Raw genomic sequence first — 57,671 nt, forward strand, 5'->3', positions numbered from 1 at the left:
TCAGCGCTTGGAGCGCTGCCGGATCCGGGTGGTGAGTTCCTTGACGTGATCGAAGATCTCACGCCGTTCGGCCATGCCGTCGCGGATCTTGCGCTCGGCATACATGACCGTGGTGTGGTCGCGGCCGAAGGCCTCACCGATGCGCGGCAGCGACAGGTCGGTGAGCTCACGGCACAGGTACATCGCGATCTGACGGGACTGTGCCAGCGCACGCGTCTTGCCTGGTCCGCGCAGCTCCTCGACTGTGGTCTCGAAGTACTCGGCGGTGGCCGCCATGATCGTGGCGGTGCTGATCTGCATGGTGCTGGAGTCGGAGATGAGATCCCGCAGCACGATCTCGGCCAGGGACTTGTCGATCGTCGTCTTGCTCAGCGAGGCGAATGCGGTGACCCGGATCAGGGCGCCCTCGAGCTCGCGGATGTTGCGTTCGATGCGACTGGCGATCAGCTCGAGTACGTCATCGGGGACGTCCAGCCGATCCATCTGCGCCTTCTTGCGCAGGATCGCGATACGGGTTTCCAGCTCCGGCGGCTGCACATCGGTGATCAGCCCCCACTCGAAGCGAGTGCGCAGCCGGTCCTCGAGGGTCGCCAACTGCTTGGGGGAGCGGTCCGAGGAGATCACGATCTGCTTGTTGGCGTTGTGCAGCGTGTTGAAGGTGTGGAAGAACTCCTCCTGGATGCCGTCCTTGCCCTCGATGAACTGGATGTCATCGACGAGCAGGATGTCGACATCGCGGTAACTGCGCTTGAACGAGGCCTTGCGGTCATCGCGCAGCGAGTTGATGAAGTCGTTGGTGAATTCCTCGGTGGAGACGTACTTCACTCGCATGCCGGGGAACAACCGCTGGGCGTAGTTGCCGGCCGCGTGCAGGAGGTGGGTCTTTCCCAGACCGGACTCACCCCAGATGAACAGCGGGTTGTAGGCGCGGGCCGGTGCCTCGGAGATGGCCAGCGTCGCGGCGTGCGCGAAGCGGTTGGACGCACCGATGACGAAGGTGTCGAAGGTGTAGCGCCGGTTGAGGCTGACCGCGTTCGATTCCGGCACCGGGTTCCTCGACCGGTTGAAGTAGGTCGGCCAGCTGGCCTCGGCGTTGGCGAGGGCCTCGCCGGCCTCGTCGACCTCTTCGTTGTCGATCGCCGCGGTATCCACGCCGGGGGGCGGGGCCTGCGGGGCCGGCTCGGGTTCGGTGGTGTCCTCCGGGCTCGGGGTGGCGATTCGGACGCCGAGTTCCACCCGCTGGCCGAGCTGACGACTCAGCGCGGAGACGATCGGCTCGCGCAGCCGCTCGATCTCGTTCTGCACGAATGCCGAAGGCACCGACAGCAGGGCGAAACCTTCGGTGATGACCAACGGTCGGACGAGCTTGAGCCAGGCACGCTGCTGCCCGGTGAGGGTCTGGGGGCGGGGGCCGCCGTTGATGGTCTCGCCGAACGGTGTTTCACCGTTCAGTTCGGCGACGACCCTGTTCCAGACCGTGACGAAAGAGGAATCTGGGTCTGCGGTCAACGACGCCTACCCCCCCTTGCTGTTCCTCGGGAAAATTCCCGGGGGCGACGATAACAAACCATCCACATAGTTATCCACAGACTGTGGACAGTGGTGGGTACTACTCGTCGCGGTCTATCGGCGTGGATGCCGTGTCGGAGCTCGACGCAGTCCGGATGGTCTGCGGGCTCGCGGCCTTTGTGGTCCTCGCTCTGTTCCGGCGCCGTTCCGCTTGGAACGGCATTGCCAGAAGCTAACAGTTTTCTCTCGGAGTGCCAACCGTTCTGCAACATTGCCGACAGCTTCTTCACAGCCACGGCAAAGTTGGTTACCTGTGTGGTTTTTGTTGCCGGATGGGACTGGGCTGAGCTGCGGGATGAGCCTTTCGGGCCAGGTTTGACCCAGGCAAATCTCGTCAGTACCCTCGAGCAGTCGCCCGCACGTGGCGATACGGCTGCGGCTCGGGGTTCTTTTCCGGACCTCACAGGTGCCGCGCCGGCAAGATGGATGAGCTTACCAACGGTGGCAACGTCCTCGGCCGTCATGACTGTCATGGCGTCTGAGGTTGTCAACACCAGATCGAACGAGGAGAAACAGCCGTGGCCAAGGGCAAGCGGACTTTCCAGCCGAACAACCGCCGCCGGGCCCGTGTGCACGGTTTCCGGTTGCGGATGCGTACGCGCGCCGGTCGCGCCATCGTGTCGGCCCGCCGTAACAAGGGCCGCAGCTCCCTCACTGCGTGATCTGACGCAGGGTTCTCCGGCAGTGCTTCCGGCCCGGTACCGGATGACACGCTCCACTGATTTCGGTGTCACGGTTCGCCAAGGCATACGGGCTTCCCAGCCCGATATCGTCGTGCACGCGTTGCACGACGATTTTGTCGATGATTGCGAGGCCGGTCCGAAGATAGGGCTGGTGGTCTCCAAGTCGGTGGGTAACGCGGTGCAACGGCACCGGGTGTCCCGCCGGCTTCGCCATGTCGCGTACCGGCTCGTGATCGACAGTGAGACAGATCTCGGCCCACGCGACCGGGTGGTGATCCGCGCGTTGCCCGGCAGCCGGGACGCCGCGTCGAGCCGGCTGGAATCCGAACTACGTTCCGCGCTGAAGAAGGCGCGTATTCAACGGCAGGCCCGGCCGTGACCACATGGGCTGCCAAGAGCGTGATCTTCGTGATTCAGCTGTACCGGACGATGATCTCACCGTTGCGGTTGCCGACATGCCGCTTCACCCCCACCTGCAGTCAGTACGCCGTCGATGCGTTGACCGAGTTCGGTCTGTTCCGGGGCGGCTGGTTGGCCGCTGTCCGGTTGGCCAAGTGTGGTCCGTGGCACCGTGGCGGGTGGGACCCCATACCCGAGCGCGGTGACAAGGCCGGCGATAAGACTTCTGTAGAAGTCGTCAGGAGAGATTCTGTTGTTTAACTGGTTCAGCCTCGACATCATCTATTACCCGGTGTCGGCGATCATGTGGGTCTGGTACAAGGCGTTCGCCTTCCTCCTCGGACCGACGAATTTCTTCGCGTGGGCACTGTCGGTGGTGTTCCTGGTGTTCACCCTGCGCGCGATCCTCTACAAGCCCTTCGTCAAGCAGATCCGGACGACGCGGCAGATGCAGGAACTGCAGCCGCAGATCAAGGCCTTGCAGAAGAAGTACGGGAAAGACCGCCAGCGGATGGCGTTGGAGATGCAGAAGCTGCAGAAGGAACACGGATTCAATCCGATCCTGGGCTGCCTGCCGATGCTCGCTCAGGTGCCGGTGTTCCTGGGCCTGTTCCATGTGCTGCGGTCCTTCAACCGGACCGGCCACAACTTCGGTGAGCTCGGCCTGGACGTGGAGCTGAACAAGCAGCTGTCCAACTATGTGTTCAGCGCCGCCGATGTGCAGAACTTCCTGCAGGCGAATCTGTTCGGTGCCCCGCTGGGCGCCACCATGATCCAGTCGGAGAGCAGCTGGGCCGCCTTCATCGGGTTCGAGGTGAGCCGTGCCGCGATCATCGGGGTCGGGGTGCCGCTGATGATCCTCGCCGGTATCGCGACCTACTTCAACAGCCGCGCCTCGATCGCCCGCCAGAGTCCCGAGGCGGCCGCGAATCCGCAGACCGCGATGATGAACAAGCTGGCGCTGTACGTCTTCCCGCTGGGTGTCGTGGTCGGTGGGCCCTTCCTGCCGCTGGCCATCATCTTGTACTGGGTGTCCAACAACGTGTGGACGTTCGCCCAGCAGCACTACGTGTTCGGCAAGATCGAGCAGGAAGAAGAAGCCAAGAAGGCCGAGGCGCTGGAGCGGCGGTCCGCCAATGCACCCGCTCCGGGCCAGAAGCCGAAGAAGGCCCGCAAGGTCGTCAAGGATTCCTCCGGCGTCGAGATCGTGGAGCCGAGCCCCGAGGAGTCGGACCAGAAGCCGGGCCCGCAGAACGCTGCGCCCAAGCCGAAGAACACCAACACAGGCGCGCGGCCCAAGAAGCCCAAGCGCTAGAAGCCAAAGCCGAGAGCCGATCGACCCGGGAACGGCCGGGGGGGCGGACGTGGCGAAGTAAGGAGAAGACGGATATGACTGACGCCGAAACCACCGAGCGCACCGACGCCGCGGCCGAGGATGCCGAGAACACCGCAGGGGTGGACGACCTCGAGGAGCGATTGGTCGCCGAGGGCGAGATCGCCGGTGACTACCTCGAGGAGCTGCTGGACCTGTTGGACTTCGACGGGGACATCGACCTCGACGTCGAGGGCGACCGGGCCGTGGTGAGCATCGACGGGGGCAGCGACCTGAACAAGCTCGTGGGCCGCAAGGGCGAGGTGCTCGACGCGCTGCAGGAGTTGACGCGGCTGGCGGTGCACCAGAAGACCGGTGAGCGCAGCCGCCTGATGCTGGACATCGCCCGGTGGCGCCGTCGCCGTCGCGAGGAGCTCGCGGCGCTGGGCGACAAGATCGCTCGCCGGGTGCTGGAGTCCGGGCAGCGTGAGGAGTTGTCTCCGATGACGCCGTTCGAGCGCAAGATCGTGCACGACGCGGTCGCCGCGGTGGACGGGGTCCGCAGCGAGAGCGAGGGCGCCGAGCCGTCGCGTCGCGTCGTCGTCCTTCCCGCGTGATCGCGTTAGTTACACGTATGTAGTTCAAGCAACACAACAGGGCCGTCGGCCTGGTGCAACCGGAGGATGTTTCACGTGAAACATGGCGAACTGAGTCCGGCGCCCCAGCCGGCGGCTCTTTGCTTTGGCGAGCGTCTGGATGTGGCGCAGCGGTACGGGGAGATCCTGGCCGGCGCGGGGATCGAACGCGGGCTGCTCGGACCCTCCGAAGTCGATCGGTTGTGGGACCGTCATCTGCTCAACAGCGCGGCGATGGCGGAGCTCTTCGAGTCGGGGGAGCGGGTGGCCGATATCGGCAGCGGTGCCGGGCTGCCCGGTATCCCGATCGCGATCGCACGCCCCGATCTGCATGTGACGTTGATCGAGCCATTGCTCCGTCGCAGTGAGTTCCTGAAGGAAGCGATCGATGAGCTCGGTCTGGACGTGACGGTGATCCGGGGCCGGGCCGAGGACAAGACGGTGCGGGACGAGGCCGGGCCGATGGACGCGGTGGTCTCCCGTGCGGTGGCATCGCTGGACAAGTTGGCACGGTGGAGTCTGCCGCTGCTCCGGGTCGGGGGCCGGATGCTGGCACTCAAGGGGGAGCGGGCAGTGGAGGAAGTGCAGGAGCACCAGCGAACCTTGGCTTCGCTTGGTGCCACGGACGTGAGAGTGGTGAGATGTGGCGTGGACTTTTTGAACCCGCCCGGCACCGTGGTGGTTGCACGACGCGGAGCGACAGCAGTGCGGCCGGGTAGGAGGAAGCGATGAGGTTCGGACGGGAGCGCAACCCAGCGGGGAACGGTCGTAAGCCGTCCCCGGCGAAGGCTGCCACGAGCGTGCCACCGGGCAATGTTTCACGTGAAACGAACGGGTCACGTGAAACGAACGGGTCACGTGAAACCGACGGGCCACGTGAAACAGTCCGGTCGCGTGAAGCAGACCGGTCAGGCGAAACGTGGACGACCGCGGCGGGCAGCTGGCAGGGCGATCCGGTGGCCGACACTCCTATCGCCGCCGAGGCGGAACGGGCGACCCGGTTGCTGCACAACCGTCAGGGTGGCCTTCCGCGACCGGACCGGCAGCGCGTGTTCACCATCGCGAACCAGAAGGGCGGGGTCGGCAAGACGACCACGGCGGTGAACGTCGCCGCGGCGCTCGCCCGCCAGGGGCTCCAGGTTCTCGTCATCGACCTCGACCCACAGGGCAATGCCAGCACCGCGCTGGGGATCGAACACCGGCAGGGGACACCGTCCTCCTACGAAGTGCTCATCGGCGAGATCCCGCTGGAGGCGGCTCTGCAGCGCAGCCCGCACAACGAGAAGCTGTTCTGTGTGCCGGCCACCATCGACCTCGCCGGCGCCGAGATCGAGCTCGTCAGCATGGTCGCCCGTGAGGGTCGGTTGCGTGGAGCGTTGGCCGGACTGAAGAAGCACAGCTTCGACTACGTCTTCATCGACTGCCCGCCCTCACTGGGTCTGCTCACCATCAACGCGCTCGTGGCCGCGCCCGAGGTGCTGATCCCGATCCAGTGTGAGTACTACGCGCTGGAGGGCGTGGGCCAGCTGCTGCGCAACATCGAGATGGTCAAGTCCCACCTGAATCCCGAACTGGAGGTCACCACCGTGGTGCTCACCATGTACGACGGGCGTACCCGGCTCGCCGACCAGGTGGCCGAGGACGTGCGCGCACACTTCGGCGACAAGGTGCTGCGGACGGTGATCCCACGCAGCGTGAAGGTGTCCGAGGCCCCGGGTTACGGAATGACGATCCTGGATTACGACCCGGGTTCACGTGGAGCGATGAGCTATCTCGACGCGAGTCGGGAGATCGCACATCGCGGTACGGCCACGGACGGTCCGCGCGGATGAGCATCGATATCGGGAACGCAAGCACGAAGTTGGGGGCAGCACGATGAACCAGGCGAAGAAGCGCAGCGGTCTGGGACGCGGCCTGGCGTCACTCATTCCCACCGGCCCGGCGGACGGCGAGGCTCTCGGCGGTCCCCGGATCGGTGACGCGACCGCCGACATTCTGATGGGCGGCGCGCCGAATCCGGCACCCGCGCAGACCGCCGCGGCGGAGAGCATCGCGGTATCGGAGTTCGGCGCGGTGTACCGCGAGATCGATCCGAAGTCGATCGAGCCCAACCCGCGCCAGCCGCGCCAGGTCTTCGACGAGGAAGCACTCTCGGAACTGGTGCACTCGATCAAGGAATTCGGCGTCATGCAGCCGATCGTGGTGCGCGCGCTTCCGGCCACGGACGGACCGGCGCGCTACCAGCTGGTGATGGGGGAGCGGCGCTGGCGGGCCTCGCAGGAAGCGGGGCTGGCCGCAATCCCGGCGATCGTCCGGCAGACCGCGGACGACAGCATGCTGCGCGACGCGCTGTTGGAGAACATCCACCGGGCGCAGCTCAATCCGTTGGAAGAGGCGTCGGCGTACCAGCAGCTGCTCGAGGAGTTCGACGTCACCCACGACGAACTGGCCTCGCGGATCGGCCGGTCCCGCCCGCTCATCTCCAACATGATCCGTCTGCTCAAGTTGCCGATCCCGGTGCAGCGGCGGGTGGCCGCCGGCGTGCTGTCGGCCGGGCACGCCCGCGCATTGCTGTCCCTGGAGGGTGGGCCGGAGAAGCAGGAGGAGCTGGCGGCCCGCATTGTCGCGGAGGGTCTGTCGGTGCGCGCCACGGAGGAGGCCGTGACCCTGGCCAACCGCGCCGGCCCGTCGGACCCGCCGGCGCCGCGTCGCAAGCCCATCCAGATGCCGGGCCTGCAGGACGTCGCCGAACAGCTGTCGACGGCGTTCGACACCCGGGTGACGGTGAGTTTGGGCAAGCGCAAGGGCAAGATCGTGGTGGAGTTCGGGTCGGTCGACGATCTGCAGCGCATCGTCGAATTGATGAACTCGACCAAGCAGTAACCGACGAAAAGTGGCCGAATGTGCGCGGGATTTCCAGGACCGGAGACACGGGCGAATTACGTCACTGTGACACTAAAACCACCCAGCGTCGCTCAGATGTCGACCCGGAAAGGAGAAGCCATGTGTGACAACATTATTGGCTTCCGACACCGGGTCGGCGGTCTTTGCCGGCCTCGGTGGACCGAGCGTACGGGCTTCTCCTATCCTGGAGTGGCATCCGTGCGCGCCGGAACCATGTGAAGGTTGGGGTATCGAAGTGTCAGCACGTATCAGCCCGCTGCGGCTCGAGTCGTTCGAGCAGCTGCCCAAGCATGCGAGGCGGTGCGTGTTCTGGGAGGTCGACCCTTCCACGTTGCGAGGAGATGATCACCTCGCCGACCCCGAGTTCGAGAAGGAAGCGTGGCTGTCCATGGTCATGCTCGAGTGGGGGTCATGCGGTCAGCTCGTTCTCGACTCCGCGGCGGAGCCGGGGGAGCAGGACCCCGACCGGGCCGAGGTGTTCAGCGACGACCCGTGTCTGGGCTATGTGTTCTACGCGCCACCCGGTGCCGTCCCGCGAGCCAAGAAGTTTCCGACCGGCCCGGTCAGCGCGGATGCCGTCCTGCTCACCTCGCTCGGATTGGATTCCGCCGACGACGGCGACCACCTGTCCCGCGGCCTGATCACCGCGGCGGTCGGCGATCTGGTGCGCCGCGGTGTGCGTGCACTCGAGGCGTTCGGCCGCACCGCGCAGGTGGATGATCTCGGCGACTCCGGTGTGCCCGCCGATCTGGAGGCGGTGATCGAGGTGCTCGGGGACTGCTCGGCCGGTCAGTGCATCGTGGGAGCCGACCTGCTCATCGATATGGGCTTCGAAGTCGTTGCGCCGCACCCGTATTTCCCACGGCTGCGGCTCGAACTCGAGCAGGGCCTGGGATGGAAGGCCGACGTGGAGGCCGCATTGGAACGGCTGTTGGAGAGCGACCGGCTGCAGGCGCCGGTCGGCGCCGTGCCGTGCGGGTGAATGGTTAGCGGCCGGCCTGTTCGACCGACAGTTCGTGGGCCAGGAGTTCGGCGAAGGTGAAGGTGCCGGTGGGCCGGTCGTTCTTGCCCAGCAGGTACAGCCGCTTCACCGCGGCCAGCATGCCTTCGGCGATCACGTCGCGGGCCTGACTGGATGCCAGCAGCGCGCGGTCATGTGAGTTGGTGACGTACCCCAGATCCACCTGAACGGTGGGCATCCGGGTCAGACGCAGCAGATCCCAGGTGCGGCCGTGCACCCGGCAGTCGCTCATCCCGGTGCGGGCCACCAGCTCACGCTGGATGAAGTCGGCAAGATTGCGGCCGATGGTCGAGACCGAGCCGTGGGAGTTCCCGAAGTGGAACGAGGCGACGCCGTTCGCGGATGGACTGCTGTGGCTGGAGCACCGAAGACTGATCATCAGATCGGCGCCGACGGTGTTCGCGGTCGCCGCGCGCTCGGCGTCGGACGGGCTACGTCCGACCGAACGGGACAAGAAGGTGTCCATACCGATCGCGGTCATCCGGCCTTCGAGACGACTGGCCACGTCCCACAGGATGTCTGCCTCACTGAGTGGACCCTCGGGGCCCGAGATGATGGCACCGAGGTCGTCGCCACCGCGGCCCGGATCGATGATGACCCGCTTCCCGGACAGCCGCGGGCCCGAGCGCCGGACCAGTTCCTCTTCCCGGATGGCGTGCGGCGAGCCCCCGGTGACACGGGAACCCAGGAAATACAGGGAGCGCAGCGTTTCCGGGCCGCAGATGCCGTCCGGGAACAGCCCGTACTCGCGCTGGAAGAACATCAGACCGTTGTGGGTCTGCAACCCGAAGTGTCCGTCCACCAGGCCGGTGTAGAAGCCGAGGTCTTGGAGGCGGGCCTGCAAGGTGGCGACGTCATCGCCGTACATCGGGGCACCGAACTGGTGGGAGAGCGTGCGGGCGCCGAGTTGGTAGGAGGCCTCGCGCAGCGCGCGGGAGGTCGCCTCACCCACCATGCCGTCCACCAGCAGACCGCGCTGCTGCTGGAATGCGCGCACCGCGTGATCCAGCTCGGCATCGAACACGTCGACCGCGACGTGCTTGCCGGTGGACAGGTCGGCGTCCGGACTGTTGATCAGCCCGAGGCCCGCCAGAGCCGCCCTGATCTCGACGACCGCACTTCCTCGGTCGCCGCGACGCAGTATCGACATACCTGGCCTTTCAGACACGCTGCACTGTCGGCAGGGGGCCAACGCTCGCAGTTCGGACTGAAAGTATTGTCTCAGACACCCGGGAAAATCCGGAAAACCTCCGGGTCAGGCGTGGTCGGCGATCTCCCGCAGCAGCGCCGCCTTGCCCTTGGCCCCGACGATGCGCTTGACCGGCTGACCGTCCTTGAACAAGATCAACGTCGGGATCGACACGACCTGGAAGTCACGCGCGGTGGCCGGGTTGGCGTCCACGTCGAGTTTGACGACCTTCAGCTCACCGGCCTTCTCCGCGGCGATCTCCTCGAGCACCGGGGCGATCATCTTGCAGGGGCCGCACCAGGTGGCCCAGAAGTCGACCAGCACCGGGGTGGAACTGGTCAGCACATCCTGGGAAAACGAATCGTCGGTGACGACGGTGGTCGCGGAGGTTTCGCTCATCAAATTCTCCTGATCTAGTGGTCTTTTGGAAAAACGGGGCCTAATCCTCTGTGGGAGCAGGGAATTCGGTGAGCCAACGCTCGGTGTCGATGGCTGCCGAACAGCCCGACCCAGCCGCCGTGATGGCCTGCCGGTAGGTGTGGTCCACCAGATCGCCTGCGGCGAAGATACCTTCGAGTGAAGTGGCGGTGCTGCGGCCGATCACCTTCACGTACCCGTCATCGTCGACGTCGACCTGTCCGCGGACCAGATCCGATCGCGGGACGTGGCCGATCGCCACGAACACACCCGTCACCGCGAGCTTGGACTCCTCGCCGGTCACGGTGTCGCGCAAGCGGATTCCGGTGACCTTGGGGTCGCCCTCGATCTCGGTGATCGCGCTGTTGAGCAGGAAGGTGATCTTCTCGTTGGCCTGGGCGCGGTCCAGCATGATCTTGGATGCGCGGAACTCCTCGCGCCGGTGGATCAGCGTGACGGACCGGGCGAACTTGGTGAGGAAGATCGCTTCCTCCATCGCCGAATCGCCGCCGCCGACCACGGCGATGTCCTGGTCGCGGAAGAAGAAGCCGTCACAGGTGGCGCAGGTGCTCACACCCAGCCCGATGCGTTCCATCTCGCCGGGCACTCCGAGCTGGCGGGCGGCGGCACCCATCGCGAGGATGACCGACCGGGCGCGGTGAGTTTCGTCACCGACGGTGACGGTCTTGATCGGGCCGGTCAGGTCGACGGCGTCGACGTCTTCCATCCGCAGATCGGCACCGAAGCGCAGCGCCTGCTCGCGCATCTCTTCCATCAGGTTGGGTCCCATGATGCCCTCGCGGAACCCGGGATAGTTCTCCACCTCGGTGGTGGTCATCAACGCACCACCGAACTGGATGCCCTCGAACACAAGCGGCTTCAACTGGGCGCGGGCGGTGTACACGGCAGCGGTGTACCCGGCCGGGCCGGAGCCGATGATGATCACGTCGTGAATGGGGGACGTGGCCTCCGAAGTGGTGGACATCCTGGATATGCCAGCCTTTCTGCCGCATACGCGGCCAGTTGTTCAAACATCAGGGTAGGCGGCGGTGTTCCCGCCCGTCCCAGTCGGGGCACGTCCTCGGGGCGGGGCTCAAGGGCGTGCGACCTGGGTCCGCGCCAGGACGCCGGCCCCGGCGGCCGGACACTTCGGTGCCACCACCAATGCGATAACGGATGAGGGTTCCGCAGCGGGCACTACCAGCAGGACACCCGTGGACACCGGTCTGCCGCCCAGGATCGGGGCGTCGGGAGCAAATCCCGCCGCGTGCAGGCACCGCGCCGGATCGGCCAGCTCACCCAGTGATACCGGTTCTCCCAGCAGTTCCAGGATCTGCGCGTCGCTCAGGGGTACGACGGCCGGATCGCGCTGCACGGTGATGTGCCGGGCGGTGGGCCCCGGATCCCGGGTGAGCTGCCGGTCGGAACCCCCGCCGATCATCGCGAACAGGCCGAGTCCGACGGCGAGCACCGCGGCCGTGACCCCGGCGACGAGAACCGGCCGGGACTGCGACACCCGGTGTGCCGGAGGAGGGGCCTTGCGCAGCGCGGATCTGATGGCGGCCGTCACGTCGGGCGGCGCCGGCGGCGCAGAGGTGGTGTCGGCCCCGAGCGCGGCGAGGTCGCGGCGCACCCGACCGTGGGCGGCCCGCAGGTCGGCGTCGCCAGGATCCCCGGATTCGCGCTGCACCGTCTCATCATCGCGCGGCGGGTCCCACTTCGGCGGTAACCGCAGGAGTGCCCAGATACCCGAGCGCGCCCGCCAGCTTGGTCCGGGCCCGCGCGCAGCGACTCTTCACGGTGCCTTCCGGCACCCCCAGCAGCCGGGCCGTCTCGGCGATCGAGAAACCCTGCATGTCGACGGCGACCACGGCGGCGCGCTGGTCGACGGGCAGCCGCATCAGCGCGCGCTCCACCACGATCGCGGTCACCACGCGGGACGCGGGATCGGCGATGCAGCCGGCCGCGGTGCCGTCCAGGGGAGTGGTCGGGTGTGCCTTGTGCCTGCGCAGCCGGTCCAGACAGGCGTTCACGACGATCCGGTGCAGCCAGCTGCTCACCGAGCAGTCGTGCCGGAACCTGGCGGCATTGCAGTGCGCGGACAGCATCGCGTCCTGCAGGGCGTCGCGGGCATCGTCGGGGCACCTGCTGGTGATCCGGGCCAACCGGTACAACTGCGGCTGGTAGCGGTAGAACAGCTCCTCGAACGCGAACCGGTCACCCGCCACATGCGCGGCCAGCAACTGCGCGTCGGTGCGATCGTGCCCAGAGCATCCCCCGAAACTCCCCACAGCCGAACACTAGGGGAGCGCGGAACCGACCCCGGACACCAAACTGCGGATGCGGCCTGACCTGGGATGAGCCCGGGTCAGGCCTGGGGATAACCCGGTCAGGACGCCGATCGGAGGGTGATCTCGCCGATATCGGTGCGGCTCTTGCCGTCCACCGTGCCCAAGGTCGAGATCCACACCAGCACATACGGGCTGGCCTTCGGATCCTCGATCTCGATGGTGTTGGAGCCCTTCTTCAGCGGTGTCGGATCGGTCAGTGCGGTGGTGTCCTCCAGGGACGCGGGGCTGGCCGAATCGGAGCCGCGGATCTGTACGGCGGTGCCGACGCTGGACACGTCGAGGGTGACCGAACCGATCGCCGTGGATCGGGGCAGCTGCAGCATCAGACCCACACCGTTCTTGAAGCCGGGGAACGGGGCGGGGTCGGAGTAGGTGTCGGTGGCCCACGCCGTGGACGGGCTGCCGTCGATGGCCAGCCCGGCGTCGGCGGGCGCATCGGCCTCGCCTTCGGGGGAGAACACCGTGGCGCGCACCGGCTTGATCACGGAGCCACCCTCGGCCTGCTCGGAGGTGCTGGTCGGGCTGTTCAACCCGAGTTCGTCACGGCCGAGCCCGTCGCCGACATTTCCGAAGATCCGGCTGAGGATGGTGGCCAACAACACCAGCGCGAGGACCACCACGACGCCCCCGGCGGCCACACCGATGACGATGCCCTTGCGGCGGCGGGCGGCCGCCTCCTCATCGAGGTTGCCGGGACCGAGGCGCCCGGCCGGTTCGGCCGGCTCGTCGACCGGCGCGATGTACTCGGTGCGATCGGCCACGGCGGTGGCCTGCTGGAGCAGGTTGAGCAGGGTCGGTGCGGTACTGATACCGCCCTCCTCCTGCACCGCGCGGGCGGCCGCCGCGGAGATCTGGAACGGGATGTCCCCATCGACGGACTGCGGCTCCACCGGTTGGCCCGCCGCGTCCAGGTCGGCGGGGGCCAACCCGCTGTGCAGCCCGGACTCGGGCAGCGGCCACCGGTTGATCAGCAGCGCGTACAGCGCGGCGCCGATCCCGCGGATGTCGTCCTCGGGGGTGGCGTCGGGCAGCGTGGCCGGGAAGGCCAGCACGACGTCGCCCTCGATGCTCACCCGTACCCGGCTCGGATCGTCGATCGACAGGGCGACGCCGGCGCGGTGCGCGGCCTCGGCGGCGGCGGCCAGCGACTGGATCGCGCGGGCACCCCCGATGGGCGACGGGGAGGTCTCGGCGACCTCGGCCAGCGAGCCACCGCGGATCCACTCGGAGACCACCAGCCCGCCGGAACCGGTGCGGGCCACGTCGAGCACCCGGGCGATGCCGGGGGTCTCCACCTTGGACAACCGCATGGTGCGGGTCAGGATCTCCTGCAGCTCGCTGTCCGGCAGGACGGCGTCGGGGTCGACGAAGGTCAGGGCCACCTGGCGGTCCAGCGCGGTGTCCAGGGCATGCCAGAACTGCAGGTGCGGCGGCCCACCGTGGAACACCAGCAGCCGGTAGCGGCCGCCGGCGATGGTGGCGCCCGGGATCAGGTGCACATCCTCGTCGGCGGTGGCGGCCTCGAGCGGGGGTTCCCGCGGGGGATCGAAGGCCAGCGGTGCCCTGGTCGGGTCGTCGCCATAGTCGGACGGAGGCCGCTGTCCGGGTCCCTCGGACGGAGGCCGCTGTCCGGGTCCCTCGGACGAAGGCCGTGCGCTGAAGCCACCGGTGTCGGGCTGGAAGTCGCCCGCCGCCGGACCTTGGTCGGAGCGCGCGCCTGCCCGGGGGGCCGATCCGGGCACGGGGTCATCGCTCACCGCTGGTGGTCCTTTCGGCATCTGCTGCTGTGCAATTCCCGCATGCGGTCCGTACCGGCTCGCCGCCGGGGCAGGCCGCATGGGATGCGAATTGCTGTGATCAGAGTACGTGACCGGGGATTGCGTTCGTGCCCGGTCAGGCATGGAAACGGCCGGGGTTCGGCCGGGCAACCGGCGCTGCACCGCAGCCACCGCGGCGACCGCGTCGGGAACCTTCGCCGCCCACAGCACCGCGCCCACGATCGGCAGCATGATGACGCCGAGCACGAACAGCCGCAGCAACGATCCGAGGCCGCCGCCGTGCTCGGTCAACGCCTCCAGCCCGAGCAGCCGATCGACCACATGCGCGGCCAGCCCGGCGATCATCGATGCGGCGATGGTGACCAGGATGGTGCGCAGCACCTCCAGGTTGAGCATCTTGCCGCCGGGCGGCTTGAGGTTGGCGCGCAGCACCAGGTACCCGACGGTGGCGCCGGCCAGGAACCCCAGCCCGTTGGCCAGTCCCAGGTACCCGGCGACCATGCCGGGGTCGGAGACCAGATGCGGCACCGCCACCGACGCCGAGATCTTCACCGCGGTGATCACCAGGATCAGCACGATCGGCGTCCACGGTTGTTGCCGCGCGTAGAACACCCGTAACTGCAGCAGCACCAGCGCGTACGGGATCAGGGTGAACGCGGACAGCGTGATCGCCATGCCGAGGTACCCGGCGTCGGTCTGACCGAAGTTGCCGTAGGAGAACAGCGCGCTGCCGATGGCGGGGCCGCCCACGGTCATCATCGCCACGATCGGGATGAGCGTGATCATGGTCAACCGGGTGGCGAGGTTCAGGTCGGCGAGCACGGCCGGGCCGTCGTCGGCGGCGGCGTTGCGGGACAGCCGCGGCATCACCACCGTCAGCACCGTCACCCCGATGATGCCGAACGGCAACTGCAGGATCAGCCACGTGTAGTTGTAGATCGCGGGACCGGAAGCCGCTGCCCCGCTGGCGATCTGGTTCCCGACGATCAGACCGATCTGGCTGATGAGCACGTACAGCACCATCGCCAGCGCCATCATGCCGAACTGCTTGAGCCGGTCGTCGATACCCCACAGCGGGCGCAGGCTGATCCGTTCGGCCCGCAGCGCCAGGATCAGCACCGCGGCCTGGGCGACCACGCCGAGGGTGGTGCCGATGCCGAGCACCAGCAGTTTGGCATTACCCATCTCGACCGGGTCGACGGACAGTTCACCGGGCACCAACAGGTACACCGCGAGGGTCAGGATCGCCACGACGTTGTTGAGCACCGGCGCCCAGGCCGGCGGCCCGAACACGTTGCGGGTGTTCAGGATCGCCATGTACACCGAGGTGAGGCCGTAGAAGATCACCTGCGGGAGCAGCAGATACGCGAACGCGGTGGTCAGCGGGCGGTTGACCAGCGGGTCGCTGCCGAGCATCAGATCCACCAGCAGCGGAGCCGCGGCCACCGACAGGATCGTGGCCACGATCAGCAGCGCGGTGGCCAGCGTCACCAGGCGCCGCATGAACGCGGTGCCGCCGTCGGGGTCGTCGCGTTCGGCGCGGGCCAGCACCGGTACGAAGATCGCGGTGAAGGTCGCCTCGAGCACCAGCGCGGCGATGAGGTTGGGCAGCTGGTTGGCCACGGTGAACGAACTGAGCAGCGGGCCGCCCAGGATCAGCGCGAGCAGCACCATGCGGGCGAACCCGGTGAGCCGGCTGACCAGGGTGGCCACCGCCATCCCCCAGGACCGTGACACGACCGCCGAGTCGGACAGTTCCTTGCGGGGTTGTCCGGGCGGGGTCGCGGTCGGCACGGTGCCACCTGCCTGGCGTCGGGTGGTGTGCCCGCGGGGCACCCGTTGCGGGTTGTTCATCGAAGCTCGTCTGTTGGTGGGGTTCGGTCGTCGCCGTGGGCCAGTGCGGTGTCCAGCGGGTCGGGGTGCCGGGGGGTGGGCGGGATCAGGTCGGCGCGGTCGGGTTGACCGCGGAAACGGTGCCACAGCCGTCGGCCGACCAGTAGCGCCAGGATCACACCGCCGGTCAGTGTGATGAAGAACAGCACCTTGCCGTAGGCGTTGGAGTGCACCGACAGACGCACCGGATCGCCCAGCGCCAACCCGTCGGCGGTGCTCAGGTTCACGTCGATGGCGAACCGCTGGGTGAAGTGCACCTCGATCGGGACCCGCAACGGCAGGAAGCCCGGCGGCAGCTCGATCTCGCCCGGATCGGTCACCGCGACGCCGGGTGGCGCGGTGATGTGCAGCCGGACCCGGATCGGCACCGGGAGATCGTTGCGCAGCGCCAGCGGCAGCGGGCTGCGTTCGGTGGCCAGCGTGTAGGAGCCGCCCGGGTTGACCACGGTGACCGCCCCGAACAGATCGGCGACGGTGCGGCTGACGGTCGAAAGTCGTTGCTGAGCAGCCTGGTTGCGCGCGTTCGCGGGGACCGACTGGCTGAGCGCGCGCAGCATGTCCTCGCGCAGCGGGGCGGTGTACCCGGTGCCGGTCAGGCCGGTCCGCTGGTCGGCGGTCAGCGCCGAGGTCAGACCCCAGAGCCTGCCGGTGACCGCCGAGATGCCCGAGGTGACCCCGTTGTCGATGAAAGCGTCCGGGTCCAGGGTGGGCTCGGGCGCCGGATTCGGCTCCGGCGGCGCGGCCCGGTGCGTCTCGAGGATCACTGCGGGCAACGGCCGGGGCACCGCCAGGCCCGCGCGGATCGCGCTGGCCACCGAGGTCAGCATGCTTTGTGCCTCACCGGGGTTCAGATCCCAGGTCAGCGGCGGCAGCACGATCTGGGTGCGGGGTTCGGCCTCGGGTGCCAGACCGCGCCACAGCAGCGCACCCAGCGCGTTCTGCAACCGGGCCACCCGGGAGTCGTGCTGCAGTGGGATGCGCAGGTCCTCGTCGAGGTAGGTCGGGGCGATCGGTGCGCCCCCGGTCCCGGCCAGCGCGGCGCCCAGTCCGGGGTCGAACGGGGCGGTGACGACGTCGGGGGAGTTGCGCTGCGGGGTGAGGTCCGCGCCGCCGGGATCCTGGGCCGAGAGCGTGGCGGCGGCGATCGCCACCGTGGGGCCCCGCGCGCCGAGCAGCGACACCGTGGGTGCGGTCAGTGGCGCGTCCCCGATCAGGGTGGCGCCGCGCACCGAACGGATCCCGAGGATCTGGTCCACGATGTCGGCGGCGCCGGTGGTGGCCACCGCGCTCAGGCCGGTGTCGCCGACCCGTTTGAGGGCGTCCAGGTCGGCCTGGGAGTACACGGTGGCCGTCACGCACAGCCGCTGTGCGAGCGCCCGGAGCCGGCCCAGCCAGTTCACCGCGGCCTCCTGGCCGGTGCCGGGGTGGGTGGGTGCGCCCAGCCCGCCGGCGGGGTCGTCGGTGACGACGTAGCCGCCGGTCATGGCGTTGACGGTGATGAGCAGGTCGGGGTCGACGGCCAGGCAGAGCGCACCGCCGACGGCGCCGTCACCGTCCACCTGGGCGCTGGTGGCGAAGTCCGCGGCCGACAGCAGGGTGTCCAGGCGTCCGCCGGGTGCCAGCGAGGTGGCCAGGTCGTCGTCGAGCAGCCGGACCGGGGTGGTCCCGCCCGGGATGCCGGCGGCCAGCCGGGGGCGGTCGGCCAGCGGCCACAACACCGTCATCGCCACCGGTCGGGATGTGTCCGGCGGCACCACCGCGGACACGCCCTCGGAGTCGCCGATGGCCGGGTCGGGTGGGACACCGAGGACGGGCAGCAGCAGCCGGGCGTCGTCGAGGCGGGCCGGCGCACCGTAATCGGGGGTGCCGTTGACGTTCACCAGGAGGGGATAGACACCGGGCGCGTCGATCCGCAGGGAGGGCTCTTCGGTGCCGCGGACCGGGTAGGCCAGGGTGAACGGCACTTCCTGGCCGCGTTGCAACTCGGTGGACAGCGTGATGAAGGGCGCCACCGCGGTGTACTGGTCGAGGTTGCCGGACAGGTTGGTCCGCAGCCCCGCCGATCCGGTGACCGCCGGTGCGGACTCGAGCCGGACCACCACATCGCGGACCGGGCGGTCACCGACATTGCGCACGGTGCCCGCGACGGTGACCACCGAGCCGCTGGTCGTCGTGACGATGTCGGGGGTGACGCGGTCGATCTGCAGGGTCAGGAACGCGGCGGAACCCGGTTCGGCGGCCGCGGCGCCGGGTAGTGCGGCGGGGGTCGCGAGGAGGAGCAGCAGTACAGCGGCGGTGAGGACGCGAACCAGCACCCGTACCGGGTTCACGGGCCCTGTCCGCAACCGTTCGCCCGCCGGGGTGGCGAATCCTCGGGGCGGCGGTTGCGGGTGTGCGAATGGGTCTGGGGACGCCGGCGCGGCGCACTGTGCGGCAGCGGCGGCAGCGCCCCGGGGCCGTCGGTGTGCAGTTTGTCGATGAGCTCGCCGGCCACCACGGCCAGCCGGCGTTCGTCGGCATAGGCCAGCCGAGCGGGCAGGTCACGCAGCGGAACCCAGGCCACCTCGGTGACCTCCATGTCCTCATCGGAGAGATCACCGCCCAGGAAGCGCATCAGGTAATGGTGCACGGTCTTGTGCACGCGCCGGCCCTCGGTGACGAACCAGTAGTCGATGCTGCCGAGCGCGGCGAGCACACTGCCCTGCACGCCGGTCTCCTCGGCGACCTCGCGGACGGCGGTCTGTTCGGCGGTCTCACCGACCTCGATGTGCCCCTTCGGCAGCGACCACAGCATCCGTCCGCGCCGATCGATCCGGCCGATCAGCGCCGCAACCTGGGTGTCCTTGGGTCCGTCGAGGCCGTCGATGACGAGGCCTCCGGCCGAGGTCTCGTGCACGGTGCGCAGCCGGTCCGGGGTGCGCCGCGAGGCCGGCCGCGGTTTGCGGTTCTGCCCGGGTTTGGCGGGCTGGGCGCTGTTGTTCGGTGCCTTGCCGGAGTTCGGGGACTGGCCGGGCTGGCCGGTGGGTTTGGTGCCCGACTCGGCGGCGGTGCCGGTGCGTCCGGCGTCGGCTTCGGGCGGACCGGCAGCCCGGCGACCGCGGCGGCGCCCTCGGCGCCGTCGAGGCTTGGCGTGCTCACCGTCCGACACCCAAGCGATAGTAGTTGCCGCAGCTTTACCTGCTCGCCACACGCGCCGGTCGTGGCCGGGCTGTCGCCGGGTCGTTATCGACCATTAGGCTCACCGAACGTGCCGAATGACCCGACTCCAGATGCCGCCGAGGCCGAACTGCTGGCGGGAGCCTGGGTTGCGCTGAACAGCTACGGCGAGATCCTCCGCGACATCGGCGCGGTCTTCGCCGCCGCCGGTCATGAGCTGTACCTGGTCGGCGGCAGTGTCCGCGATGCGCTGCTGGGCCGGCTGTACTCGGACCTGGACTTCACCACCGACGCGCGCCCCGAGCAGATGCAGAAACTGCTGCGCGGCTGGGCCGACGCGCTGTGGGACACCGGCATCGAGTTCGGGACCATCGGTGTCGGCAAGGCCGGGCACCGGTTCGAGATCACCACCTTCCGCGCCGACAGCTACGACCAGGTGTCCCGCAATCCGCAGGTGCGGTTCGGGGACCGGCTCTCCGACGATCTGGTGCGCCGCGACTTCACCGTCAACGCCATGGCGGTCCGCATCACCGAGGCGGGCCCGGCCGAGTTCCTGGATCCGCTCGGCGGGCTGACCGCGCTGCGCGAACGGGTGCTCGACACCCCGTCCGCACCGCAGATCTCCTTCGGGGACGACCCGTTGCGGATGCTGCGGGCCGCGCGCTTCGTATCCCAGCTGGGGTTCTCGGTGGCGCCGCGGGTGCTGGAGGCGCTGCTGGAGATGGCGCCGCAGTTGGAACGGATCACCGCCGAGCGGGTGGCCGCCGAGCTGGACAAGCTGCTGCTCGGCGCCGACCCGGTCGCGGGCATCGACCTGATGGTGCAGACCGGTCTCGGCGCGGTGGTGCTGCCCGAGGTCGGCGACATGCGGATGGCCATCGACGAGCACCACCAGCACAAGGACGTGTACTGGCATTCGCTGACGGTGCTCAAGCAGGCCATCGACCTGGAGGAGCCGGCGGGGCAGCAGAGCAGCGAGCCCGGGGGAGACCCGGGGGGCCCGGATCTGGTGTTGCGCTGGGCGGCGCTGCTGCACGACATCGGCAAGCCCGGCACCCGCCGCCACGAGCAGGACGGCGGTGTGAGTTTCCACCACCACGAGGTGGTCGGCGCCAAGATGGTCCGCAAGCGGATGCGGGCACTCAAGTACTCCAAGCAGATGGTCGACGACGTGTCGCAGCTGGTGTACCTGCACCTTCGATTCCACGGCTACGGCGACGGCCGGTGGACCGACTCGGCGGTGCGCCGCTACGTCACCGACGCCGGACCGCTGCTGGGGCGGTTGCACAAGCTGGTGCGCGCCGACTGCACCACCCGCAACAAGCGCCGCGCCGCCCGGCTGCAGGCCAACTACGACGAGCTCGAGACGCGGATCGCCGAACTGGCCGCCAAGGAGGATCTGCAGCGGGTCCGCCCGGATCTGGACGGCAACGCCATCATGGAGATTCTCGGGATCCCGCCCGGCCCGTTGGTGGGTAAGGCCTGGAACCACCTCAAGGAGCTCCGGCTGGACCGAGGCCCGCTGGATCACGACGAGGCGGTCGCCGAACTGCACAAGTGGTGGAACGCACAGCAGTCCTGATGCGTCTGAACAGGCATGGACTATTGCCTGGGGGACGGAGCCGGCGGTGCGGCCATCTGGTCGGCCGAGCCGACGCTGGACATCGACGGTGACGGGGTGCTCGACGCCTTTGCGCTGGACCTCGACGCCGACGGCCGCCCCGACGATGCGCTGGCCGATCTCGACGGGCCGCCCTTCGACGGGCTGGCCGATCACGCCGTCCATGACCGGGACGGCCCGGCGCCGGTGTACTTCACCGACGACGGGTCGGGGACCTGGGCGGTGGCCGTCGACCGGACCGGGCAGTTGCGCTGGTTCGGTCTGGACGGGGTGGAGGCCGGCCCGGTATTCGGGCCCGGCCCGATGGTCGACTTCGACGGTGACGGCCTGGCCGACGACCGGCTGCTCGACGCTGACGGTGACGGGCTCGCCGATCGGGTGCTGGCCGGGGACAGCGCATACGCCGACCGCGACGGGGACGGCCGCTGGGATGTGAGACTCGTCGACAGCGACGGGGACGGGCGCGCGGACTCGGCGAGTGAGGTTTAGCCGAGCGCGTCGATCAGGGTGCGGGCATCGCGCACATCGGGGTCGGTGAATCTGGTTGCGGTCAGCTGCGGCCGGCGCCGGGCGGCCCGGCGAAGGCCTGCGCGATGGTGAGCCATTTCTCGGCATCGGGTCCGACGGCCACCACGGCGAGTTGGTGCGGCGCGCGCCGCTGGGTGACCAGCATGCAGAAATCCTCCGCCGGGCCGGTCACCGTCTGGGTGGCGTCCTCGGGCCCCCAGGTCCACCAATCACCCTCTGGCCCTTGTAGTTTCACGTGAAACGGTGCAGTAGGCGGGGTCAGGCCGTGGGTGCCGAAGGCGAAATCGCGGGTGCGCACCCCGATGTGGGCGACCGAGCGCAGCCGCGCGGTGGGTGGGCGACGGACACCGAGCGCGTCGGCGACGTCCAGTCCGTGGGCCCAGGTCTCCATCAGCCGCGCGGTGGCCATCGAGGGCGCGCTCATGGGCGGCCCGAACCAGGTCAGCTTGCGGCCGTCGGGGACCTCGAGCAGGGCGGCGTGCAGCGCCGCACGGTCGGTGCGCCAACCCTTCAGCAGCTCGGCCGGCGGGGTGGCGGCCAGCCGCTCGGCGGCGGCGTCGACGAAGCCGTGCGGATTCCCGGCGGCCTCGCCCAGTACCGCGGCGAAGGCCGGCTCGTCGGTGATCGTCTGCAGCGAGACCCGGTCGGTCCACCACAGATGCGCGATCTGATGCGCGATGGTCCATCCCGGGGCGGGGGTGGGCGTCTGCCAGCCGGTCGCGGGAAGGTCGGCCACCAGGGCGTCCAACGCGTCGCTTTCGTCGCGCAGGTCGGCAACCATCGGTGCGGGACCGGGCATGGCGCAACCCTAATCCGCCGGGATCCGCCGGCCCAGCCCGGCGTGCACCGCCAGCCCCAGCAGATAGACCGCCGAGCCGGCGAGCACCAGCGGCACCGACCGCCCGTCGACCGGGATCACCGCCGCCGCCGCGGCGATGGCGGCCACGAACGTCACCCAGAACAGCGCGTCCTGGACGGTGAAGACGTGCCCGCGCAGCGCATCGTCCACATCGATCTGCATGGCGCTGTCCGCGCACAGCTTCACCACCTGTCCGGCCGCACCCAGGACGAAGCCGCAGGCGATCATCACCGGCAGGTGCAGGCCCGCGGCGAGCAGCTGCACCACCACCGCGAGCGCCAGCGCGCCGTTGGACGTGCGGTACCGGCCCCAGCGCCGGACCGCGGCCGGGGTGAACACGGTGGACAGGAAGGACCCGGTGCCGGTGGCGGCGATGAAGAGCACCGCGATGCCCAGCCCCAGCCCGGCGACCTCCTGATCGCCGCTGTGCCGGACGATCACCAGCACCAGCAGCGTGTTGATGCCGAACGCCATGCGGTGAGCCGCCAGTCCGCCGAGGGTGGCGGCCACCGTCGGCACCGCGGCCACGGTCCGGATGCCGTGCACCCACCCGGTGGCCACCGCGTAGCGCACCGATCCGTGCACCGCGCGGATGCTGTCGTCCGGGCCGAGCACGTGCGGTGAGAACCGCACCGAGAGCACCAGCGCGAGCAACACCGGCGCCGCGGCCAGCAGGATGACCACGGCGGCGCCCGCGTCGTCGGCGCCGAACAGCCAGCGCGGCAGCAGCATGAAGTTGGCGCCCAGGAATGTCGCCAGCGCGCCGGTCGCGGTCGCCACGGAGTTCATCGTCAGCACCTTGTCGCGTGGCACCACGTGCGGCAGCGCCGCCGACAGACCCGAGGACACGAACCGGGTGAAGCCGTTGACGATCAGCGCACCGAGCAACAGCACCAGGTGTCCGGTGCCCACCGCCAACGCGGCGCCCACTGCGAGTACGAGCAGCAGCCGACCGGTATTGGCCCCGATCAGGACCAGGCGCCGGTCCCAGCGGTCCAGCAGGGCCCCGGCGAACGGGCCGAGTAGCGAATAGGGCAGGAACATCACCGCGAAGGACAGCGCGATCTCATTCGGGGTGGCGGCCCGTTCGGTGCTGAACAGGATGGCTCCGGCCAGACCGGCCTGGAACAGCCCGTCGCCGAATTGGCTGACCGCCCGTAGTTCCAGCAGCCGCCGGAACTCGGGTAGATCACGCACGCTCTGCCAGGTTCCCGGCGGATTGCGGGCGTCAGTCATCAGTTCAGATCCTGTCCGGGCCGGGACTGCGGTCGGCACCCGGATCCACAGTACAAATATCTCCGCGGACCGCTTGTTGTTCGCTGCTGCAAGGGGGTCCTGGTGACATGATGGACCAGTGGGACCGCTCGAGGAACCGGAGGATCACATCACTCCGACGGCACCGCATGTGCGCGCCGGAACTCTGCTGCTGGCCGATACAGATCTGTTCGAACCGACGTTCCGGCGCACCGTCATCTACATCATCGAGCACAACGACGGCGGCACCCTCGGCGTGGTGCTGAACCGGCCCAGCGAAACCGCGGTGTACAACGTGTTGCCGCAGTGGGCCAAGCTCGCGATGAAGCCGAAGACGATGTTCATCGGCGGACCGGTGAAGCGCGACTCCGCCCTGTGCCTGGCCACCGTCCGGGCCGGGGTGGACATCACCGGCGTAGCCGGGATCCGGCACGTGCAGGGCCGGGTCGTCATGGTCGATCTGGATGCCGATCCCGACGCGCTGGCACCCGCGTTGGAAGGGGTGCGGATCTTCGCTGGCTACTCGGGGTGGACCACCGGCCAACTCGAGGGAGAGATCGAGCGCGACGATTGGATCGTGCTGTCGGCGTTGCCCTCGGATGTCCTCGTCGAACCGAGGGTGGATCTGTGGGCTCGGGTGTTGCGGCGTCAGCCACTACCGCTGTCGCTGCTGGCGACCCACCCGATCGATCTGAGCCTGAACTAGCTCAGCCGCAGATGGAGCGGCCCGACGGGTCGGCGCCGGTCAGCGAGCACGAACCGCACGAGCCTGCGCAGCCGCCGCCCGCTTCACGGCGAGCGTCCTGCTCGGCTTCCTTCAATGCCACCAGTTTCGCGCTCTGCCAGCAGCCGGCCCCGACGGTTCCGATCGCCCCGATGACGCAGACCACCAGCACCAGCAGGCCCATCTGGGCCGGCGCGACCAGACCCACGATGCCACCGGCGGCCAGCATGGCGGCCGCGGCGAACTGGGTGGGTGCGACGGCCCGCAGGACCTGCCGAACCGGGTCGGCGGCGTAGGGACGATTCAGCGACCAGGCGGCGGCACCGGCAGTGGCCGCTGCCACGCACAGGCAGAGCACCGCGGCGATGAGCATGGACCCAGGATAAGGGGCGCCGCCGGGGGACCGATCAGGGGAGGCCGCTCACCGGTGAGAAGACGGGCCCGAGCCCGGAGGCTCCGCCCAGGCTGACCGGGACCGTGGCCGCGTTCAGCGGTGCGGTGGGTGGGATCCGCCCGGCCGGCGCGGGGGCTGCGGCCGGGGCCGGAGCAGGTGCGGCCACCCGGAAACCGTTGACGATCGCATCGACCGCGTCGGCGGCGGCGACCGACTGCGATTCGGCGGTCGTCACCGACAGCGACACCAGGTAGCGGTCGGTGCCCGAGGTCGCGATGATGTGTCGCCGCGACGTGTTCAAGGTCATGTTGTTCTCGCGGTAGGTGCCCTCGATGATCGAGGTCGGCACCCCGTTGACCTCGGCGATCGACCCGCCGGTCGCCCGCCACGCGGTCAACTGCTGGCTGTCGGTGAACCCGTGCCGGATGGCCTCGCGGGCATCGAAATCCCCGACCAGCTTGTACACCACCACCTGCGCGTTGGAGGTGTACAGCCCGTCCCCACCGACCCGGTCGGCGATCACCGCGAAGGCGTCGGGCACATTCGGGTCCGGCACCTGGGTCCACCCGGTCGGCCGGGGCAGCACGATGTTCAGCGCGGAGAAGTTGGTGGGCACCTGCGGTTCCATCGCCACATTGCGGCTTGCCAGGTAGTCCCGGATGGTGCCCGACGGATTCGGCGACAGCGGCACCGAGACCGGGCGGGGCGCGGCCGCGGGGGCCGTGGCGGTGGTGGTGGTCGTCCCCAGCCCGGCAGCGGTGCCGGGCGGCACGGCCGCCGGGAGGACGCCGGGTCCGGAGGCCGGCACCGTGGCCGGGCCGACGGGCTGGGACGGTCCGGGCACCGCGGGAGCTGCCTGCGGGATGACGGTGACGGTCTGGGTCACGGTGGCCGGGCTCGGAAGGGACGGCTGCGGAGCGAGCGGCTCGGCGGCGGCGGTGCCCGACAGGCCCACCACACCGGCGAAGCCGGCGGCGGTCCCCGCGATCGCGATCCGCCAGCTCTGCCGGACGTGAGAGCCGCGAGGGCGGGAGGCGTTGTGATTCATCTGACGCCGGTCCTTCCGAGTTGCACGTGCCTGGGTCAGGGGCCGACTGTAACCACGCCCCCGGCCTTCTCACCAGCGCCGGAACACAGCTGCAACCATGTGGTGAGCGCCCTGCAACGGAACCGATACCAACCCGTGGCCGAAGGGCGCGCGAGCGGCGCTTATACCCTGTTTGGGTGACAGACTCCTCGGCTGACGCAGCCGCCACCGACGCCGACGCCCCCAGCCACCGCTACAACGCGCAGTTGGCCGGTGAGATCGAGCAGACCTGGCAGCAGCGCTGGCATGGGCTCGGGACGTTCCACGTGCCCAACCCGGTGGGGTCGCTGGCGCCCGCCGACGGCTCGCCCGTCCCGGCGGACAAGATGTTCGTCCAGGACATGTTCCCGTACCCCTCCGGGGACGGCCTGCACGTCGGGCACCCGCTCGGCTACATCGCCACCGATGTGTACGCCCGCTACTTCCGGATGACCGGTCGCAACGTGCTGCACGCGCTCGGCTTCGACGCGTTCGGGTTGCCCGCCGAGCAGTATGCGGTGCAGACCGGTACCCACCCGCGCACCCGCACCGAAGCCAACATCGTCAACTTCCGTCGTCAGCTGGGCCGGCTGGGTCTGGGCCACGATTCGCGGCGCAGCTTCTCCACCACCGACGTCGACTTCTACAAGTGGACGCAGTGGATCTTCCTGCAGATCTACAACGCCTGGTTCGACCCCGAGCTCAACCGCGCCCGTCCGGTTTCCGAGCTGATCGCCGAATACGAGTCCGGCGCGCGGTCGCTGCCCGACGGTCGCAGCTGGGCCGATCTGAGCAAGGCCGAGCGCGCGGACGCGGTCGATTCCCACCGGCTGGTGTACCGCGCCGACTCGATGGTCAACTGGTGCCCGGGCCTGGGCACGGTGCTGGCCAACGAGGAGGTCACCTCCGACGGCCGCAGCGACCGCGGCAACTATCCGGTGTTCCGGAAACGCCTGCGGCAGTGGATGATGCGCATCACCGCGTACTCCGATCGGTTGCTCGACGACCTGGACGTGCTGGACTGGCCGGACAAGGTCAAGGCCATGCAGCGCAACTGGATCGGCCGTTCGACCGGCGCCGAGGTGCGTTTCGCCACCGAGGCGGGGGACATCGAGGTGTTCACCACCCGCCCCGACACCCTGTTCGGTGCCACCTACATGGTGCTGGCACCCGAGCACGACCTGGTCGACGCGCTGGTCGCCGCATCGTGGCCCGACGGCACCGATGACCGCTGGACCTACGGCGCGGGCACCCCGGCCGAAGCGGTGGCGACCTACCGCGCCGACATCGCGGCGAAGTCGGACCTCGAACGCCAGGAGAACAAGTCCAAGACCGGCGTCTTCACCGGCGCCTACGCCACCAATCCGGTGAACGGACAACGGGTTCCGGTGTTCATCGCCGACTACGTGCTGGCCGGCTACGGCACCGGCGCCATCATGGCGGTGCCCAGCGGGGATCAGCGTGACTGGGAGTTCGCCACCGCGTTCGGGCTGCCCATCGTCGAGGTCGTGTCGGGCGGTGACATCACCGAGGGCGCCTACAGCGGTGACGGCACCCTGGTGAACTCCGACTATCTGAACGGCCTCGACGTGGCCGCTGCCAAGGACGCGATCATCGCCCGCCTGGAGGCCGAGGGGACCGGCAAGGCGCGCGTCGAATTCAAGCTGCGGGACTGGCTGTTCGCCCGGCAGCGGTACTGGGGCGAGCCGTTCCCGATCGTCTACGACGCCGACGGCCGCGCCCACCCGCTACCGGAATCGGCTCTGCCGGTGGAACTCCCCGATATCCCGGACTACGCGCCGGTGATGTTCGACCCGGACGACGCGGACAGCGAGCCGTCCCCGCCGCTGGGCAAGGCCAACGAGTGGGTGCACGTCGAAATGGATCTCGGCGACGGTCTGCAGACCTACAGCCGCGACACCAACGTGATGCCGCAGTGGGCCGGAAGTTCCTGGTACGAACTGCGTTACGCCGACCCGCACAACCAGGACACGTTCTGCGCCAAGGAGAACGAGGCGTACTGGATGGGTCCGCGGCCCGACATCCACGGCCCGCAGGACCCGGGCGGTGTCGACCTCTACGTCGGTGGTGTCGAGCATGCCGTGCTGCACCTGCTGTACTCGCGGTTCTGGCACAAGGTGCTCTTCGACCTGGGCCACGTCAGCTCGTCGGAGCCGTACCGGCGGCTGGTCAACCAGGGTTACATCCAGGCCTTCGCCTACACCGACGCGCGGGGCTCCTATGTGCCCGCCGCCGAGGTCATCGAGCGGGACGGGAAGTTCTACTACCCGGCACCCGAGGGTGAGATCGAGGTCAACCAGGAGTTCGGCAAGATCGGCAAGAGCCTGAAGAACTCCGTCTCACCCGACGAGATCTGCGATGAGTACGGCGCGGACACCCTGCGCGTGTACGAGATGTCGATGGGTCCGCTGGAGGCGTCGCGGCCCTGGGCCACCAAGGACGTGGTCGGCGCGCACCGTTTCCTGCAGCGGGTCTGGCGGGCGGTCATCGACGAGACGACCGGTGCCCAGCGGGTCAGCGATGACGCCGTGGTCTCCGACGAGACCCTGCGCGCGCTGAACAAGACCATCGCCGGAGTGGCCGAGGACTACGCGGCTCTGCGTAACAACACCGCGGCCGCCAAGCTCATCGAGTACACCAACCACCTGACCAAGGAGGGCGTGACGGCGCGGGCGGCGATCGAGCCGCTGGTGTTGATGGTGGCCCCGCTCGCGCCGCACCTGGCCGAGGAACTGTGGCGCCGGCTGGGGCACGACACCTCGCTGGCGCACGGGCCGTTCCCGGTGGCCGACGAGCGTTACCTGGTCGACGACACCGTGGAGCTGCCGGTGCAGGTCAACGGCAAGGTGCGCGGCAAGATCACCGTCGCCGCCGACGCCGACAAGGCGGCGCTGGAGGCCGCGGCGCTGGCCGACGAGAAGGTGCAGGCCTTCCTGGACGGCGCCGCCCCGAAGAAGGTCATCGTGGTGCCGGGCCGGCTGGTCAATCTCGTCGTGTAGTCACCCGCGCGGGCGGATGACCACCTCGTGCACGTGGCCGTCGGGCGGGGTGAGCACCGCCTGCGCGACGGTCGCGGCCACGGTTTCGGGCCGCAGGAACTTGGCCGGGTCGTACGCGTGGTCTTCTCCGTGCGCCTCGTAGGCGACGAGGTCGCGCTGCATCTCCGAATCGGTGCGGCCCGGGAAGATCGACGTCACCCGCAGGGACGGTTCGTCGGTGCGCAGCGAGTCGGCGAACGCCCGCAGCGCGAACTTGCTCGCCGAGTAGGACGCCATCCCGGCGGAGACCTTCTGGCCGGCACCGGAATTGATGAACACCACCTGCCCGCGGGCGGCGCGCAGCGCGGGCAGCAGTGCCAGCGTCAACGCGACGGCGCCGGTGACGTTGATCTCAAAGCTCGCCCGCCACTGCTCGGCCGAGGACTCGCCGACCGTACCGGGGTAGAGCACCCCGGCGTTGTGCACCAGCACGTCGAGCTCGGCGAGCGGCTCGGCGGCCGCTTCGATGGATTCCTGGTCGGCCAGGTCCAATGGCCAGGTCGGTGCCCCGAGACGCGCGGCGAGGGCGTCCAGATGCGCCGACGGGCGGCCCGCCAGAAGCAGCGTGTGAGTGGGCGCGAGGGCGGTGGCGACGGCCGATCCGATCCCGCCGCCGGCACCGGTTATCAGGGCTGTGGGCACGGCCAAAACACTACCGACACTGCACGCCGGGCCGCGGCATCGCATTATTGATGCGATGCCACCGGACCCAAGCTTCGCTCCCACCCAGCTCGCGGCGCGCGCGGCGTATCTGCTGCGCGGTAATGACCTGGGCGTGATGACCACCGCCGCGCCCCTGCTGTACCCGCACATGTGGAGCTGGGACGCGGCGTTCGTCGCCATCGGCCTGGCCCCGCTCAGCGTGGAACGCGCCGTCGTCGAACTGGACACCCTGCTGTCGGCGCAGTGGGGCAACGGGATGATCCCGCACATCGTGTTCGCCAACGGTGTGGACGGGTACTTCCCCGGGCCGGCGCGCTGGGCCACCTCCGCGCTGGCCGAGCACGCGCCGCGCACCCGGCACACGTCGGGTATCACCCAGCCGCCGGTGCACGCCATCGCCGTGCAGCGCATCCTGGATCGGGCCAAGACCCGCGGCCGCTCCACCCGGGCGGTCGCCGAGGCCTTCCTGGACCGGCGCTGGGACGATCTGGTGCGCTGGCACCGCTGGCTGGCCGAGTGCCGCGACCTGCGGGGGCACGGTCGCGTCACGCTGTACCACGGCTGGGAGTCCGGGATGGACAACTCGCCGCGCTGGGACAGTGCCTACGCGAACGTGGTCCCCGGCACCGTGCCGGAGTACCAGCGCGAGGACAACAAGATCAACACCGACGCCACCCAACGGCCCTCGGACCTGGAGTACGACCGTTACCTGTGGCTGTTGGAGGAGATGAAGGCCGCTCGCTACGACGACGAACTGCTCGCCAAGACCATGAGCTTCGCGGTCGAGGACGTGTTCGTCTCGGCGATCTTCTCGGTGGCGTGCACCGTGCTCGCCGAGATCGGCGAGGACTACAAACGCTCACCCGCCGACGTCCGCGACCTGTACCGCTGGGCCGAGAAGTTCCGCGCCGGCGTCGTCGATGCCACCGACGAACGTACCGGCGCGGCAAGGGATTTCGATGTCCGCGCGGACCGGTGGGTGGCCACCGAGACGGTCGCCCAGTTCGCCCCGCTGCTGTGCGGCGGGTTGCCCCACGACAAGGAACGGGCGCTGCTCAAGCTGCTGGAGGGCCCGCGCTTCTGCAGCCACCCGGATCTGCGCTATGCGTTGATCCCGACGACGTCACCGGTATCCCGGGACTTCCGGCCGCGCGAGTATTGGCGCGGGCCGGTCTGGCCGGTGACCACGTGGCTGTTCTCCTGGTGCTTCGCGCGGCGCGGCTGGTCCGAGCGGTCCCTGGCGTTGCGCCAGGAGGGGCTGCGCCAGGCCAGCGACGGCACCTTCGCCGAGTACTACGAGCCGTTCACCGGGGAACCGCTGGGCAGCATGCAGCAGTCCTGGACCGCCGCGGCGGTGCTGGACTGGCTGGGGTGAGTCAGGACTGAGCTTGATCGGCCAGCCGGTCCAGGGAGCCCAGGGCCGACGCCAGGGTCGCCTGGTCCTCGGGGCTGAGCGCGGCCAGCATGTTGGCCAGGAAGGCACGCCGGGTATCCAGGGCCTCGCGGTGCTGCACCAGACCTCTCGGGGTCACCTCGACGAGCACGGCACGCAGATCCGACGGGTCGCGGGACCGTTTGACCAGACCCAATTTCTCCAGTCGCCGGATGGCGACCGTGGTGGTGGGTGTGCGAACCCGCTCGTGGGCGGCCAGGTCGGTCATCCGGATCGGGCCGCATTCCAGCAGGGTCAGCAGGATAGAGAGCTGCGCGAGCGTCAGGTCCCCGGCGCCGGTATTGCTGGCGCCGCGGTTGGTGTCACCACGTCGCAGCACCGAAAACAGTTTGGAGAGCACACGTTGCAGCTCTCCAGCCAGTTCGCCGGCCTGCGGATCGGTCTCGACCATAATCAGCCAGTCTAACCTGCCGGGTCCCCTCGGGCAGGCACCCGCGAAAGATCAGATGACCTGGTCCAAGAACCGCTGCAACCGCTCGGTCTCGGCGTGTTCGAAGATCTGCTCCGGCGGGCCGGATTCGACGACCTTGCCGTGGTCCATGAAGACGACGGCGTCGGCGGCAGATCGGGCGAAGGCCATCTCGTGGGTCACCACCACCATCGTCATCCCGGTGGACCCCAGGTCGGCGATCAGCTCCAGGATTCCCTTGACCAGCTCGGGATCCAGCGCCGAGGTGGCCTCGTCGAAGAACATCACCTGCGGGGCCATCGCCAGCGCCCGGGCGATCGCCACCCGCTGCTGCTGTCCGCCCGACAGGGTGGCCGGCCGGACATCGGCCTTGTGCCGCAGTCCGACCCGGTCCAGTTGCGCCAGGCCGAGTTCGCGCGCGGCGTCGGCGGACATCCCCTTGAGCTTTCGCGGCGCGAGTGTCACGTTGTCCAGCACGGTGCGGTGCGGGAACAGGTTGAACTGCTGGAACACCATGCCGATGCGCTGCCGGAGTTGATCGGGGTTGTCCCCGAGCACCGATCTGCCGTCCAGCAGGATGTCGCCCTTGTCGGGTTCGTAGAGCCGGTTCAGGGTGCGCAACAGCGTGGACTTGCCCGATCCGGACGGGCCGATGACGGCGGTGGTGGTGCCGGCGGGGACGTCCAGGTCGACACCGCGCAGGACCGCGTTGCCGCCGAAGGAGAGGTGAATGTCCTTGGCGCCCAGCGAAACTGCTGCCAACTCCGGGGTCGCCATCAGATCATCTCCTCTTGGATGGGGGCGGGCTGTTTCCCGGTGCGCAGCCGGGCGTCGATGACGTTGACCAGGTGGGTGAGCGGAATGGTCAGGATCAGGTAGAACAGTCCGGCGGCGACCAGCGGCGAGAGGTTCCCGGTCTGGGCGTTCAGGTCGCGCCCGACCTGGAAGAGCTCGCGCTGATTGGCGACCAGGCCGAGGAAGTACACCAGCGAGGACGCCTTCAGCAGGGAGATGAACTGGTTGACCAGCGCGGGCAGCACCCGTCGGATCCCCTGCGGGATGATCACCAGCTGCATCGAGGCCGAGTAGCTGAAGCCCAGGGCACGGGAGGCCTCCATCTGCCCGGTCTCCACACTCTGGATGCCGGACCGGAAGATCTCGCCGACGTAGGCCGCCGACATCAGGCCCAGCGCGGCGATGCCGAGCGGGTACGGATTGTTGCCGGTGATGCCGCCGACGATCGGGCCGATGCCCAGCCCGATGATCAGGATGATCACCACCTCCGGAAGGCCGCGGAAGATGTCGGTGTACACCCGCGCCGGCCAGCGCAGCAACCGGGACCGGGAGATCCCGGCGACCGCCAGCAGCAGGCCCAGCACCACACCGATGACCGCCGCGCCGGCGGTGAGGATCAGTGTGTTGGGCAGGCCGGTCTTGAACAGGTCGGGAATGGCCTGGCGGTACAGATCCCAGTTCAGGAAGGAATCGGCGAGTTGGCCGAGCACCGATCTGGGTGCCGTCGGCGCCCCCGGTGTGGTGTTCTGCGGCCGTTCGGCGGCGATCGCCGCGAAGTCCGGAAGTTGCGGTGCGGGTGCGGCTTTGGAGCCGGGCTTCCAGCCCGGCGGTAGTGCGCGGGGCACCCAGTCGGTGTAGAGCCGGGACCAGGTGCCGTCGGCGATCACCGCGTCCAGCCCGGAGTTGAGCGCGTCGATCAGCGGTTGGTTCTCCTTGGCCACGGCGTATGCGACGAAATTGTCCAAGCTGAACGTGTTTTCGATGATCTCGACCGGATCGCCCGGCTGCACCGTTCCGACGGCCTGTTGCGACGGGGCCACCCAGGCATCGATCTGGCGGGTCTTGAGGCTCCCGTACACGGTGTTGTAGTCCGGGAACTTCACCGGATCCAGGCCGAGGGTGTCCACCACGTAGGCCTCCTGGACGGTGCCCTGGACGACACCGATCCGCTGGCCGGCAGCCAGTTCGGAGAAGCTGGTGATCGGTGAGCCGGACGGCACCACCAGCGAGAAGTAGCCGAAGTCATAGCCGTTGGTGAATCCGACGGTCTGGCGCCGGGCATCGGTGGTGGTGATCGACGACGATCCGACGTCGAAACGGCCCGAGGCGACCTGGGCCAGCAGCCCGGAGAAATCGGTGCCGACGAAGTTGATCCGCAGGCCCAGTTTGTCCGCGATGGCCCGCAACACCTCGTTGTCGAAACCGGTGAACTGGCTGGCCGCGTTGATGCAGATGCTCGGCGGGGCGTCGGACAGGGTGCCGACGGTCAGCACGCCCGGGGTGGCCAGACGCAGCGCGGCGGTGTCGATGCTGTCCAGGGGTACGACGCCGGGGGTGGTGTACTTGTCGGCCCCGGGGCCTTGCGCGGCCGCGGCCAGGTTGGTGGGCAGCGCACTGGCGCTGTCGATACCGGGCGGGGCGCACTGATCCGCGGCGGCCGGCGCGGCCAACCCGATCGAGCAGGCCAGGAGGGCGAGCAGTACCGCCAGCAACGGGTGCACGGTCCGGCGAAGCAACGGGGTCATGACAGAAAAGCTAGTCGCTGCGGGGGTGCGGTCGAACCCTTCAACTCATTTCGAGTACTCCGCGGCGCACCAGTTCGGTCAGCATGATGGTGCCCAACACCTCCGAGGCCGCGACGCAGGCGGCCCGCGCCGCACCCGGATCCCGGGCCGTGATGGCCGCGGTCTGCGCCCGGTAGTGCTCGAGCAACTCGCCCGGTGCGTCCAGATGAGCGGCCCAGAACGCGGGCGGTATGAACGTGTGCGCCGCCGCGATGGCGGCCTGCAGCCGCGGGCCGCTGTGTGCTTCGGTGACCGCCTGCCGGTACAGCTCCGCGGTTTCGTGGAAGGTGCGGGGGTCCCGGCTGTTCCGCAGGTTCGCGGTCAGTGTCCGCAGCGTGGTGTGCAGCTCCGGTCGGCCCGCGGTGGCGGCGCGGGCCGCGGCGATGCCGTGGAGCACACCGTAGAGCTCATGGTGTTCACGCAGCACCTCGGCGTCGAAGCGCTGGATGAAGGCGCCGCGGTGGTACTGGGTCGCGAGGATCCCGTCGTGCTCGAGCTGCACCACGGCTTCCTGAATGGGAACCCTGCTGATCCCCAGCTCGGCGGCGATCTCGTTGCGGTCCAACCGATCCCCCGAGCGCAGTTTCCCGGTCAGGATCGAGTTCACCACGTAGCTGACAACCAGGTCCTTTTCTTTGACCCCGTACTTCTTGGGCATAGCGGGTGCAGTCTCTCACGCAGAAACGCTGCGTGGGCCGCTCCCTTTTTGGTCAGCCGGCGGCCCGGTCGTCGCGCCACTTCACCAGAGCCTCGGCGATACTCAGGTCGTAGTCGGGCCCGTTGACGCCGACGGTAAGCAGCGTCACACCGAGGTCGACGAGTGTCTGCGCGCCGGCCAGTGCGGCCTCCACGCTCGTCTCCGGCACACCCGAGGAGCGTTCGATGGCGGCGGGATCACGGCCCACATCGGCGCAGTGCCGGTCGAGCACCGCGGCCTTGGCCGGGTAGGTGTCACCGTCGGTGAAGCCGTGCCAGATGTGGGCGTGCTCGGCGACCAGGCGTAACGTCTTGCGCTCGCCCTGCCCGCCGATCAGGATCGGGATGTCGCGCAGCGGAGCGGGATTGAGCTTTCCCAACCGTGCGGTGATGCGCGGCAGTGCGGCGGTCAGGTCGTCGATGCGGCTGCCCGCGGTGCCGAAGTCGTAGCCGTACTCGTCGTAATCCTTTTGTTTCCAACCGGATCCGATGCCCAGGATGAGGCGGCCGTCGGAGATGTTGTCGACGGTGCGCGCCATGTCGGCGAGCAGGTCGGGGTTGCGGTAGGAGTTGCAGGTGACCAGCGCGCCGATCTCCAGCCGCGAGGTCTGCTCGGCCCAGGCGGCCAGCATCGTCCAGCATTCGTAGTGCGCGCCGTCCGGGTCGCCGTACAGCGGGAAGAAGTGGTCCCAGTTGAACGCGACGTCGATGCCGATGTCCTCGGCCCGGCGCACCGCGTCGCGGATGTGGCCGTAGGTGGGGGAGTGCTGGGGCTGCAGTTGGACGCCGATGCGGATGGGGCGCGGAGAGGAAGTCATGGTTCCACTACTACCCCGAATCAGACGCCGATGTTGCCGTTGTCCCGCCACACCGCCACCACCGCGGGCCGGGCCGGCGCGCCGCCCCCGTCCGGCCAGTGTGAAAGCGGGTTGTCCAGGCTGTACTCATCGCCCTCGCCAGGGTGCTGAACGCTGACGGTGATCAAGTCGTCGGTGACCACCGGCCCGCACGTCTCCGCGCCGATCGGCACCGTGAGAAACTGCTTGGTCTCACCGCGGTTGGGTCCGTCCAAGGCCACGGCGAACAGACCGTCGTTGCCCTCCAACGCGTTCCCGTCGGTGGAGATCCACAGGTTGCCCTGGCTGTCGAAGGCCAGGTTGTCCGGGCAGGAGATCGGACTGACCTTGGACTTGTCGAAGCCGCCGTAGTAGGTGTCGGCCGCGGCCGGATCCCCGCACACCAGCAGCAGGTCCCAGGTGAAGGTGGTGCCGGCATGGTCATCGGTGATCTCCAGGACCTGACCGTTCTTGTTCTCGTTGCGCGGATTGGCCCCGTCGGGCCCGGGCTTGCCCTCGGTGCCGCGCTTGTCGTTGTTGGTCAGCGCGACGTAGACCTTTCCGGTCTTCGGGTTCGCCTCGAAATCCTCGGGCCGGTCCATCTTGGTGGCACCCGCCCGGTCGGCGGCCAGCCGGGTGAACACCGCGACGTCCTGCGCGGTGAAACCGTCGACCAGGGACTCGGCGACGTCGGTCCCGGAGTGCAGCAGCGGGATCCAGGTACCGCTGCCCGGGTTCTGCCCGGACAACGTCGCGACGTACAGCGTGCCCTCGGACAGCAGTCGCATGTTGTGCGCGGTATCGCCGGGTCGGATCTTGTTGGCCGAGACGAACTTGTACATGTAGTCGAAACGCTCGTCGTCGCCGGTGTACACCACCACGGTGCCGTCGTCGGTGACGTGGACGGTGGCGCCCTCGTGTTTGAACCGGCCGAGTGCGGAGTGTTTCACCGGCACCGACGCCGGGTCCCAGGGGTCGACCTCGATGACGCAGCCGAAGCGGTTCACCTCGTTGGGGGTGGCCCCCAGATCGAAGCGCGGGTCGAACGTCTCCCATCTGTGTTCCGAGGGTTCGGCCAGCACGCCGTAGCGCTTGGCCTTGTCCGGGTCGGGGAGCGCGGTGCCTTCGGCCGAACCGAAGTAGGTGTGGAAGTTCTCCTCACCGGAAAGGACGGTCCCCCAGGGTGTTACACCACCGGCACAGTTGGCGAAGGTGCCCAGCACGGCCCGGCCGGTGGGGTCGGCGACGGTCTTGACGGTGTCGGCGCCGGCGGCCGGGCCGTCCAGGATGAACGGGGTGTCGGCGGTGATGCGGCGGTTGTAGCGGCCCAGCACGGGTCGCAGTCCGCCCTGCGGGCTGCGTTCCACCTCGACGACCGAGAGCCCCAGCGCGGCGACCTCCACGTCGAACTGCTCGCGGGTCGGGGCGTCGGGGTCGTAGCCGGGGAACATGAACTGTGGGCTGTTGTATTCGTGGTTGACCACGAGCAGGAAGCGGTCGGGCCGTCCGGTGATGGGCAACAGCGCAGCGAAATCGTTGTTGAAACCGAACTGCTGACGCTGCGCGGCGCCGGTCTGCCCGGCGATGTCGAACACCGGTGCGCCGGGCAGCACCGGGTCGCCCCAGCCGATCACCACGCGCTGCTGGTAGCCGTCCGGGATCACCACCGCGTCTTCGGTGTTGACCGCGACGCTGTCGAAGCGCATCCCCGCGGGGGAATCGGGCGCGGCGGCAGGGGAGATGGAAGTCTCGGTGGCGGCGGGCTTTTCGCCGGTACCGCAGGCGGCCAACACCGACCCCGCGCCGATCGCCAGCACCGCGACACCACCGACGCGCAGCGCAGATCGGCGCGACATCGCCGCCACGATATCGCCGAAGTACTCGTTGTCGCTGGAGTTGGGCGCCGGCCTGGAACAGGCGTCCCCGCACCGGTTGCGGCAGGTGATGTGTTGGCGCGACGACCGTCCCCGGTGCGCGACAAAGAGATTCAACGGTGCAAGCGTCATGGGGAAAAGCTACGAGGCTCAGACGAGCAGCAGGCAAGTAGAAGATGAACGGTGGTCGACGGGCCGATTATCCACAATCCGCAATTTTTGCCGGTTCACAGAATTTGCCGGACCCGGTTGGTTGCGGCGCGTACATTTCGGTCAACACTATTGACGAGGGAGTCAAATATGCCCATCGGGGATACCAGGACCGGTTCGCCCGCTCGGCGGTGGCTGCAGCTCGGTGTCGCATCGGCGGGAATGGGCGCCGCCATGTGGGGGCTCTCTATCGCTGGGCCCCAGGTGGGCACCGCCGAGGCGGACACCGGGGGTAAGTCCTCGGCAGCGTCGAGTGCCTCCGCATCCGATGGTCAGCGCTCGGTTCGATCCGTGCGGACGGTCCGGTCGGCGGGGGATCCGCGGCGCGCGGCACGTGCGGCGCACACCGAGACCGACTTCGATGCCGAATCGCCCACCGTCGACGAGCGGCCCGCCCGCGGACTCGGCAAGGACGGCAAGGACGCCAAGGAAGTCGCCGGCACAGCCGGCGCCCCGGAACTGACGGTCGAGCCGACCGAGGTCACGAACACCGCTGCGCCACAAAATGTTCCGGACGCGGCTCCGGTTCCGTCGCCGACCAGATCGTGGCAGAGTCCGTACCAGCGCTGGGTGGCCCGCTCACTGGATGCCTGGACCACCAGCAGCCTGGCCTGGATCGACTCGTTGCAGACCTCGGACCGGACCAAGGGCCAACTGGAGGCGTCGTTCTTCACCGTCCGGCGCACGTTCTTCAACCAGGCGCCCACCATCGATCCGGTGCAGATCACCGGGGTGCTCGACGGCCCGGTCACCGGCACCGTGGGCGGGTACGACCCCGACGGTGACCGGATCATCTACGTGCTGACCCGCGGACCCAAGACGGGCAGTGTGCAGGTCAACCGGGACGGCACCTTCACCTACACCCCCGGCCAGGACTTCGACGGTGTGGACGCGTTCCGGGTCACCGCCATCGATATCGGATTCCACACCAATCTGCTGCAGCCGTTCCGCCCGATCGGCAGCAACCCGGTGCGGTCGCTGATCAACCAGGGCGCCGTGACGTTCGACTTCGACTACACCGAAGGCGCGCAGTACTGGACTTCCGAGCGCCGGGAGGCGCTGCAGCGCTCCGCCGATGCGCTGATCCTCTACTTCCGGGTGCTCAACCCGGTGGTGCTCAACTACGTCGTGCGGGCCCAGGACGATCCGGACTCGTCCACCCTGGCATCCGCCGGCAGCGCACTGATCAGCCATGAACCCGGGTACTGGGACACCGTGGTGCAGCACAAGCTGCGCACCGGTATCGACGTGAACGGTACGGCCGCCGACGGCCGGATCACCTGGAATTTCGGTAGCGATTGGGCGCTCGGCGACGAAGTCGGTGCCGACGAATTCGACTTTCAGTCGACCGCAATGCACGAACTGCTGCACTCGTTCGGGTTCCTGTCCATGACCGACGAACCCGGCGACAACGAGGGCCGCAACTGGGCGACGCTGGACCGGTTCCTGGTCACCGCGAATGGGCGCCGTCCGATCGACCGGAACCTCGACTGGGACACCGACTACGACGCAATCCTCACCGGTCAGGACGGCGGGCTCTACGTCGGTGGCCGCTATGCACGGGCGGCGTACGGCGGCAGGGCGGTCCCGCTGTACACCCCGTCGCCGTGGGAGGGCGGCAGTTCGGGCAGCCACACCGACGACAAGACCTTCATGGACGCCGGGCAGCTGATGATGAACGCCAAGACCGGGGAGGGGCTGGGCGTCCGGGTCCTCAGCGCGATGGAGATCGGCATCCTGCGCGATATCGGCTACACCGTGGTGATGGTGCTGCCGGTCAGCGGCTGACGATGCCCCGCAGGATCTCGACCAGCTTGGCCGGCTGATCGCCCTGCACCGAATGCCCGGCGCCCTCGACGATGTGGGTCTGCCGGAAGCCGGGGGCGCCGTCGGCGAAGGCCGCCGCGTCCTCGTCGTTGACGAAGTAGGAGTTCGCCCCGCGCACCAGCGTGGTCGGCATGGTGATGGACGGGACGTCGTCCCAGAGGCCGAGGAACGAGTCCGGCAGCCCCGCACTCATATCGGTGACACCCTTGCGCATCGAGTCGTAGCGCCAGGTCCAGGTGCCGTCGTCGAGCCGCTTGGCATTGTGGAAAACGCCGCGGCGCAACGAGTTACGATCACGGTGCGGGGCGGCGGCGACGGTCACGTCGAGCATCGCCTGGAAGCTGTCGAAGGTCCGCTCACCCTGCACCAGCGCGACCGCACCCAGCTGGGCCTTGGACATCTGCTCGTGCCGCTCCGGTGCCGACGGGGTGACGTCGACGAGCACCAGTTCGGGCACCAGCGCCGGTTCGGACGCGGCCACCCGCAGCGCGGTCAGCCCGCCCAGCGACATACCGACCACCAGCCGGGCGCCGGGGGCGTGCTCGCGCAGCACCGGTTTGACGGTTTCGGCGTTGAGTTTGGGGCCGTAGTCGCCGTCCTCGCGCCAGGCCGAGCGGCCGTGCCCGGGCAGGTCCAGCGCCAGCGCCGGCAGGCCGAGCCCGAGGATGACGGTGTCCCAGGTGTGCGCGTTCTGCCCGCCGCCGTGCAGGAACACCACCTCCGGGTCGGCGTCGCCCCATTTGATGGCGCTGATCGGGCCGAGGTGCAGCCGCTGCGCGGACGGCAGTGGGCCGCTGAGCCCGAGCTGTTCGGCATTCTCCGGGAGCAACGCGAACTCGTCGAGGTCCAGCAGGTCGTCGTCTGAGATGGCCATCAAACGTTTATACGTGCCCAGAAACGCCGACGGTGCGGTGAGATCGACATTTCGTAGCGAAACGCGATCTCACCGCACCGTCGGTGTGTGAAAAGAATCAGCCCTGGATGAAGGCTTCCAGCTGGGTGCGCGCGACGTCGTCGGCGAGCTGCTCCGGCGGGCTCTTCATCAGGTATGCCGAGGCTGGCAGGATCGGGCCGCCCAGGCCGCGGTCCTTGGCGATCTTGGCGGCGCGCACGGCGTCGATGATGATGCCTGCCGAGTTGGGGGAGTCCCACACCTCGAGCTTGTACTCCAGGGTCAGCGGCACGTCACCGAAGGCGCGGCCCTCCAGGCGGACGTAGGCCCACTTGCGGTCGTCCAGCCAGGCCACGTAGTCCGACGGGCCGATGTGCACGTTCTTGTCGTAGACCTTGTCGGCCAGCGAGCCGGTCAGGTTGCTGGTGACGGCCTGGGTCTTGGAGACCTTCTTGGACTCCAGGCGGTCGCGCTCCAGCATGTTCTTGAAGTCCATGTTGCCGCCGACGTTGAGCTGGTAGGTGCGGTCCAGCGTGACGCCGCGGTCCTCGAACAGCTTGGCCATCACGCGGTGGGTGATGGTGGCGCCGACCTGGCTCTTGATGTCGTCGCCGACGATCGGCACACCGGCATCCTCGAACTTCTTGGCCCACACCGGATCCGAGGCGATGAACACCGGCAGCGCGTTGACGAACGCGACCTTGGCGTCGATGGCGCACTGGGCGTAGAACTTGTCGGCCTCTTCGGAACCGACGGGCAGGTAGGACACCAGCACGTCGACCTTGGCGTCCTTGAGGGCCTTGACCACGTCCACCGGGTCGGCGTCGGAGACCTCGATGGTCTCGGAGTAGTACTTGCCGATGCCGTCCAGGGTCGGGCCGCGCTGGACGATGATGTCGGTCGGCGGGACGTCGGCGATCTTGATGGTGTTGTTCTCCGAGGCGCCGATCGCCTCGGACAGGTCGAAGCCGACCTTCTTGGCGTCCACGTCGAACGCGGCGACGAACTTGACGTCGCGGACGTGGTACGGGCCGAACTTCACATGCATCAGGCCGGGGACGCTGGCGTTCTCGTCCGCGTCGCGGTAGTACTGCACACCCTGGACCAAGGAGGATGCGCAGTTGCCGACTCCGACAATCGCGACCCTGACCTCGGTGGACTCAGGCTTGGACATGGTCATTCTCCTTCGGATCCTCGATGGTCGGTGTGGTGTTCACGGCTGTGCTTCCGGGTTGCCCTGCGCGACGCGTTCGGCCGTGATCAGTTCGTTGAGCCATTTGACTTCGCGCTCGCTGGACTCCAGGCCCAGCTGATGAAGCTGCTTGGTGTAGCGGTCCAGTGACGTGCTGGCCCGTGCGATCGCTTCCCGCAGGCCCTCGCGGCGTTCCTCCACCTGGCGGCGGCGGCCCTCCAGGATGCGCATCCTGGCCTCGGCCGGCGTGCGGTTGAAGAACGCCAGGTGCACGCCGAAACCGTCGTCGGTGTAGTTCTGCGGTCCGGTGTCGGCCACCAGTTCGGCGAATCGGGCCTTGCCCGCATCGCTGAGTTGGTAGACGCGCCGGGCGCGGCGCATCTTCGGGGTTCCGTCCGGCGCGGCGTCCTCGACGATGAGGCCGTCGGCTTGCATGCGGCGCAACGCCGGGTAGAGGGAGCCGTAAGAGAAGGCGCGAAAAGCGCCCAGCAAGCCGGTCAGCCGCTTACGAAGTTCGTAGCCGTGCATCGGTGACTCCAACAGAAGTCCGAGGATGGCGAGCTCCAGCATCGAGTCACCTCCCCCTGTTTTTGCGGCCGGCGGCCGCAACCATTCGTCTTCGCTTTGTCGGTCGCTACGACGAACCAACACCTCGCGCAACTGTATCGCGCCGATATATAACTCGCTACATCGGGCGTCAGCTCGGGTAGCTGATCCGCTTCACCGAGGCGTCGCCGTTGAACTCGATGTACCCGCTGTTGCCGAAGGTGGGCGTGACGTACACGCTGATCTCGATGCTCTCCGGCGGTGCGGTGCGATCGGAGTTCGGCTCCACGCTGACGTGGATCTGCTTCACCTCGGCCGGATCGATGCCGAGGGTTTCCGGTGCGCCGCGGATCAGGCCGACGAAGGTGGGCACGTCGAAGGCGGCCAGGTCGACGAGCCGGGCGTCGCTGCCGACGCTGGTCTCCGACGGGTCGTCCCAGCCACCGCGGTAGCTGTACCGCAACACCCGGCGGGGCTCGGTCGGGTCCGGGCGTTCCAGGGATGCGTAGTCGTCGAAGATCGTCAGGTCGTAACCCGAGGTGTCGCCGAATTTCTCCTTCATCTGCTGGAACAGCCCGGTGAGGCCGCCGAGTGAATGCAGCTGCCGCGGCGGGGTCAGCACCGTGGCCGGGATGCCGTCCGCCTTGGCGCCCGGGTCGGTTTGGAAGCTCAGCGGCGAGGAGGTGTTGCCGTACAGACCCCAGCCGATGGCGATCCCGAGCAGCACCAGGACCGCCGCCGTGGCGATGCGCAGGCCCCAACCGGTGCTGGGGCCGAGCGGTAGGACCTTGCGCTCGGGTGCCAGGTTCGGCAGCTCGACCGGCGCACTGGCGGTCTGCAGATCCGACACCAGCGCCTGTAGGTCCCCGAGGGTCGCTGCGCTGGTCGCCGCCGTCACTCGCTGGCGGTGTTCCTCCATGGACAGCTGACCCTCGCTGAGCGCGCTGTCCAGGACCTTGCACGTGTCATCGCGGTCGGCGTCCCGTGCCCGGGTGCCCGCTGTCTGCCGTGTCGCCACGCCGCTGATCGTAAAACCAACTGGTCATGCGCGCGGGACGTCAGCTCGGCTGCTCAACCCGCGGTATCTGACCGGCCGGGTCGGCGATGTGATCGACGCCGGCTGGCCTTCGCTGTGCGCGGTGACCAGCGCCTTGCAGGCGGCACCACGGTCGGTGTCCCGGGCCCGTATTCGCGCTGTCTGCCGTGCCGCCACGAGGAATGGAGGTAGAAGTTCTGCGGTCAACGCGCCGCCGTCGCGCCTCGGTAGCTGAGGCACCGACGTACTCTGGTGATCGTGCGATTGCAGCGACAGGTGGTGGATTACGCCTTGCGGCGTCGGTCCCTGCTGGCCGAGGTGTACTCCGGGAGGACCGGGGTCTCCGAGGTGTGTGACGCGAACCCCTACTTGCTGCGCGCTGCGAAGTACCACGGGAAGACCAGTTCGGTCATGTGCCCGATCTGCCGTAAGGAACAGTTGACATTGGTGTCCTGGGTCTTCGGTGAGCATCTCGGTGCGGTGTCGGGTTCGGCACGCACAGCCGAGGAGCTGGTGCTGCTCGCAACCCGATACGACGAATTCGCCGTCCATGTGGTGGAGGTATGCCGCACTTGCAGTTGGAATCATCTGGTCAAGTCGTACGTGCTGGGCACGCCGCGTCCGAAGGGGACGCAGCGCGCGAAGGGCACTCGATCGGCGCGCTCCGACGCGCGTACGGCCAGTGAATAGCGAAGGGCGCCAGAGCAGGTCAGCGGACAAAGCCGGAAACGAGCGGTCCGCTGGTGCTGCGCCGTCCCGGCGGCCGGGCCCGGGCTCAGCTCCCGACGATCGCAAGACCGCGCTGATCCCGCCCGTGCGCGGCGATGTGGCGCCGCATCTGCGCGATCCGATCGATGTGGTCAAGGCCGCACTCGACGGTGGGCCGCCGCGCAAGCCACCGCCACCGCCGGGTCCTCCGGGTCGACCGGGAGGCCCGCCGCCGAGTGGCCGGCCACCGGTGGCCAAGAAGTTCCAGTGGAAGTGGGTGCGCCGCGCGCTGTACGCCGCGCTGGTGCTGTTCGTCGCGCTGCCGATGATCACCTTCGGTATGGCGTACATGATCGTCGACGTCCCCAAGCCCGGCGACATTCGCACCGCGCAGGTGTCCACCATCCTGGCCAGCGACGGCAGCGAACTCGCGAAAATCATTCCGCCCGAGGGCAATCGGGTGGACGTGAAGATCGACCAGATCCCGGTGCACGTGCGCGACGCGGTGATGGCCGCCGAAGACCGGGATTTCTACGACAATCCGGGCTTCTCGTTCACCGGGTTCGCGCGGGCGTTCCTGAACAACCTGTTCGGCGGCGGCAGCGGATTGCAGGGCGGGTCGACCATCACCCAGCAGTACGTGAAGAACGCGCTCGTCGGCGACGAACGCTCCGGCGTCGGCGGATTGGTGCGAAAAGCCAAGGAACTCGTCATCTCCACCAAGATGTCGGGGGAGTGGTCCAAGGACCAGGTGCTGGAGTCCTACCTCAACATCATCTACTTCGGGCGCGGGGCCTACGGCATCTCGGCCGCCTCCCGGGCCTACTTCGACAAGCCCGTCGAGCAACTCGACGTCGCAGAGGGTGCCCTGCTCGCGGCGCTCATCCAACGGCCGTCCACCCTGGACCCGGCCGTGGACCCCGAGGGCGCGGCCGACCGGTGGAACTGGGTGCTCGACGGCATGGTCGAAATCGGTGCGCTCTCGCCGGCCGACCGGGCCGCCCAGGTGTTCCCGCCGACGGTGGCGCCGGACTTCGCCAGCACTGCGAACCAGACCACCGGCCCCAACGGGCTGATCGAACGTCAGGTCACCCGGGAACTGCTGGAACTGTTCGACATCACCGAGCAGACGCTGAACACCGAGGGTCTGCAGATCACCACCACGATCGACCCGCAGGCGCAGCAGGCCGCCGAAGAGGCGGTCGCCGAGACGCTGGAGGGCCAGGACCCCGATATGCGGGCGGCGGTGGTGTCGATCGATCCGCGCACCGGCGGGGTGAAGGCCTACTACGGCGGAGCCGACGCCAACGGCTTCGACTTCGCGCAGGCCGGGCTTCCGACCGGGTCCTCGTTCAAGGTGTTCGCGTTGGTGGCCGCCCTGCAGCAGGGCATCGGGCTGGGCTACAACATCGACAGCTCCCCGCTGGAACTCAACGGCATCAAGATCTCCAACGTCGAGGGAAACAGCTGCGGCACCTGCAACATCGCCGAGGCGCTGAAGCGGTCGCTGAACACCAGCTACTACCGGCTGATGCTCAAGCTCAAGAACGGTCCGCAGGACGTCGCCGACGCCGCGCACCAGGCCGGCATCGCCGAGAGCATCCCCGGTGTGGAACACACCCTGAGCGAGGACGGCGAGGGCGGACCGCCCAACAACGGCATCGTGCTCGGGCAGTACCAGAGCCGAGTCCTGGACATGGCGTCCGCGTACGCGACGCTGGCCAACTCGGGTGTCTATCACCGGCCGCACTTCGTGCAGAAGGTGGTGGACTCCGAGGGCAATGTGCTCTTCGACGCCGCCGACGGCAGCGATGAGGGCGAACAGCGCATCGAGGCCGATGTCGCCGACAACGTGACCGCCGCGATGGCGCCGATCGCCGGCTACTCCAACGGGCACGCGCTGGCCGGCGGGCGTCCGTCCGCGGCCAAGACCGGTACCAATCAGCTCGGTGACACCGGCGCCAACCGGGACGCCTGGATGGTGGGGTACACCCCGTCGCTGTCGACCGCGGTCTGGGTGGGCACCACCGGCGGTGACAAGCCGCTGGTCAACAAGTGGGGCGGCCCGGTGTACGGGTCGGGGCTGCCGTCGGACATCTGGAAGGCCACCATGGACGGTGCCCTCGAGGGCACCGACAACGAGACGTTCCCCAAGCCGACCGAGATCGGCGGCTACGCGGGTCCCCCGGCGGCCCCGGCACCGCGGCCTTCGGCACCGGAAACCGAGATCCCGCCGCCGTCGGAGACGGTCATCCAGCCGACCCTGGAGATCGCACCCGGCATCACGATCCCGTGGGGTCCACCGACGACCGTTCCGGTCGGCCCGCCGCCGGGTGACCCGAACGCCCCGCAGCCCGCACCGGGTGCGCCGATTCCGCCGCAGCCCGCACCGGGTGCGCCGATTCCGCCGCCGCCTGCGGGGGCGCCGCCGCCCGGTGCGCCGATCCCGGTGCCGTGACGGCGGGGGACCACAAAGGGGCCGGGGTTGTCTCGCCCGCTCCGCCCGCCGGGTTCGTTTCGCCGGCTCCGCTCGCCGAGGACAGGCGCAGCGATGACGGCCGTGACATGCCCAGCCGCAACGATGTCCTCGGTGCCGCGCTCGCGCAGACCGTCGGTGGTCCGGTCGGTCGGCACGCGCTGATCGGCCGGTCCCGGTTCTGGACCCCGCTGCGGGTGATGCTGTTGATCGGCGTCGTCTTCCTGGCGCTGGGTTACTCCACCAAGGCGGCCTGCCTGCAGTCCACCGACACCGGCACCGCGGCGCAGCGCGTCGCCAACTGGGAGAACCAGCGCGCCTATTACTCGCTGTGCTACTCCGACACCGTGCCGCTCTATACCGCGGAACTGTTGAACCAGGGCAAGTTCCCGTACAAGTCGAGCTGGATGGAGAAGGACGGCGACGGCAAACCGCACGTGGTGTGGGACGGCAGCGAACCCGTCCGCTACATGGAGTATCCGGTGCTGACCGGCATCTACCAGTACCTGTCCATGTCGCTGGCCAAGACGTACTCGGCGTTGACGACGGTGGCCTCGGTGCCGCTGGTGGCCGAGGTGGTGATGTTCTTCAATATCTCGGCCTTCGGGTTGGCGTTGGCCTGGCTGGTGACGGTGTGGGCGACCGCGCTGCTGGCCGGCCGCCGGATCTGGGACGCCGCACTGGTGGCCGCGTCCCCGCTGGTGATCTTTCAGATCTTCACCAACTTCGACGCGCTGGCCGTCGCCTGCGCCACCGGTGCTCTGCTGGCCTGGTCGCGACGCAGAACGACGCTGACGGGTGTGCTGATCGGTATCGGGGTGGCGCTCAAGCTCTACCCGCTGCTGCTGCTCGGACCGCTGCTGGTGCTGGCGCTGCGCACCGGCCGGATGCGCGAGTTCACCCGCACGGCGGTGGCGGCGGTGGTGGCCTGGCTGGTGGTCAATCTGCCGATCCTGGTGCTGTTTCCGCGCGGCTGGTCGGAGTTCTTCCGGCTCAACGCCCGGCGCGGGGACGATATGGATTCCATCTACAACGTGGTGAAGTCGTTCACCGGATGGCAGGGCTTCGATCCCGGGCTGGGATTCTGGGAGCCGCCGACGGTCACCAACGCGGTGACGGCGGTGCTGTTCGCGCTGTGCTGTGCCGGCATCGGCTATCTGGCACTCACCGCCGCCCAGCGTCCGCGGCTGGCCCAGCTGGCGTTCCTGGTGGTGGCGGCGTTCCTGCTGACCAACAAGGTGTGGAGCCCGCAGTTCTCGTTGTGGCTGGTGCCGCTGGCCGTGCTGGCGCTGCCGCACCGCCGAATCCTGTTGGCGTGGATGACGATCGATGCTCTGGTCTGGGTGCCGCGGATGCTCTACCTGTACGGCGAACAGAACCGCGGCCTGCCCGAACAGTGGTTCACCGCAACCGTGCTGCTGCGCGATATCGCGGTGGTGGCGCTGGTCGTGCTGGTGATCCGGCAGATCCGGCGACCCGAGTTGGACCTGGTGCGCCATCGCGGCGCGGTGGACGACCCGGCCGGCGGCGTGTTCGACCGGGCGCCCGACAATCCGCCGTCCTGGCTGCCGGCGTGGCTGCGGCCGCGCCGGCACTCCCTCGCCGACGCCGCGGCCGCGGCGGGAAGGGACGACCACCGTCGCCCTGAGCGCGGAGTCGGCGCCGTCGACTAGGGTGATCTCGGCCGGTCAACCGACCGGCTCCGACGGGTAGGCAGGGAAGCCGGTGTGAATCCGGCACGGTCCCGCCACTGTGATCCGGGCGCGCCACTGCCCGGGAGTCAGGTCACTGCTCCCGACGGACCCTGCTTCTGGGACGTGGACATCCCGGATGGAGAAGATGGCCGTGTCAGTCGTATCCCTTTCCGCCCGAAGGGCATTGGCGGCAGCCGCGACGCTGAGCCTGCTGCTCGGCGGCTGCAGCGCCGGACCGAGCGCCGATCCCGTCGCCGAGTCGATCGCCGGTTACCCGGTGAGCGTGGACAACTGCGGGGTCGCGGTGACGCTGGACCAGCCGCCCACCCGCGCGGTCGGCTACTTCCAGCAGTCCGCCGAACTGATGCTCGCCCTCGGTCTGCAGGACTCGGTGGTGGCGACCGTCTACCCGGACAACCCACCGCTACCGCGCTACGCCGAGGCGTACCGGGCGATTCCGGAGTTGTCGGCCAAGGATGCGTCCTTCGAGCAGATCGTGGCGCTGGCACCGGATTTCGTGTACGGCGGATACAGCAGCGCCTTCGACGAGTCGGCCGGCCGGTCCCGCAAGGCGTTCGAGAGCGCCGGCATCACCAGCTACCTGAACCCCGAATACTGCGCCACCGCACCGATCGTGATGGACGACGTCTACGAGGAGGTGCAGACCGTGGCCACCCTCTTCGGGGTGCCCGAACGCGCCGACGAACTGATCACCGACATGCAGGCCAGCGTCAGCGCGGCCGGCGACCGGACGGCCGGGGTCACACCCTTGCGGGCCTTCGTCTACGACAGCGGTGAGGACACCGCCTTCACCGCCGGCGGGCAGGGCATCGGCAACCAGATCATGGAACTCGCCGGAGCGCGGAACATCTTCAGTGATGTCCCGGAAACCTTCGCCGACGTGTCCTGGGAGCAGGTCGTCGAGCGTGCGCCCGACGTGATCGTGATCTACGACTACTTCGGCACTCCGTCGGTGGAGGAGAAGAAGGCCTTCCTGCGCAGCCGGCCCGAACTCGCCGATGTGCCGGCCATCCGTGATGACCGGTTCGCCGTGCTGACCCTGCAGGATGCGGTGCTCGGAGTGCGGGCACCGTACGCAGTGGAATCGCTTGGTGCGCAGCTTCATCCCGATAGATTTCGGTGACCGGTGAGGTGCGGGCGCGGACCCCGCTGCCGTACCCGGTGGTGCTGGCCGCCCTCGGGGTCCTGCTGCTGGGCTCGATGGTCGCCGGGCTGGCCATCGGTTCGATCTCCATCCCGCCCGCCGATGTGGCGCGCACCGTGGCGCACCAGATCGCGCCGAATCTGGTGGAGGCCAGTGGGCTCGCGCACTACCAGGTGGTGATCACCCAGGTGCGCGGTCCGCGGGTGGTGCTGGGCGCGGTGGTCGGTGCCGGGCTGGCCGTACTGGGCATGACGCTGCAAGCGCTGGTGCACAATCCGCTCGCCGACCCGTACCTGCTCGGGGTGTCCTCGGGTGCCTCGGTGGGCGCGGTCGCCATGATCGTCACCGGTGTCGCCATGTTCGGGCCGGCGGTGCCGGTCGCGGCGTTCGCCGGTGCGTTGCTCGCGCTGGGACTGGTCTACACGCTGTCGCGCAGCGGCGGCCGGATCACCACCACCCGGTTGGTGCTGTCCGGGGTGGCGGTGGCCTATGTGCTCTCGGCGTTGACCAGCCTGATGCTCATCACCTCCGGGACGGGAGACCAGGCCCGCCAGATCCTGAGCTGGTTGCTCGGCGGATTGGGCCGGGCGAGCTGGGACTCGCTGTGGCTGCCGTTGGCGGCGGTGGCGGTGGGTCTGGTGGTGCTGCTCGCGGCCGGTCGCACGCTGAACGTGCTGCTGGCCGGGGACGAGGCGGCCATCACGATGGGCGTGGACGCGCACCGGTTCCGGGCGCAGACCTTCGTGTTGGTGTCGTTGATCACCGGGGTCCTGGTCGCGGTGAGCGGGCCGATCGGGTTCGTCGGGCTGATCCTGCCGCATGCGGTGCGGCTGGTGGTGGGCAGCGACCACCGCCGCGCACTGCCGGCCGCGGCGCTGGCCGGGGCGGCGTTCCTGGTGCTCGCCGACATCGTCGCGCGCACGCTGGCCTCCCCGCAGGAGATCCCGGTCGGGGTGCTCACCGCGCTGTGCGGCGGCCCGTTCTTCCTGTGGTTGATCCGGCGTGACGCCCGCCGTGGGGCGGCGGCCCAGCTGTGAGCGCGGCGCGGCTGGACGCCGACGGGGTGAGTGTGGAGGTGGCCGGGCGCAGGATCCTGGACGAGGTGACGGTGCGGGCCGCCCCGGGTCAGGTGGTCGGCATCGTCGGGCCCAACGGCTGCGGGAAATCCACCCTGTTGCGCGCGCTGGTGCGGACCCTGACCCCGGTGAGCGGGACGATCCGCCTTGACGGCATCGACATCGCGACCCTGCCGGTGCGCCGCACCGCGCAGCTGATGGCGGCCGTATTGCAGGACGCCACCGGCGATTTCGACCTGCGGGCCCGCGATGTCGTGGCGATGGGCCGGGCGCCGTTCAAACGGATGTTCGCCCGCGACGGCGCCGAGGACGAGCGCCTCATCGACGAGGCGCTGGCGTTGGTGGGTGCCGGGCATCTCGCGGACCGGCCGATCGCCCTGATGTCCGGCGGGGAGCGGCAGCGGGTGCTGATCGCCCGGGCGCTGGCCCAGCAACCCCGGCTGCTGGTGCTCGACGAGCCGACCAACCACCTCGACATTCGGCACCAGTTCGACGTGCTGGCCCTGCCGGGTGCCCTGGGCGTCACCGCCGTCGTCGCGCTGCACGATCTGAACCTCGCCGCGCACTACTGCGATCTGATTCACGTGCTGGACCGGGGCCGGCAGGTCTGCTCGGGGGAGCCCGCCGAGGTGCTGACCACCGACCTCATCCGCAGCGTGTACGGGGTGCGCGCCGAAGTCCGCCCGCATCCGGACACCGGACGGCCCCAGGTCACCTACGATCCGGACGATTTCGCAGATCAACGCCCGTTCCTGTAGTTTGGAGCGGTTGCCGACGCAGGCGACCCTCCTGCCACGGATACGCCGTGGCCGCAACGACCAAAGGAGGTGATGGGTTCCTTATGCGTCCATACGAAGTCATGGTCATCCTTGACCCCACACTCGACGAGCGCACCGTAGCTCCCTCGCTGGAGACGTTCCTCAACGTCATCCGCAAGGACGGTGGCACTGTCGACAAGGTTGATATCTGGGGCCGCCGCCGGCTGGCCTACGAGATTGCCAAGCACGCCGAGGGCATTTATGCCGTCGTCGACGTGAAGGCTGAGCCCGCGACGGTCTCCGAACTGGACCGTCAGCTCAACCTGAACGAGTCCGTGCTGCGCACCAAGGTGATGCGGACCGACAAGCACTAGTCCGTTCAAGTCGCGCGACACCACGTGTACGTCGGTGCAGTTCCGTAGGCTCGCCTGCGACTGCACTTGTACGCATACGCCGCTGAAGACCAGATGCCCAGGAGGACCTCGTGGCTGGTGACACCGTCATCACTGTTATCGGAAACCTGACTGCCGACCCCGAACTGCGTTTCACGCCGTCGGGTGCGGCCGTCGCGAACTTCACCGTGGCTTCCACGCCGCGGACGTTCGACCGCCAGACCAATGAGTGGAAGGACGGCGAAGCGCTGTTCCTCCGCTGCAACATCTGGCGTGAGGCAGCCGAGAACGTGGCCGAGAGCCTCACCCGCGGTTCGCGGGTGATCGTGTCCGGTCGGCTCAAGCAGCGGTCCTTCGAAACCCGCGAGGGTGAGAAGCGCACCGTTGTCGAACTCGAGGTCGACGAGATCGGCCCCTCGCTGCGCTACGCCACGGCCAAGGTCAACAAGGCCAGCCGCGGTGGCGGCGGCGGTGGGTTCGGCGGCGGTGGCGGTGGAAACAGCAGTGGTGCCCCGCGCGGCGGCGGTTCCGAGCAGCCCAAGGACGACCCGTGGGGCAGCGCCCCGGCGGCCGGTTCCTACAGCGGCAGCGACGACGAACCGCCCTTCTGACCAGAAATCAGCGTTTTTCAAGAAAGAGATTGACCCATGGCCAAGACCAACAAGCGGCGGCCTGCACCGGAAAAGCCGGTCAAGACCCGCAAGTGCGTGTTCTGCTCGAAGAAGGGCAAGAACACCGTCATCGATTACAAGGACACCGCGCTGCTGCGCACCTACATCAGCGAGCGCGGCAAGATCCGTGCCCGTCGGGTGACCGGTAACTGCGTCCAGCACCAGCGCGACGTCGCCGTCGCCGTCAAGAACGCCCGTGAGGTGGCTCTGCTGCCCTTCGGTTCGTCGACGCGGTAGGGGAGAGACACACCATGAAGCTGATTCTCACCGCTGAGGTGGAACATCTGGGTATCGCCGGGGACTCGGTGGAGGTCAAGGACGGCTACGGCCGTAACTACCTGCTGCCCCGCGGTCTGGCCATCGTGGCCAGCCGTGGCGCCGAGCGTCAGGCCTCCGAGATCCGTCGCGCCCGCGAGATCAAGGAAGTTCGCGGCGTCGAGCACGCCAACGAGCTGAAGACCGCGCTGGAGGGTCTGGGCGAAGTGACCGTGGCGGTCAAGGCCGCAGCCGACAGCGGCAAGCTGTTCGGTTCGGTCACCCCGAACGCGGTCGTCGCGGCCATCAAGAAGGCCGGCGGACCGAACCTGGACAAGCGCACCGTCGAGCTGCCCAAGGCCCACATCAAGGCCACCGGCACCTACCAGATCAGCGTGAAGCTGCACCCCGGCGTCTCCGCCGCCGTGTCGCTGAACGTCACCGCGGAGTAATAGCCCGCAGTTCTCAGAACGCCCGGATGATAAGCACCTCGCTTACCATCCGGGCGTTTTCTGTGCAGCGAACAATTTGGCGCATTCTGTCCACAGCAACGTAAACCGGTTGTTAACCTGTTCGGCTTCCAGGTGCAACTCAACACGCCCGGACTGTCAACCCGGGCCGACACGCCGTAGGACTTGATGTCCACAGGTCTTCCCCACGGATAAGCTGGCCTGACCTGGGAGGCGTCGTTGCAATCCGAAGTTTGTCCACAAGTTCTCCCCAACCCGTCAACACGGCTGACCGAGGCTGTCCACACGCCATCCACAGGTCTATCAACAGGGCCCGGTTGCAACCCGCATAGCAAAGCCTTACGTTAGCCGTCGCGGTCGCCGCCGGCCCCGCTTGTCGTAGGTGCGACGTAGCTTGACGATGGCTATTATCGAATATGTGTTCGACTGAGTGTTGTGGGAGGTGGGACGCTACGTGGCTGTCGTAGACGACTTCAGTCATGCCGGTGACCCGGGGCTTGATGAACCGCCCCGCGAGGACATCGGCAGGCAGCCTCCGCAGGACATGGCGGCCGAGCAGGCCGTGCTCGGCGGCATGCTGCTGTCCAAGGACGCCATCGCCGACGTCCTGGAGAAGATGAAGCCCAGCGACTTCTACCGCCCCGCGCACCAGGACGTCGCCGAGGCCATCCTCGATCTCTACGACCGCGGTGAGCCCGCCGACGCGGTCACCGTCGCCTCCGATCTGGATCGGCGCGGATTGCTCCGCCGGGTCGGCGGTGCGCCGTATCTGCACACCCTGATCTCCACGGTGCCAACCGCGGCCAATGCCGGCTACTACGCCGCCATCGTGGCCGAGAAGGCACTGCTGCGTCGCCTGGTCGAGGCCGGCACCCGGGTGGTGCAGTACGGCTACGCCGGGGCCGACGGTGCCGATGTCGCCGACATCGTGGACCGGGCGCAGGCCGAGATCTACGACGTGACCGAAAGCCGCAACCAGTCCGAGGATTTCGTCGCGCTCGAGGACCTGCTGCAGCCCACCATGGACGAGATCGACGCGATCGCGTCCTCGGGTGGCATCTCGCGCGGTGTCCCGACCGGGTTCGTGGATCTCGACGAGATCACCAACGGTCTGCACGGCGGGCAGATGATCATCATCGCGGCGCGCCCGGGTGTCGGTAAGGCCCTCGCGCTGGACACCCCGCTGCCGACACCGACCGGCTGGACCACCATGGGGGAGGTCGCTGTCGGTGACGAGCTCATCGGTGACGACGGCCTGCCCACCCGCGTGGTGGCCGCGACCGAGGTGATGTCCGACCGCCCGTGCTACGAGGTCGAGTTTTCCGACGGCACCGTCATCGTCGCCGACGAGCAGCATCAGTGGCTCACCGAGACCCGGGCTTCCCGCAAATCGGCGCAAGCCGCTGCCGCCGGCTACAACGGCTACAAGAACCAGCGGACGTTCGCCGAGATTCGGACGACTGGCGAGATCGCGGGGTCGCTGCGCTGCCCGACGGCGGATCGGCGGCTGAATCATTCGGTGGTCAATGCCGAACCGCTGGCCGGGACTGAAGCCGACCTGCTGGTGCCCCCCTACACCTTGGGCGCCTGGCTCGGGGACGGCACCAGTGCCGCTGCGCAGATCACCTCCGCGGATCCCGAGATCATCATGCGGATCGAGGCCGAGGGCATCGTGGCGCACCGCTCCGACACCGCTGTTCTGCGCTACCACCTGGGGCTGCCGCCGGCCCCCGAGATCGCGGCGAAGGCCTGCGTGGTCTGCGGCACGATGTTCGTGCCGCACACCAGCGAGGTCCGGACCTGCGGGCGGTCGTGCGGTGGACGCGCCCGCAACACCGCGCCGGTGCCGGCGCCGACTTGCTCGCATTGTGGTGGCCCATCCTGCGGGCTCGTGCTGTGCCAGAGCTGCCGCAACATGGTGGGCACGCTGCAGGCCCGGTTGCGCACCATCGGGGTGCTAGGCAACAAGCACATTCCGATGCAGTACCTGCGTGCCTCCGAGGCGCAGCGGCGGGCTCTGCTCGCCGGCCTGCTGGACACCGACGGCACCGTGACCCACGGTGGTTCGGTGCAGTTCAGCGTCACCGACCGCCGGTTGGTGACCGACGTCGAAGAGCTGATCGTGAGCCTGGGTTACCGCTGCCAGATGTCCAGCAAGCGGGTTCCGGGCCGCACCGAGGCCTCCTCGACCGCCTACACGCTGACGTTCTCGACCGACGACATCGTCTTCGGTCTGGAGCGGAAGGCGCTGCTGCACAAGGAGCGCCGCGCACAGGGCGGGTCGGCTCGGCGTGGGTCGCGTTTCATCGTCGATGTCCGGCCGGTGGCCTCTGTGCCGGTTCGGTGCGTCGAGGTGGACAACGAGAGCCACATGTATCTGGCGAGCCGCTCCATGGTGCCGACGCACAACTCCACGCTGGGGCTGGACTTCATGCGGTCCTGCTCGATTAAGCACCGTCTGGCCAGCGTCATCTTCTCGCTGGAAATGAGCAAGTCCGAGATCGTGATGCGCCTGCTCTCGGCCGAGGCAAACATCAAGCTCGGCGATATGCGTTCCGGCCGGATGAACGACGACGACTGGACGCGGCTGGCGCGCCGGATGAGCGAGATCAGCGAGGCGCCGCTCTACATCGACGATTCGCCGAACCTGACGATGATGGAGATCCGCGCCAAGGCGCGGAGGTTGAAGAAGAAGGCCGATCTGCAGCTGATCGTCGTCGACTACCTGCAGCTGATGAGCTCGGGTAAGAAGTACGACTCACGCCAGCAGGAAGTCTCGGACTTCTCCCGAAGCCTCAAGCTGATGGCCAAGGAACTGCACGTGCCGGTGATCGCAATCAGTCAGCTCAACCGTGGTCCCGAGCAGCGCACCGATAAGCGCCCGCAGGTGTCCGACCTTCGTGAGTCCGGCTCGCTCGAACAGGACGCCGACATGGTCATGCTGCTGCACCGCCCGGACGCATTCGACCGGGAGGACCCGCGCGGCGGCGAGGCCGACATCATCCTGGGCAAGCACCGTAACGGCCCGACCGCGAATATCACTGTGGCACACCAGCTGCACCTGTCGCGGTTCACGAATATGGCGCGGTAGCGAGCGGAACCTGTGGCGTCCCGAGTTCATGTCCACACCCCATATCAAATGTCCACTCGATGTCCACAAAGCGGGATTTTTGCCGCCGTCCTATCGACGGTGTAAGACGGGGGCCAGGTCTTCTTGCCGACACGTCGGCGCTACGTCGGGTCGCGTAGCCCCTGCCTCGTGAGGGTGCGTTTCGTCCCCGCTGATGCGGCGGCAGAGATCCTGTTGGTCATTGCGGTGGGTGACCGCTGAACAGATCCGCGCGTGTCCCGGACCCAGGTGGGGTTGTGTGATTCGTGGCAGGTCAGCGGTTCGCGTGTGGACATGTACGTCGGGAAGCCACAGCACCGCCCCGGCGCGAAGTCTCGGGCCGTTCCGATACTCGCGTCGGCCCTGCGCCGGGCGCGACTACGCCTGACCCAAACTCGGCCGGTAATCAGCCGCCTCGGCCTCGGCAGCAAGCAAGGCACCCAACTCGCCCTCCTGCTGGGCAACGAACACACCGATCACCTGCCGGCATACCTCCGGCACGCTCACCCCACGCATTCTCGCAATACGGTTCAGCCCGACCAGCATTGACGTAGACACGTGAAACTGCACAGCGAACTGACCGCACGAACCATCGTCAGGCGGCAGCCCCGGACCGACCACCACAGGTTCATCCACCCCGTACTCGCTCACCTCAGCAGCCCGAGCGCGCTCGATAGCTCCTCCACTGGAGCCGCCAACGCCGTCGGCCGGGTCCCGGAACTCCTCGTGACTGAACAAACCCATTCCGCCCACGCTAGACCTCCCAGAACTCCTAGGGTGCCAATGAGCGCTCCGGTCGCGAGCAGAAGGGCGGGGGTCGGGGTCAGTTCGACTGGAAGGGGCTGTTGACCGGCCGCAGCCTTACACAGCGTTAGCCCAGGTATGGGCCCACCTCATCGCGGTGCGCGGGAGTAGATAGCACCATAGTTCGAGTAGGGAAGCGCGCAAAAATGCGCTGCGGGCTTGACGATTAGTAGTCGGCGGCGACCACCGTCGCTAGAACGCGGGACTCTTGACAGTTCGTCTGCTAGCAGACAGTATTTGTCTGGTGGCAGACAAAATCGGATCCACGCAGCACGACACCATCGGTGCGTGGACCAAGCAGTGCTACCTCGCAGGGCGTGCGGCCATGGACGATGCGCTGCGGCCCTTCGATCTCGGGGCGACCCAGTGGTACGTGCTGTATCAACTCGTCAACGCCGGACCTACCCGGCAACGCGAACTGCAGCGCATCCTGCAGGTCGAACGCGCGACGCTGAGCACCGTCGTCATCGCTCTGGTGCGCAAGCAACTCGTTGAGCAGATCCCGGACAGCGTTGATCAGCGGCAGAAGATGTTGCGCATCACCGATGTTGGGGAAGCGTTGTGGCGTGACCTGCCAGACCTGACCCAGATACATGCGGTCGCCTTCGACGGCATCGGCGACGAGGACATCGAGACCGCGATACGGGTGCTTCGAACCGCGACAGAGCGGCTCGAACAACGTCAACGAACGGAACAGTCACGAAGATCTTGATCACCGGTGCAACCGGTTTGGTGGGTGCCCGCCTGCTCCCACGCCTTGTCGATGATGGCCACGAGTGCCGCGTTCTGGTGCGTCGCCCCGGTGTGACGCCGCGCGACGTGACGGAGGTGGTCGGCGACCTCTCCGATGTGGAATCGCTCGCACCCGCAGTAAACGGTGTCGACGCAATCGTCCATTTTGCCGCGGTGTTTCGCACACCTGACACCGACCTGATCTGAAGGTCGAACCGCGATGGCACCGCCAATCTCATTGCGGCGGTGCAGGAGCACGCAGCCGATGCGCGCTTCATCATGGCGAGCACCGCGCATGTCTACGCCGCCGACGGCACGCGTCCAGGCTGCGAGGAC

General features: G+C 68.4%; 52 protein-coding genes, 1 pseudogene and 1 riboswitch (1 of these 54 running past the window's edge). Of the genes and pseudogenes, 28 read left to right on the plus strand and 25 right to left on the minus strand.

Features of this window, described 5'->3' with window-relative positions; all coding sequences use genetic code 11:
- Nucleotides 1-1,509 carry a chromosomal replication initiator protein DnaA gene (dnaA, locus tag K0O62_RS00005; RefSeq protein WP_073858488.1) on the minus strand — a complete coding sequence of 503 codons (1,509 nt, stop codon included), beginning with the start codon at nucleotides 1,507-1,509 and terminating at the stop codon, nucleotides 1-3.
- Nucleotides 1,510-2,087: 578 nt separating this feature from the next.
- Between dnaA and rpmH the strand changes: the two genes are divergently transcribed.
- The 9 genes from rpmH (at nucleotide 2,088) to K0O62_RS00050 (ending at nucleotide 8,484) form a co-directional block, all read left to right on the plus strand.
- Entirely contained in the window at nucleotides 2,088-2,231 is a 144-nt protein-coding gene (gene rpmH, locus K0O62_RS00010) for a 50S ribosomal protein L34 (RefSeq protein ID WP_073858487.1), read from the plus strand.
- Between the two features lie 22 nt (nucleotides 2,232-2,253).
- Entirely contained in the window at nucleotides 2,254-2,631 is a 378-nt protein-coding gene (rnpA, locus tag K0O62_RS00015) for a ribonuclease P protein component (protein ID WP_073858486.1), read from the plus strand.
- Nucleotides 2,628-2,912 carry a membrane protein insertion efficiency factor YidD gene (gene yidD, locus K0O62_RS00020; RefSeq protein WP_073858485.1) on the plus strand — a complete coding sequence of 95 codons (285 nt, stop codon included), beginning with the start codon at nucleotides 2,628-2,630 and terminating at the stop codon, nucleotides 2,910-2,912. Before rnpA ends, yidD begins: the two co-directional genes overlap by 4 nt.
- Nucleotides 2,905-3,966, plus strand: a complete 1,062-nt coding sequence (gene yidC, locus K0O62_RS00025; protein WP_073858484.1) for a membrane protein insertase YidC — start codon at nucleotides 2,905-2,907, stop codon at nucleotides 3,964-3,966. The genes yidD and yidC overlap by 8 nt, the downstream gene beginning before the upstream one ends.
- A 74-nt stretch (nucleotides 3,967-4,040) precedes the next feature.
- On the plus strand, nucleotides 4,041-4,580 hold the full coding sequence (locus K0O62_RS00030; protein ID WP_073858483.1) for a Jag family protein: 540 nt from the start codon (nucleotides 4,041-4,043) through the stop codon (nucleotides 4,578-4,580).
- 66 nt (nucleotides 4,581-4,646) lie between these two features.
- Nucleotides 4,647-5,330 carry a 16S rRNA (guanine(527)-N(7))-methyltransferase RsmG gene (rsmG, locus tag K0O62_RS00035; RefSeq protein ID WP_073858482.1) on the plus strand — a complete coding sequence of 228 codons (684 nt, stop codon included), beginning with the start codon at nucleotides 4,647-4,649 and terminating at the stop codon, nucleotides 5,328-5,330.
- Between the two features lie 224 nt (nucleotides 5,331-5,554).
- Nucleotides 5,555-6,430 carry a ParA family protein gene (locus tag K0O62_RS00040; protein ID WP_079244353.1) on the plus strand — a complete coding sequence of 292 codons (876 nt, stop codon included), beginning with the start codon at nucleotides 5,555-5,557 and terminating at the stop codon, nucleotides 6,428-6,430.
- A gap of 43 nt (nucleotides 6,431-6,473) precedes the next feature.
- Nucleotides 6,474-7,481, plus strand: coding sequence for a ParB/RepB/Spo0J family partition protein (locus K0O62_RS00045; RefSeq protein ID WP_073858480.1), 1,008 nt, complete (start codon nucleotides 6,474-6,476; stop codon nucleotides 7,479-7,481).
- A gap of 256 nt (nucleotides 7,482-7,737) precedes the next feature.
- Complete coding sequence (locus K0O62_RS00050) at nucleotides 7,738-8,484, plus strand: acetyltransferase (protein WP_073858479.1); 747 nt, start codon at nucleotides 7,738-7,740, stop codon at nucleotides 8,482-8,484.
- A gap of 4 nt (nucleotides 8,485-8,488) precedes the next feature.
- On the opposite strand, the gene K0O62_RS00055 is transcribed toward K0O62_RS00050, so the two are convergent.
- The 8 genes from K0O62_RS00055 to K0O62_RS00090 all read right to left on the minus strand — a co-directional run bounded on the left by K0O62_RS00055 (nucleotide 8,489) and on the right by K0O62_RS00090 (nucleotide 19,299).
- Nucleotides 8,489-9,673, minus strand: a complete 1,185-nt coding sequence (locus K0O62_RS00055) for an N-acetylmuramoyl-L-alanine amidase (protein ID WP_073858478.1) — start codon at nucleotides 9,671-9,673, stop codon at nucleotides 8,489-8,491.
- A gap of 105 nt (nucleotides 9,674-9,778) precedes the next feature.
- Nucleotides 9,779-10,111: a thioredoxin gene (trxA, locus tag K0O62_RS00060; RefSeq protein WP_073858477.1), complete on the minus strand. Its 333-nt coding sequence runs from the start codon at nucleotides 10,109-10,111 to the stop codon at nucleotides 9,779-9,781.
- Nucleotides 10,112-10,151: 40 nt separating this feature from the next.
- A complete protein-coding gene (trxB, locus tag K0O62_RS00065; protein WP_073858476.1) occupies nucleotides 10,152-11,114 on the minus strand; it encodes a thioredoxin-disulfide reductase in 963 nt (320 codons plus the stop codon).
- 108 nt (nucleotides 11,115-11,222) lie between these two features.
- Nucleotides 11,223-11,819 carry a hypothetical protein gene (locus K0O62_RS00070; protein ID WP_073858475.1) on the minus strand — a complete coding sequence of 199 codons (597 nt, stop codon included), beginning with the start codon at nucleotides 11,817-11,819 and terminating at the stop codon, nucleotides 11,223-11,225.
- Between the two features lie 7 nt (nucleotides 11,820-11,826).
- Complete coding sequence (gene sigM / locus K0O62_RS00075; RefSeq protein WP_073858474.1) at nucleotides 11,827-12,420, minus strand: RNA polymerase sigma factor SigM; 594 nt, start codon at nucleotides 12,418-12,420, stop codon at nucleotides 11,827-11,829.
- Nucleotides 12,421-12,518: 98 nt separating this feature from the next.
- A complete protein-coding gene (gene murJ, locus K0O62_RS00080; RefSeq protein ID WP_083603725.1) occupies nucleotides 12,519-16,112 on the minus strand; it encodes a murein biosynthesis integral membrane protein MurJ in 3,594 nt (1,197 codons plus the stop codon).
- A complete protein-coding gene (locus tag K0O62_RS00085) occupies nucleotides 16,109-18,481 on the minus strand; it encodes a hypothetical protein (RefSeq protein ID WP_073858473.1) in 2,373 nt (790 codons plus the stop codon). The genes murJ and K0O62_RS00085 overlap by 4 nt, the downstream gene beginning before the upstream one ends.
- Nucleotides 18,478-19,299 (minus strand): NUDIX hydrolase, encoded by an 822-nt coding sequence (locus K0O62_RS00090; protein ID WP_073858472.1) that lies wholly within the window; start codon nucleotides 19,297-19,299, stop codon nucleotides 18,478-18,480. Before K0O62_RS00090 ends, K0O62_RS00085 begins: the two co-directional genes overlap by 4 nt.
- Before the next feature lie 99 nt (nucleotides 19,300-19,398).
- On the opposite strand from K0O62_RS00090, the gene K0O62_RS00095 reads away from it, so the two are divergent.
- Nucleotides 19,399-20,889 carry a CCA tRNA nucleotidyltransferase gene (locus tag K0O62_RS00095; RefSeq protein ID WP_073858471.1) on the plus strand — a complete coding sequence of 497 codons (1,491 nt, stop codon included), beginning with the start codon at nucleotides 19,399-19,401 and terminating at the stop codon, nucleotides 20,887-20,889.
- A 15-nt stretch (nucleotides 20,890-20,904) separates the two neighbouring features.
- On the plus strand, nucleotides 20,905-21,417 hold the full coding sequence (locus K0O62_RS00100) for a pullulanase (RefSeq protein ID WP_073858470.1): 513 nt from the start codon (nucleotides 20,905-20,907) through the stop codon (nucleotides 21,415-21,417).
- A gap of 61 nt (nucleotides 21,418-21,478) precedes the next feature.
- Here K0O62_RS00100 and K0O62_RS00105 read toward each other — a convergent pair whose 3' ends face one another.
- Together K0O62_RS00105 and K0O62_RS00110 are read right to left on the minus strand one after the other, a co-directional pair.
- Nucleotides 21,479-22,255: a TIGR03084 family metal-binding protein gene (locus K0O62_RS00105; protein ID WP_073858469.1), complete on the minus strand. Its 777-nt coding sequence runs from the start codon at nucleotides 22,253-22,255 to the stop codon at nucleotides 21,479-21,481.
- Between the two features lie 9 nt (nucleotides 22,256-22,264).
- A complete protein-coding gene (locus tag K0O62_RS00110; RefSeq protein WP_073858468.1) occupies nucleotides 22,265-23,551 on the minus strand; it encodes an MFS transporter in 1,287 nt (428 codons plus the stop codon).
- Nucleotides 23,552-23,669: 118 nt separating this feature from the next.
- On the opposite strand from K0O62_RS00110, the gene K0O62_RS00115 reads away from it, so the two are divergent.
- Nucleotides 23,670-24,275, plus strand: a complete 606-nt coding sequence (locus K0O62_RS00115) for a YqgE/AlgH family protein (protein ID WP_073858467.1) — start codon at nucleotides 23,670-23,672, stop codon at nucleotides 24,273-24,275.
- A 1-nt stretch (nucleotide 24,276) separates the two neighbouring features.
- On the opposite strand, the gene K0O62_RS00120 is transcribed toward K0O62_RS00115, so the two are convergent.
- Both K0O62_RS00120 and K0O62_RS00125 read right to left on the minus strand, forming a co-directional pair.
- Nucleotides 24,277-24,666: a hypothetical protein gene (locus K0O62_RS00120; protein ID WP_073858466.1), complete on the minus strand. Its 390-nt coding sequence runs from the start codon at nucleotides 24,664-24,666 to the stop codon at nucleotides 24,277-24,279.
- A gap of 34 nt (nucleotides 24,667-24,700) precedes the next feature.
- Entirely contained in the window at nucleotides 24,701-25,735 is a 1,035-nt protein-coding gene (locus K0O62_RS00125) for an LpqN/LpqT family lipoprotein (protein ID WP_073858465.1), read from the minus strand.
- 176 nt (nucleotides 25,736-25,911) lie between these two features.
- Between K0O62_RS00125 and leuS the strand changes: the two genes are divergently transcribed.
- Nucleotides 25,912-28,773 (plus strand): leucine--tRNA ligase, encoded by a 2,862-nt coding sequence (gene leuS, locus K0O62_RS00130; RefSeq protein ID WP_073858464.1) that lies wholly within the window; start codon nucleotides 25,912-25,914, stop codon nucleotides 28,771-28,773.
- Here leuS and K0O62_RS00135 read toward each other — a convergent pair whose 3' ends face one another.
- A complete protein-coding gene (locus K0O62_RS00135; protein ID WP_073858463.1) occupies nucleotides 28,774-29,454 on the minus strand; it encodes an SDR family oxidoreductase in 681 nt (226 codons plus the stop codon).
- A gap of 55 nt (nucleotides 29,455-29,509) precedes the next feature.
- On the opposite strand from K0O62_RS00135, the gene ggh reads away from it, so the two are divergent.
- Complete coding sequence (gene ggh, locus K0O62_RS00140; RefSeq protein WP_073858462.1) at nucleotides 29,510-30,850, plus strand: glucosylglycerate hydrolase; 1,341 nt, start codon at nucleotides 29,510-29,512, stop codon at nucleotides 30,848-30,850.
- A 1-nt stretch (nucleotide 30,851) separates the two neighbouring features.
- On the opposite strand, the gene K0O62_RS00145 is transcribed toward ggh, so the two are convergent.
- Genes K0O62_RS00145 through K0O62_RS00170 form a run of 6 tightly spaced genes read right to left on the minus strand, consistent with a single transcriptional unit; the run spans nucleotide 30,852 to nucleotide 37,454 of the window.
- Entirely contained in the window at nucleotides 30,852-31,319 is a 468-nt protein-coding gene (locus K0O62_RS00145; protein ID WP_073858461.1) for a MarR family winged helix-turn-helix transcriptional regulator, read from the minus strand.
- A gap of 51 nt (nucleotides 31,320-31,370) precedes the next feature.
- A complete protein-coding gene (locus K0O62_RS00150; protein ID WP_073858460.1) occupies nucleotides 31,371-32,114 on the minus strand; it encodes an amino acid ABC transporter ATP-binding protein in 744 nt (247 codons plus the stop codon).
- Nucleotides 32,114-33,877: an ABC transporter substrate-binding protein/permease gene (locus tag K0O62_RS00155; protein WP_073858459.1), complete on the minus strand. Its 1,764-nt coding sequence runs from the start codon at nucleotides 33,875-33,877 to the stop codon at nucleotides 32,114-32,116. Before K0O62_RS00155 ends, K0O62_RS00150 begins: the two co-directional genes overlap by 1 nt.
- Before the next feature lie 40 nt (nucleotides 33,878-33,917).
- Nucleotides 33,918-34,574, minus strand: a complete 657-nt coding sequence (locus tag K0O62_RS00160) for a GntR family transcriptional regulator (protein ID WP_073858458.1) — start codon at nucleotides 34,572-34,574, stop codon at nucleotides 33,918-33,920.
- Nucleotides 34,575-34,626: 52 nt separating this feature from the next.
- Entirely contained in the window at nucleotides 34,627-35,430 is an 804-nt protein-coding gene (locus tag K0O62_RS00165; RefSeq protein ID WP_073858457.1) for an LLM class F420-dependent oxidoreductase, read from the minus strand.
- A 20-nt stretch (nucleotides 35,431-35,450) separates the two neighbouring features.
- The gene (locus tag K0O62_RS00170) at nucleotides 35,451-37,454 is read right to left on the minus strand and encodes a PhoX family protein (protein WP_073858456.1); all 2,004 of its coding nucleotides are present in this window, start codon (nucleotides 37,452-37,454) and stop codon (nucleotides 35,451-35,453) included.
- Nucleotides 37,455-37,622: 168 nt separating this feature from the next.
- Here K0O62_RS00170 and K0O62_RS00175 point away from each other — a divergent pair, with 168 nt between their 5' ends.
- On the plus strand, nucleotides 37,623-39,320 hold the full coding sequence (locus K0O62_RS00175; protein WP_073858455.1) for an Ig-like domain-containing protein: 1,698 nt from the start codon (nucleotides 37,623-37,625) through the stop codon (nucleotides 39,318-39,320).
- Here the strand turns inward: K0O62_RS00175 and K0O62_RS00180 are convergent.
- The 4 genes from K0O62_RS00180 to K0O62_RS00195 form a co-directional block, all read right to left on the minus strand.
- Nucleotides 39,310-40,233 (minus strand): Rv0045c family esterase, encoded by a 924-nt coding sequence (locus tag K0O62_RS00180; RefSeq protein WP_073858454.1) that lies wholly within the window; start codon nucleotides 40,231-40,233, stop codon nucleotides 39,310-39,312. The genes K0O62_RS00175 and K0O62_RS00180 overlap by 11 nt on opposite strands.
- Nucleotides 40,234-40,330: 97 nt before the next feature.
- Entirely contained in the window at nucleotides 40,331-41,425 is a 1,095-nt protein-coding gene (locus K0O62_RS00185) for an inositol-3-phosphate synthase (protein WP_073858538.1), read from the minus strand.
- 39 nt (nucleotides 41,426-41,464) lie between these two features.
- Nucleotides 41,465-42,013, minus strand: coding sequence for a PadR family transcriptional regulator (locus tag K0O62_RS00190; RefSeq protein WP_073858453.1), 549 nt, complete (start codon nucleotides 42,011-42,013; stop codon nucleotides 41,465-41,467).
- A 127-nt stretch (nucleotides 42,014-42,140) separates the two neighbouring features.
- Nucleotides 42,141-43,007, minus strand: a complete 867-nt coding sequence (locus K0O62_RS00195) for a DUF1707 SHOCT-like domain-containing protein (RefSeq protein ID WP_073858452.1) — start codon at nucleotides 43,005-43,007, stop codon at nucleotides 42,141-42,143.
- A gap of 276 nt (nucleotides 43,008-43,283) precedes the next feature.
- Between K0O62_RS00195 and K0O62_RS00200 the strand changes: the two genes are divergently transcribed.
- From K0O62_RS00200 to dnaB, 11 genes are all read left to right on the plus strand, one after another.
- Nucleotides 43,284-43,715, plus strand: a complete 432-nt coding sequence (locus K0O62_RS00200; protein ID WP_073858537.1) for a DUF5318 family protein — start codon at nucleotides 43,284-43,286, stop codon at nucleotides 43,713-43,715.
- Complete coding sequence (locus K0O62_RS00205; protein ID WP_079244489.1) at nucleotides 43,708-46,191, plus strand: transglycosylase domain-containing protein; 2,484 nt, start codon at nucleotides 43,708-43,710, stop codon at nucleotides 46,189-46,191. Before K0O62_RS00200 ends, K0O62_RS00205 begins: the two co-directional genes overlap by 8 nt.
- A 107-nt stretch (nucleotides 46,192-46,298) precedes the next feature.
- Nucleotides 46,299-47,882: a glycosyltransferase family 87 protein gene (locus K0O62_RS00210; RefSeq protein ID WP_079244490.1), complete on the plus strand. Its 1,584-nt coding sequence runs from the start codon at nucleotides 46,299-46,301 to the stop codon at nucleotides 47,880-47,882.
- A 17-nt stretch (nucleotides 47,883-47,899) separates the two neighbouring features.
- Nucleotides 47,900-48,048: riboswitch (adenosylcobalamin (AdoCbl) riboswitch) on the plus strand.
- Between the two features lie 6 nt (nucleotides 48,049-48,054).
- A complete protein-coding gene (locus tag K0O62_RS00215) occupies nucleotides 48,055-49,047 on the plus strand; it encodes an ABC transporter substrate-binding protein (RefSeq protein WP_234800229.1) in 993 nt (330 codons plus the stop codon).
- Entirely contained in the window at nucleotides 49,044-50,105 is a 1,062-nt protein-coding gene (locus tag K0O62_RS00220; RefSeq protein WP_234800228.1) for a FecCD family ABC transporter permease, read from the plus strand. Before K0O62_RS00215 ends, K0O62_RS00220 begins: the two co-directional genes overlap by 4 nt.
- Nucleotides 50,102-50,902 carry an ABC transporter ATP-binding protein gene (locus K0O62_RS00225; RefSeq protein ID WP_073858450.1) on the plus strand — a complete coding sequence of 267 codons (801 nt, stop codon included), beginning with the start codon at nucleotides 50,102-50,104 and terminating at the stop codon, nucleotides 50,900-50,902. Before K0O62_RS00220 ends, K0O62_RS00225 begins: the two co-directional genes overlap by 4 nt.
- Before the next feature lie 83 nt (nucleotides 50,903-50,985).
- Nucleotides 50,986-51,276, plus strand: a complete 291-nt coding sequence (gene rpsF / locus K0O62_RS00230) for a 30S ribosomal protein S6 (protein WP_073858449.1) — start codon at nucleotides 50,986-50,988, stop codon at nucleotides 51,274-51,276.
- 110 nt (nucleotides 51,277-51,386) lie between these two features.
- Nucleotides 51,387-51,905, plus strand: a complete 519-nt coding sequence (locus tag K0O62_RS00235; RefSeq protein WP_073858448.1) for a single-stranded DNA-binding protein — start codon at nucleotides 51,387-51,389, stop codon at nucleotides 51,903-51,905.
- A gap of 36 nt (nucleotides 51,906-51,941) precedes the next feature.
- The gene (rpsR, locus tag K0O62_RS00240) at nucleotides 51,942-52,202 is read left to right on the plus strand and encodes a 30S ribosomal protein S18 (protein ID WP_073858447.1); all 261 of its coding nucleotides are present in this window, start codon (nucleotides 51,942-51,944) and stop codon (nucleotides 52,200-52,202) included.
- 14 nt (nucleotides 52,203-52,216) lie between these two features.
- Nucleotides 52,217-52,672: a 50S ribosomal protein L9 gene (gene rplI / locus K0O62_RS00245; protein ID WP_073858446.1), complete on the plus strand. Its 456-nt coding sequence runs from the start codon at nucleotides 52,217-52,219 to the stop codon at nucleotides 52,670-52,672.
- A 472-nt stretch (nucleotides 52,673-53,144) separates the two neighbouring features.
- Nucleotides 53,145-55,781, plus strand: a complete 2,637-nt coding sequence (dnaB, locus tag K0O62_RS00250; protein ID WP_073858533.1) for a replicative DNA helicase — start codon at nucleotides 53,145-53,147, stop codon at nucleotides 55,779-55,781.
- Between the two features lie 396 nt (nucleotides 55,782-56,177).
- On the opposite strand, the gene K0O62_RS00255 is transcribed toward dnaB, so the two are convergent.
- Complete coding sequence (locus tag K0O62_RS00255) at nucleotides 56,178-56,543, minus strand: hypothetical protein (protein ID WP_073858532.1); 366 nt, start codon at nucleotides 56,541-56,543, stop codon at nucleotides 56,178-56,180.
- A gap of 304 nt (nucleotides 56,544-56,847) precedes the next feature.
- On the opposite strand from K0O62_RS00255, the gene K0O62_RS00260 reads away from it, so the two are divergent.
- On the plus strand, nucleotides 56,848-57,315 hold the full coding sequence (locus K0O62_RS00260) for a MarR family winged helix-turn-helix transcriptional regulator (protein ID WP_073858445.1): 468 nt from the start codon (nucleotides 56,848-56,850) through the stop codon (nucleotides 57,313-57,315).
- Nucleotides 57,316-57,332: 17 nt separating this feature from the next.
- Nucleotides 57,333-57,671 (plus strand): annotated as a pseudogene (locus tag K0O62_RS00270) (NAD-dependent epimerase/dehydratase family protein) (it continues 447 nt past the right edge of the window).

The organism is Mycolicibacterium diernhoferi, from assembly GCF_019456655.1.
Classification (GTDB): domain Bacteria; phylum Actinomycetota; class Actinomycetes; order Mycobacteriales; family Mycobacteriaceae; genus Mycobacterium; species Mycobacterium diernhoferi.

Bases quoted from the DNA above. Each gene is read 5' to 3' on its own strand.
- K0O62_RS00030 (WP_073858483.1), top strand. From the start codon at position 4,041: ATGACTGACGCCGAAACCACCGAGCGCACCGACGCCGCGGCCGAGGAT.
- rsmG (WP_073858482.1), top strand. From the start codon at position 4,647: ATGTTTCACGTGAAACATGGCGAACTGAGTCCGGCGCCCCAGCCGGCG.
- K0O62_RS00045 (WP_073858480.1), top strand. From the start codon at position 6,474: ATGAACCAGGCGAAGAAGCGCAGCGGTCTGGGACGCGGCCTGGCGTCA.
- K0O62_RS00055 (WP_073858478.1), bottom strand. From the start codon at position 9,673: ATGTCGATACTGCGTCGCGGCGACCGAGGAAGTGCGGTCGTCGAGATC.
- trxA (WP_073858477.1), bottom strand. From the start codon at position 10,111: ATGAGCGAAACCTCCGCGACCACCGTCGTCACCGACGATTCGTTTTCC.
- trxB (WP_073858476.1), bottom strand. From the start codon at position 11,114: ATGTCCACCACTTCGGAGGCCACGTCCCCCATTCACGACGTGATCATC.
- murJ (WP_083603725.1), bottom strand. From the start codon at position 16,112: ATGAACAACCCGCAACGGGTGCCCCGCGGGCACACCACCCGACGCCAG.
- K0O62_RS00100 (WP_073858470.1), top strand. From the start codon at position 20,905: ATGGACTATTGCCTGGGGGACGGAGCCGGCGGTGCGGCCATCTGGTCG.
- K0O62_RS00105 (WP_073858469.1), bottom strand. From the start codon at position 22,255: ATGCCCGGTCCCGCACCGATGGTTGCCGACCTGCGCGACGAAAGCGAC.
- K0O62_RS00110 (WP_073858468.1), bottom strand. From the start codon at position 23,551: ATGACTGACGCCCGCAATCCGCCGGGAACCTGGCAGAGCGTGCGTGAT.
- K0O62_RS00120 (WP_073858466.1), bottom strand. From the start codon at position 24,666: ATGCTCATCGCCGCGGTGCTCTGCCTGTGCGTGGCAGCGGCCACTGCC.
- K0O62_RS00125 (WP_073858465.1), bottom strand. From the start codon at position 25,735: ATGAATCACAACGCCTCCCGCCCTCGCGGCTCTCACGTCCGGCAGAGC.
- ggh (WP_073858462.1), top strand. From the start codon at position 29,510: ATGCCACCGGACCCAAGCTTCGCTCCCACCCAGCTCGCGGCGCGCGCG.
- K0O62_RS00145 (WP_073858461.1), bottom strand. From the start codon at position 31,319: ATGGTCGAGACCGATCCGCAGGCCGGCGAACTGGCTGGAGAGCTGCAA.
- K0O62_RS00150 (WP_073858460.1), bottom strand. From the start codon at position 32,114: ATGGCGACCCCGGAGTTGGCAGCAGTTTCGCTGGGCGCCAAGGACATT.
- K0O62_RS00155 (WP_073858459.1), bottom strand. From the start codon at position 33,877: ATGACCCCGTTGCTTCGCCGGACCGTGCACCCGTTGCTGGCGGTACTG.
- K0O62_RS00160 (WP_073858458.1), bottom strand. From the start codon at position 34,574: ATGCCCAAGAAGTACGGGGTCAAAGAAAAGGACCTGGTTGTCAGCTAC.
- K0O62_RS00165 (WP_073858457.1), bottom strand. From the start codon at position 35,430: ATGACTTCCTCTCCGCGCCCCATCCGCATCGGCGTCCAACTGCAGCCC.
- K0O62_RS00170 (WP_073858456.1), bottom strand. From the start codon at position 37,454: ATGACGCTTGCACCGTTGAATCTCTTTGTCGCGCACCGGGGACGGTCG.
- K0O62_RS00175 (WP_073858455.1), top strand. From the start codon at position 37,623: ATGCCCATCGGGGATACCAGGACCGGTTCGCCCGCTCGGCGGTGGCTG.
- K0O62_RS00180 (WP_073858454.1), bottom strand. From the start codon at position 40,233: ATGGCCATCTCAGACGACGACCTGCTGGACCTCGACGAGTTCGCGTTG.
- K0O62_RS00185 (WP_073858538.1), bottom strand. From the start codon at position 41,425: ATGTCCAAGCCTGAGTCCACCGAGGTCAGGGTCGCGATTGTCGGAGTC.
- K0O62_RS00190 (WP_073858453.1), bottom strand. From the start codon at position 42,013: ATGCTGGAGCTCGCCATCCTCGGACTTCTGTTGGAGTCACCGATGCAC.
- K0O62_RS00210 (WP_079244490.1), top strand. From the start codon at position 46,299: ATGCCCAGCCGCAACGATGTCCTCGGTGCCGCGCTCGCGCAGACCGTC.
- rpsF (WP_073858449.1), top strand. From the start codon at position 50,986: ATGCGTCCATACGAAGTCATGGTCATCCTTGACCCCACACTCGACGAG.
- rpsR (WP_073858447.1), top strand. From the start codon at position 51,942: ATGGCCAAGACCAACAAGCGGCGGCCTGCACCGGAAAAGCCGGTCAAG.
- rplI (WP_073858446.1), top strand. From the start codon at position 52,217: ATGAAGCTGATTCTCACCGCTGAGGTGGAACATCTGGGTATCGCCGGG.
- K0O62_RS00255 (WP_073858532.1), bottom strand. From the start codon at position 56,543: ATGGGTTTGTTCAGTCACGAGGAGTTCCGGGACCCGGCCGACGGCGTT.